Source organism: Enterococcus sp. DIV1444a, from assembly GCF_051712125.1.
Classification (GTDB): Bacteria; Bacillota; Bacilli; order Lactobacillales; family Enterococcaceae; genus Enterococcus; species Enterococcus faecalis.
The window spans coordinates 1,535,488-1,593,158 of sequence record NZ_JBIOOG010000001.1 but is presented as its reverse complement, the minus strand read 5'-3'; the positions used below and the strand labels follow the sequence as shown (position 1 = coordinate 1,593,158).

Genomic DNA, 57,671 nt, shown 5'->3' with positions numbered 1-57,671 from the left:
TGCGGATACGTATAAGATGAAGTTTGGCCATCGCGGTTTGAATCATCCTGTACGAGAAATTGCAACAGGACGCATTGATTTCACTTCACAAAATCACGGATATGCCGTGGACGAAGCAACAATTGATCCGGAAAAATTACTTGTGACCCACGTGGAAGTCAATGATGGCACGGTTGAAGGCGTGCGTCATCGAGAGTATCCAGCTTTTACTGTGCAATATCACCCAGATGCGGCTCCAGGACCGCACGATGGTCTTCATTTATTTGACGAATTTATGGAATTAATGGATGCATGGAAGGAGCAAAACTAATGCCAAAACGAACGGACATCAAGAAAATCATGGTGATTGGTTCAGGACCAATCATTATTGGACAAGCAGCAGAATTTGACTATGCAGGCACACAAGCCTGTTTAGCGCTAAAAGAAGAAGGGTATGAAGTTGTCTTAGTAAACTCAAATCCAGCGACCATCATGACCGATAAAGAAATCGCGGATCATGTTTATATTGAACCGATTACTTTAGAATTTGTTTCAAGAATTTTGCGAAAAGAACGTCCTGATGCTCTTCTACCAACGTTAGGTGGTCAAACTGGATTAAATATGGCGATGGAATTATCGGAATCAGGAATTTTAGATGAGCTAAATGTAGAATTGCTGGGAACAAAGCTCAGTGCGATTGACCAAGCGGAAGACCGTGATTTATTTAAACAATTGATGGAAGAATTAGAACAACCGATTCCAGAAAGTGAAATTGTCAATACGGTGGAACAAGCCGTGGCTTTTGCCAAACGAATTGGCTATCCAATTATCGTTCGTCCCGCATTTACCTTAGGCGGAACAGGCGGCGGCATGTGTGATACGGAAGAAGAACTCCGCCAAATTGCTGAAAACGGTCTGAAATTATCACCAGTTACACAATGTTTAATTGAAAAAAGTATTGCTGGTTTTAAAGAAATTGAATATGAAGTGATGCGTGATTCGGCTGATAATGCGATCGTGGTTTGTAACATGGAAAACTTTGATCCTGTCGGCATTCACACTGGGGATTCGATTGTTTTTGCTCCGAGTCAAACCTTATCAGATTATGAATACCAAATGTTGCGAGATGCGTCCTTGAAAATTATTCGTGCATTAAAAATTGAAGGTGGCTGTAATGTTCAATTAGCTTTGGACCCGCATAGCTTTAATTATTATGTGATCGAAGTGAATCCACGTGTTTCTCGCTCGTCTGCACTTGCTAGTAAAGCCACAGGGTATCCAATTGCGAAGTTAGCTGCAAAAATTGCTGTCGGTTTAACATTAGATGAAATGAAAAATCCGGTTACTGGAACCACTTATGCTGAATTTGAACCCGCTTTGGACTATGTTGTTTCCAAAATTCCTCGTTGGCCTTTTGACAAATTTGAAAATGGTGCTCGAGAATTAGGAACGCAAATGAAAGCAACCGGGGAAGTCATGGCAATTGGCCGCAATATTGAAGAATCCTTATTAAAAGCAGTTCGTTCTTTAGAAATTGGTGCTTATCACAACGAGTTAGAAGAATTAAGACATGTCAGTGATCTGGAATTAACGAAGAAAATGGTCCATGCGCAAGATGATCGATTGTTCTACTTATCAGAAGCCATTCGTAGAGGATATAGCATCGAAGAATTACAAAGTTTAACGAAAATTGATTTATTCTTCTTGGATAAACTTTTACACATTATCGAAATTGAAACGGCCCTTGAAAGTCACGTGGACAACGTAGCTGCCTTGAAAGAAGCCAAACAAAATGGCTTTTCTGATCGGAAAATTGCAGCACTTTGGGGACAAACAGAACAAGCCATCGCTGACTTCCGTAGAGCCAATCAAATTGTGCCCGTCTATAAAATGGTGGATACGTGTGCTGCAGAGTTTGAATCACACACGCCTTATTTTTATAGCACGTATGAAATGGAGAACGAAAGCAATGTTTCGAAAAAGCCTTCTGTACTAGTGTTAGGTTCTGGCCCCATTCGCATTGGTCAAGGGGTCGAGTTTGATTATGCAACGGTTCATTCTGTCAAAGCGATCCAAGCGGCTGGTTATGAAGCAATTATTATGAATAGTAATCCTGAAACAGTTTCAACAGATTTCTCTGTCTCTGATAAATTATATTTTGAGCCATTAACTTTAGAAGACGTCATGAATGTGATTGATTTAGAAAATCCGATTGGCGTGATCGTCCAATTTGGTGGACAAACAGCGATTAATTTAGCTGAGCCGCTCACAAAACAAGGTGTCAAAATTCTTGGAACAACGATTGAAGATTTAGATCGTGCGGAAAATCGTGATTTGTTTGAACAAGCTTTGCAAGAGCTAGCCATTCCTCAACCACCAGGGGATACAGCCACGAGTGCAGAAGAAGCAGTTGTGATTGCTGATCGTATCGGCTATCCCGTTTTAGTGCGTCCAAGTTATGTTTTAGGTGGTCGTGCAATGGAAATTGTCGAAAATCAAAAGGATTTGGAAGATTATATGCGACATGCAGTCAAAGCTTCGCCAGAACATCCTGTCTTAGTTGATAGCTATTTATTGGGACAGGAATGTGAAGTCGATGCCATTTGTGATGGTGAAACAGTACTAATTCCAGGGATTATGGAACATATTGAACGAGCTGGCGTGCATTCTGGCGATTCAATGGCGGTTTATCCGCCGCAGTATCTTTCTCAAGAAATTCAAGCAACGATTGCCGATTATACAAAAAAACTGGCACTTGGTTTAAACTGTGTAGGCATGATGAATATTCAATTTGTTATTCATGAAAATCGTGTTTATGTGATTGAAGTGAATCCTCGTGCGAGTCGAACAGTTCCTTTCTTAAGTAAAATCACAGGGATTCCGATGGCCCAAGTTGCTACAAAAGCGATTCTTGGTGAGAAACTGACTGACCTAGGATATCAAGATGGGTTATATCCTGAGAGTAAACAAGTTCATGTGAAAGCCCCTGTATTCTCCTTTACGAAACTACAAAAAGTAGATACGTACTTAGGGCCTGAAATGAAATCAACTGGGGAAGTTATGGGTAGTGATTATTATTTAGAAAAAGCCTTGTATAAAGCCTTTGAAGCATCTGGCTTGCATTTGCCAAGTTATGGCGCTGTACTTTTCACCATTGCAGACGAAACAAAAGAAGAGGCTCTAGAAATTGCTAAGCGTTTTTCAGCAATTGGCTATAGTTTAGTCGCAACGGAAGGAACTGCTGACTTTTTAGCAAAGCATCAGTTGCCTGTTAAGAAAGTGACGAAAATTTCTAATCCTGAAGGGGAAACCGTGCTGGATGTCATTCGCAATGGCAATGCGCAAGTGGTAATCAATACCATGGATAAAAATCGTTCCAGTGCCAACCAAGATGGGTTTTCAATCCGTCGGGAAGCAGTTGAACATGGGATTCCATTATTTACCTCACTTGACACAGCAAATGCGATTTTAAAAGTTTTAGAATCAAGAGCCTTTACGACAGAAGCCATTTAAGCAAAAATCTGGAACAATCGTCTGAGGAGGACTGTTCCAGATTCTTTTACGAAGAAATAGAAAATCATTTATAGGGGAATCAGAGAATAAAGGAGTGAAGGATACTGATGCAGAGAAAGCAAGAAATGATGACCATTGTAGCTCAAAAACAGTTAGCGCCACGCATTTTTCAGTTAGACTTACAAGGCGAGCTAGTGAAAGAGATGACACGACCAGGACAGTTTGTGCATATCAAGGTTCCGCGTGCAGATTTACTTTTGCGGCGACCGATTAGCATCAACCAAATTGATCATTCGAACGAAACCTGTCGTTTGATTTATCGAGTCGAAGGCTCTGGAACGGAAGTTTTTGCCACCATGAAGGCTGGTGAACAATTAGATATTTTAGGTCCTTTAGGAAACGGCTTTGATGTAACTACCGTAGCAGCTGGTCAAACTGCTTTTATTGTTGGCGGAGGAATCGGAATTCCCCCATTGTATGAATTATCAAAGCAACTCAATGAAAAAGGCGTGAAAGTGATTCATTTTCTTGGTTATGCATCAAAAGAGGTTGCTTATTACCAACAAGAATTTATGGCATTAGGAGAAACACATTTTGCTACAGATGATGGCTCGTTTGGCGCTCATGGTAACGTGGGCCGTTTATTGTCAGAAGTGTTAGCAAAAGGACGGATCCCTGATGCAGTTTATGCTTGTGGTGCGAATGGTATGTTAAAAGCAATTGATTATTTATTTCCAACACATCCCCATGTTTACCTTTCTTTAGAAGAACGGATGGCCTGTGGAATTGGGGCTTGCTATGCCTGCGTTTGCCATAAAAAAGGAGACACTACTGGAGCAAAAAGTGTCAAGGTCTGTGATGAAGGTCCGATTTTTAAAGCAAGTGAGGTTATCTTATGATGAAAAATCCTTTAGCCGTTTCAATTCCAGGTTTAACATTAAAAAATCCGATTATTCCTGCCAGTGGTTGCTTTGGGTTCGGGGAAGAATATGCTAACTATTATGACCTTGATCAATTAGGTTCAATTATGATTAAGGCAACAACCCCCCAACCACGATATGGAAATCCCACACCACGTGTAGCTGAAACACCTAGTGGTATGCTAAATGCCATTGGATTGCAGAATCCAGGTTTAGAAGTGGTGATGCAAGAAAAATTACCAAAATTAGAAAAGTACCCTAACTTACCGATTATCGCAAATGTTGCAGGTGCTTGCGAAGAGGACTATGTGGCTGTTTGCGCAAAAATTGGGCAAGCACCTAACGTCAAAGCAATTGAACTGAATATTTCCTGTCCCAATGTGAAACATGGCGGCATAGCTTTTGGTACAGATCCCGAGGTTGCTTTTCAATTAACACAAGCAGTCAAAAAAGTCGCCTCTGTTCCGATTTATGTTAAACTATCACCAAACGTAACGGACATTGTGCCGATCGCCCAAGCAATTGAAGCAGGGGGCGCAGACGGTTTTTCTATGATTAATACATTGCTAGGGATGCGCATTGATTTAAAAACGAGAAAACCTATTTTAGCCAATCAAACTGGCGGACTATCTGGCCCAGCCATTAAGCCTGTCGCTATTCGCTTAATTCGACAAGTAGCTAGTGTTTCTCAGTTGCCAATTATTGGAATGGGTGGTGTTCAAACTGTGGACGATGTCTTGGAAATGTTCATGGCAGGCGCTAGCGCTGTCGGGGTTGGTACGGCCAACTTTACAGATCCATATATTTGTCCGAAGTTGATTGAGGGATTACCTAAGCGAATGGAAGAGTTAGGCATTGAATCGTTGGAACAATTAATTAAAGAAGTGAGAGAGGGGCAGCAAAATGCATGATAGACCAATTATTGCGTTAGATTTTCCCACGCAAAAAGAAGTGGCTGTTTTTTTAGAAAAATTTCCTAAGGAGGAAGCCTTGTTTGTTAAAGTAGGGATGGAACTTTTTTACGCAGAAGGACCAGCGATTGTTCGCTGGCTTAAAGAACAAGGCCACGATGTTTTCTTGGATTTAAAATTGCATGATATTCCGAATACTGTAGAAAAAGCTATGACAAATTTAGCAAAATTAGGCGTTACAATTACCAATGTCCATGCAGCAGGGGGCGTTCGAATGATGCAAGCAGCTAAGGAAGGTCTAATCAAAGGGACTCAGCCAGGCGCTAAGGTTCCTGAGTTAATTGCTGTAACCCAGTTGACTTCTACTAGTGAAGAAGAGATGCACCATGATCAATTAATCAACGTTCCTTTAGAGACAAGTGTCATTCATTATGCTAAATGTGCGGAAAAAGCGGGTCTGGATGGCGTAGTTTGCTCGGCCTTAGAAGCACGTGGTATTCAAGAAGCAACTAAGCAGACGTTTATTTGCTTAACACCTGGTATTCGTCCAGCAGGAAGTGCAGTAGGTGACCAACAACGGGTCGTTACGCCGCAACATGCTCGCGAAATCGGGTCCACATATATCGTTGTTGGCCGACCTATTACTCAAGCAGAAAATCCTTATGAAGCCTATCAAGAAATCAAAAAAGACTGGAGCGGAAAGTAATATGACAAAAGTAGCAAAAAAAATTGCCAAAGATTTATTAGAGATTGAAGCGGTGTTTTTAAACCCTAATGAGCCGTTTACCTGGGCTAGTGGCATAAAAAGCCCAATTTATTGTGATAACCGTATCACGATGAGTTATCCTGCTGTGCGTAAAGAAATTGCAGAAGGCTTAGCGGCGAAAATTAAAGAGACTTTCCCAGAAGTCGAAGTGATTGCTGGGACAGCTACCGCAGGGATTCCACATGCGGCATGGGTAGCCGATATTTTAGGATTACCAATGGTTTATATCCGCAGTAAAGCCAAAGACCACGGCAAAGGGAATCAAATTGAAGGCCGAATTTCTGAAGGACAAAAAATGGTAGTTATCGAAGATTTAATTTCAACAGGCGGTAGCGTTTTAGAAGCGGCAGAAGCGGCGGAACGTGAAGGAGCAACGGTTTTAGGCGTTGCGGCAATCTTCACTTATGAGTTACCTAAAGGAACGGCAAATTTTGCAGATAAACAGATGACGTTACTAACGTTAACCAATTATTCAACTTTAATTGATGCTGCATTAGAAGCAAACTATATCGAAGAAAAAGATGTTACCTTATTACAAGAATGGAAAAAAGATCCTGAAAACTGGGGCAAATAACCGTTGAACTAAAGACGGTTCTTGTCGTCTGATTTTTTAGTGCTATTTTCAGTAACCAGATTTAACGGTAGGAGAACTTAGGTCATTTGCCGAGGAGCGTAATGATCTAAGTTCTTTTGTTTGACGCAGAAAAGATGTTAGGATAGAGTTTTAACATGAGTTTTACCTGATTACTATGTGGAAATGAAGGAAGAGTGTATGAAAAAAATAAAAAATATGGACGTTGAATGGAGCTATACAGGCAACGATGGACCGGAACATTGGCATACGCTATGTGACTGGTTTGCAGAAGGTGCTAAGTTTGCTTATCAATCGCCAATTGCTTTGGAAAAAGAAAGTGCTGAGATAGTAAATTCTCAGATTACGTTTCATTATAAAAAAGAAGAATTCACTGAAAAGGAATTCAAAAATACGTTTCATTTTGTACCACCAAATACGGAAAGTTACGTAATGTTTGAAAATGTTGCGTATTATTTAACCGATATCCATTTTCATATGCCTAGCGAACATTTGTTATCGGGAAAGCAGTATCCGCTAGAATTCCATTTAGTTCATATGAATGATGCTGGCGAAAATTTAGTTGTCGGTTGCTTGTTTACCATCACTGAGGAAGAAAATCGTTTTTCAGAAGCGAATCATCCGATGGACTGGGAAAACGGCACGCACCAACAATGGTTTAATCCGTCAATCTTTTTACCAGAGAAGCGACTACACTACCATTATGTAGGCTCGTTAACAACACCGCCAACTAAGGGTCCAGTGAAATGGTTTGTATTTGATACCATTCAAAAAATGGATCAAACCTTTTTAAATAAGATCAAGGAAGGCATGTTGGCCTTTAACAATCGGCCCCTTCAGCCGTTGAATGGGCGTAAGATTTATTTTTCAAATGATTAGTGTGTGGAGGGAAAAGTGTTGAATATTCAACAAATGAAGTATGTTGCTGCCATAGCTAACAATGGGAGTTTTCGGGAAGCAGCCAAAAAACTATTTATTACACAACCTAGCTTGTCAAATAGTATTCGGGAATTAGAAGAAGAACTAGGGATTTCCCTCTTTTTACGGACTAATAAGGGCGCTTTTTTAACAGAAGAAGGAATGGTTTTTTTAGAACAAGCGGAGAAAGTCTTAGTTCAAATGGAGTTATTGGAAAATCGCTATCGCGAAACAGTGACCAGCGAACGATTCTCCATCTCTTCGCAACATTACGATTTTTTAGGTGAGGTAATTGCCAAAGTTCTTAAAAAGTATGGGGATCAATATAAAGATTTTCGTGTCTTTGAAACCACGACCTTAAAAGTAATTGAAGACGTCAAAGGATTTCACAGTGAGTTGGGGATTATTTATTTAAATGAACAAAATAGTGTCAGTATTGAACGGTATTTAGAACAAGCCAATCTAGCCTATGAGGTAATTAGTACCTTTAACACACACATTTTTTTAGGAAATCATCATCCTTTAGCCAAGCAAAAAGAAATTCATTTAGAGGAATTAGTTCCCTATCCACAAGTTCGCTTTAATCAAGAAGGAAGCAATTTTTCCTATTTTTCTGAAGATTTAGTTGAAATTCCTGAACAGGAATCGGTCATTCATACTACGGATCGTGGAACCTTAATGAATTTGTTGGTAGAAACCAATGCTTATGCTTCTGGTTCAGGTGTCGTAACGGGTTTTACGAAGAAAGAAATTCGGTTAGTGCCATTGGCGCCAGCCTTGGAAAATCGTATTTGTTTACTCTTTCCCAAAAATCGGGAAATCAGTCCGATTGGTCGCTACTTTATCAAAGAACTAAAAGCATTGTTTAAAAAAGAGATTGATACCAAAACGTTTAGCACTAAGGAATAAAAAGAAGGAACTATCAGTGGTTTGACTGATAGTTCCTTCTTTTTTGGCTCATTTTGAAACAGTAGCAATGGTTTCTCTTTCAATTAATGTGACAGGCACTTGAATGTCTTCTATGATTTGAAGGTCCTGTTGCATCGTTTGTAATAACACTTCGCCAGCTAGTTTTCCCATTTCTTTAAAGTCTTGTGCCATAGTTGTTAATGGAGGTTCGACAAATGCTGCTGCTTGAATATCGTCAAAACCAATAATCGATAATTCTGCTGGTACATGAATACCTAGGTTTTTACAGTTTCGTAAACAATGTAACGCGCTGAAGTCATTATCGCAGACCACGGCTGTGAGTTGGTGCGTCTCAAAATACTGTTTAAAGTTGTGTTCATCTAAGAGATTGGTTTCCGTGATTGCTGTATGAAATGCCAGATTGGCTTCTTTTAAAGCTTGGAGATAACCTAAATAACGTTGCCGAACGGATTGTAAGGCCGGACTTCCCGAAAGGATATATCCAATTTTCGTATGTCCTAAGCCAATTAAGCGTTCGGTTGCTGTTTTACCACCAGCAAAGTTGTCTGATTGAATGGTTGCAAAAGGTAAATCATGGATCTTTTTATCCAAGACAACGACTGGAAAATTCATCAAAGCCAACTCGAACAGTAAGTCGAGGTAGTCATTACTAGTAGCAGCATAATAGACAAGCCCGGCAAACTCATTCACAATGTCCGCAGCATTTTTCTCTCTCAAAAAATTAGGCGAGGTCATAAAGACTTCTAATCCAGCTGCTTGAATAGTAGGGGTCAAACCGCTATAGAAATTTCCTACTGATAAATCGTCTGCAAAAGGCAATAAAAAAAGAACTTTATTTAAAGAGGTATGGAGAGGAGGCTTTGGTGCTTGAACAAAACTTCCTTTTCCTTGGTGACGTTGGATTACGCCTTGCGTTTCCAACTCAGTTAGCGCTCGTTTGGACGTAATTCTACTGACGTTAAACTGAGCCGATAATTCTTTTTCGGTAGGCACTTGCGCTCCAACAGGCAATCGCCCTGAATCAATTTCATTTTGTAAATAATCAATAATTTGTTGATATAATGGTTGCTTCATTCATTTCACCTCACAATAAGATATATCTTATTGATAGTTTACCATAAATTAATTGGTTTTAAAATGAAAAAAATGATCGAAATCACTAGACAAAGCGAAATGTAAACGCTATAATTCAAGTGTAAAATGATATATCAAATTTAAGGGGTGACGAGAATGGTTTATACAGAAGTTCCAAAATCCGTAGCAACATTTATGGAGACAATTACAGAAAAATGCGGTGAAGCACATCAAGATTGGGCAAAAAACTTTCAGGCGGCCTTTGCCAATACTTTACTAACAACAGTGAAACGTCAAGAAGATGGTACTACCTTTTTATTAACAGGCGATATTCCAGCAATGTGGTTAAGAGACTCAACAGCACAAGTTCGTCCATACTTAGTGATTGCGAAAGAAGACGAAGACCTTGCTCAAATGATTGCTGGTTTGGTTAAGCGCCAGTTTCGTTATATTTGCATTGATCCTTATGCCAATGCGTTTAATGAAACAGATAATCATGCAGGCCATCAAACAGATAAGACAGAAATGAATGGCTGGATTTGGGAACGGAAATATGAAATTGATTCATTATGTTACCCGGTCCAATTAGCCTATTTACTTTATAAAAATACCGGGATGACCGAACAATTTAATTCAGACTTTGTGGAAGGCGTCAAAAAAATTCTCAACGTTTTCACAACAGAACAAGATCACGCGCAGTCACCTTATTTATTTGAACGAGATACGTGGCGTCAAGAAGATACGTTGGTTGAAGCAGGGAAAGGAACGCCAGTTGGCAAAACAGGGATGACATGGTCAGGCTTCCGTCCTAGTGATGATGCCTGCCAATATGGTTACTTAGTTCCTTCTAATATGTTTGCAGTCGTAATTTTAGGCTATATTCAAGAAATTTTCTCTGATGTTTTAGAAGACGCGACGATTGTGGCGATAGCTAAAAAATTACAAGAAGAGATTGAAGAAGGCATTCAAACATTTGGACGAACAAAAAATCAAAATAACGAAACGATTTACGCGTATGAAGTGGATGGTTTAGGCAATGCAAGCGTGATGGATGACAGTAATGTTCCCAATTTAGTAGCAGCTCCATATCTGGGCTATTGTTCAACAGAGGATGAACAATATCTAACAACCCGCCAAACTTTATTAAGTAAAGAAAATCCTTACTTCTATGAAGGTAAATATGCGAAAGGGATTGGTAGCTCGCATACACCAGAAAATTACGTGTGGCCGATTGCTTTAGCAATGGAAGGAATGACAACCAAAGATAAAGCAGAAAAAGAACGAATTTTAGATTTATTAGTTGCCACAGATGCGGGGACTCATTTGATGCATGAAGGTTTTGACGTAGATAATCCTGAAAATTATACAAGAGAATGGTTTTCATGGGCTAATATGATGTTTTGTGAATTAGTCATGGATTATTTTGACATCCGAGTGGAAAAATAGGAGGAAAAGTGATGACAAAGAAAAAAGTCTATATTGTTTCCCATAGTCATTGGGATCGTGAATGGTATCTTCCTTATGAAGAACATCATATGCGCTTAATTGAATTAGTGGATAATGTATTAGATTTGATTGAAAATGATCCAGAGTTTAACAGTTTCCATTTAGATGGACAAACGATTATCTTAGACGACTATTTACAAGTTCGCCCAGAGAAAAAAGAAGCCGTGAAAAAAGCTGTCCAAGCAGGCAAACTAAAAATTGGGCCATTTTATATTTTACAAGATGACTTTTTAATTAGCTCTGAATCCAATGTTCGAAACATGCTGATTGGGCATTTAGAAAGTCAAAAATGGGGAGCACCAGTTCAATTAGGTTACTTCCCGGATACATTTGGCAATATGGGTCAAACGCCTCAAATGATGCAATTAGCAAATCTGCCTGCGGCTGCCTTTGGACGCGGAGTGAAACCGATTGGCTTTGATAATCAAGTCTTAGAAAGCGACTATAGCTCACAATATTCTGAAATGTGGTGGGAAGGTCCTGACCAAACGAAAATTTTCGGCTTGCTTTTTGCGAACTGGTATAGTAACGGGAACGAAATTCCTTCAGAAAAAGAAGCAGCAATCGCTTTTTGGAAACAAAAATTGGCTGATGTGGAACGTTACGCTTCCACAAACCATTTATTGATGATGAATGGAGTCGACCACCAACCGGTACAAAGAGATATTACTAAGGCCATCGCTTTAGCCAATGAACTATTCCCAGAATATGAATTTATTCATTCCAATTTCGATGACTATTTGAAAGCTGTTCAAGAGGAGTTGCCAGAAGATTTAGGAACAGTAACAGGTGAATTAACGAGTCAAGAAACGGATGGCTGGTACACATTAGCCAACACTTCTTCTGCTCGCGTCTATTTAAAACAGTGGAACACAAAAGTCCAACGCCAATTAGAAAATATCGCAGAACCTTTAGCAGCAATGGCTTACGAAGTAACTGGCGACTACCCACACGACCAATTTGATTATGCTTGGAAAACATTGCTTCAAAACCATCCGCACGATAGTATTTGTGGCTGTTCTGTCGACGAGGTTCACCGAGGCATGATGACTCGCTTTGAAAATGCCAATGATGTTGGGCATTTCTTAGCAGATGAAGCAACACGACAATTAACAGAAGCAATTGATACAAGTGTTTTCCCAGAAAAAGCGCACCCGTTTGTTTTATTTAATACTAGTGGCTATCAGAAAACGGAGGTTGTCACTGTGGAAGTGGAGATTGAACGATTGCCATTTTATACAGGAAAACCTGAAGATCTTTATCATGAATTAAAACAAAAAGCGACTCCAGATTATCAAGTGATTGATCCAACTGGACAAGCCGTTGCAAGCCGTATTGTCAAAGAAGATGTTCGTTTTGGTTACGATTTACCTAAAGATGCCTTCCGTCAACCGTACATGGCTAAATACTTAACGGTCGAATTATCCGTCAAAGAAATGGCGCCATTCTCTTGGGATAGCTTTGCATTGATTCAAGGAGAAACGAAAGCTTTTGAAGGAAGTCTTTTGGCTAAACCAGCAATAAATGAAATGGAAAACGAATTTATTCATGTGAAAATTGAAAACAATGGTAGCTTAACCATTGCTGACAAAAAAACAGGAGAAACATTTTCAAAATTGTTAACATTTGAAGATACTGGCGACATTGGGAATGAATATATCTTTTTCAAACCGACCGAAGACCAAGGAATTACAACCGAAAATGTAACGGCTGAAATCACGAATAAAGAAAATTCACCTGTAAAAGCAAGTTATCAAATTAAACAAACCGTCATGTTACCAGTTGCAGCAGATGAACGCTTAGCAGAAGAACAAAAGGCTGTTCGTGAGTTTAGAGAACGCCAAGCACAACGTTCAACGACGCTTCGCCCGTTCGAAATAACGACAGTGGTTACAATGATCAAAGAAAGTAACCAATTGTTCTTTGAAACAACCATTAATAATCAAATCAAAGATCATCGTTTACGCGTGCTTTTCCCAACTGGCATGGTCACAGAAACACACGAAGCGGATAGTATTTATGAAGTCGTGACACGACCAAATCAAGTAAGCGACACATGGGAAAATCCAACAAACCCGCAGCACCAACAAGCGTTTGTGAATGTTCATGACCAAAACAAAGGCGTGACTATCTTCAATGAAGGCTTAAATGAGTATGAAGTCTTAGCAGATGGAACCATTGCGGTCACATTAATTCGTTGTGTTGGCGAACTAGGTGATTGGGGCTATTTTGCGACACCAGAAGCACAATGCCAAGGAGAATATACCTTTAAATATGGTTTGTCATTGCATGGAAAACCAGAAGAACGCTTTGCTACGTATCAACAAGCTTATAGTGCACAAATTCCTTTTACTGCAGCTACTACTGCGCGTCATGAAGGTAAACTAGCACCGAACCATGTCTACTTGACAACGGCAGAAGGACCAATTGGTTGGACAGCCGTTAAACGTCAAGAGCAAACGAATCATTTAGTCGTTCGTGGCTTTAATCTAACAGCGCAAAATATTCCTTGTGAACTTCACAAAGAGACACAACCAGCGACTTGTTTAACAAATGTATTAGAAGAACCGTTGATACCGGCGATAGAAGTCGATGCACCATTACGTCCGTTTGAAATTCGGACATGGCGTTTCGAAAAATAAATAAATAGGAGAACTTTGTTGAAAAGGACAAAGTTCTCCTATTTTATTGTCGGCTGTTTTTTTGAGATATTTATAATAAAAATCTAGCGAAACAATGAGAAAATCATTCATTTTACGGTCAATTTGTGCTACTATAACGTCAACTGAAGGAGTGAAGCTAAATGGATTTAACCAATCGTTTTAATCGTCAAGTAAATAAAATTGCTGTTTCTTTAATTCGTCAATTTGACGAACAAGTCTCAGGAATTGAAGGTATTTTAAAATTAACGCTAGGAGAGCCGGATTTTAACACACCTGAGCATGTCAAAAAAGCAGCCAAAGAAGCAATTGATGCGAATTTTTCTCATTATACAGGGATGTCTGGTTTATTAGATGTCCGTGAAGCAGCCGCTTATTTTATGAAAGAAAAGTACCATTTGACTTACCAGCCTGCGACAGAAATTTTAGTAACAGTTGGAGCAACAGAAGCGATTTCAGCTTCGTTATTAGCAATTTTAGAACAAGGTGACAAAGTGCTATTACCAGCACCTATTTACCCAGGGTATGAACCAATTATTACATTGGCGGGGGCGGAACCGGTATATTTGGATACACGAGACAATGATTTTGTCTTGACCCCTGAAATGATTGAAGCGGCGATGGCCGAGCATGGGAACCAAGTCAAAGCAATTATTTTAAATTATCCTAGCAACCCAACTGGTGTCACCTATAACCGCCAAGAGTTGCAAGCCATTGCTGATGTTCTAAAAAAATACGACATTTTTGTGATTAGTGATGAAATTTATAGTGAGTTAACTTATGATGAGAGTCATGTTTCGATTGCTGAAATGTTACGTGACCAAACGATTTTAATTAACGGTTTGTCGAAATCACATGCTATGACAGGCTGGCGGATTGGCTTTATTTTTGCACCAGCGATTTTAACAGCGGAGATTATTAAAGTTCATCAGTATTTAGTTACTGCGGCTGCCACTGTGTCTCAAAAAGCGGCTGTTCGTGCCCTAATCGAAGGAATGCATGATGCTGAAATTATGAAAGAAGAGTATCGGAAACGGCGCGATTTTGTTTATGAACAGATGACTCAATTGGGGTTTGAGGTTGCGCGTCCAAATGGCGCCTTTTATATTTTTGCTAAGATTCCTACTGGTTATGAACAAGATTCTATGAAATTTTGTATTGATTTAGCGCAAAAAGAAGCAGTAGCGTTGATTCCAGGTATTTCTTTTGGCCCAGAAGCAGAAGGATACGTCCGAATTAGTTATGCGTCCGAGATGGATAAATTAACAACGGCCATGGAACGAATCGCACATTACATGGCGACACAACGCGTAACGCACTAACCTTTATAGATTCTTTACACACCTTTACCTTTTATTTACATTTAATTGAAACAGAATTAACAGAGTCTTGGTAGACTAAATTTGTAACTAATTGAAAAGGAAGTGCAAAGATGAAAAAACGTGTAATTGCAGCAACTATGCTGAGTCTAGGGTTATTATTAACTGGGTGCGGCGCTCAAGGAGGCACAACTGAAAAATCCAGCGAAGCGGATAATAACAAACCAGTTAAAATTGTCGCTGTTGGTTCCACCGCTTTACAACCGTTAGTAGATGCTGCGAAAGATCAATTTACACAAGAACATCCCAATTATACAGTTTCTGTCCAAGGTGGCGGCAGCGGAACAGGACTTTCGCAAGTTGCAGATGGCGCAGTGACCATTGGAAATTCCGATGTGTTTGCGGAAGAGAAAGATGGCGTTGATGCCTCTAAATTAGTCGATCATCGGGTGGCTGTGGTTGGTATGGGACCAGTGGTCAACAAAGAAGTCGGCGTGAAGAATTTAACGAAGCAACAATTGATTGATGTCTTTACTGGCAAAGTCAAAAACTGGAAAGAAGTGGGCGGCAAAGATCAAGAAATCGTCGTAATCAATCGCGCCAACGGAAGTGGCACCCGAGCAACATTTGAAAAATGGGGCTTAGATGGAGCTAAACCAGTTCAATCACAAGAACAAGATTCTTCGGGAACAGTTCGTAAAATTGTTGAACAAACACCAGGAGCAATCAGCTATTTAGCTTTTTCTTATATGGATGATTCCACTGTTGCCTTAAGCATTGATGGTGTTGAACCAAAAGAAGAACACGTGAAAGACAATTCATGGAAAATCTGGTCTTATGAACATATGTATACAAAAGGGGAGCCTAATAAAGAAGTAAAAGCCTTCTTAGACTATATGGTCACCGATGATGTTCAAAAAACAATTGTCAAAGACTTAGGTTATTTAGCCATCACAGATATGCAAGTAGAACGTGATGTAAATGGAAAAGTAACTGAAAAATAAACAAAAAAAACTCAGCCAATAAACAGGATTGGCTGAGTTTTTTTAGGCTTCTTTTTTTGTTAAAGGCAAGGTGATTGTAAAAGTGGTCCCTAAGCCTAAGTGACTATCAATGGCGATTTTACCGCCTAATAATTCTGTGTAATTTTGGACAATAGCTAGACCTAGACCGGTGCCACCAGAATGACGGCTACGTGCTTTATCGACGCGATAGAACCGTTCAAAGATCCGTTCTTGGTCTTTTTGACTAATGCCAATGCCAGTATCTTGAACAGATAAACGTAATTGCTTATTTTCTATAGCATAAGAAATAGTAATCTGACCATTTTCTTGGGAATACTGAATGGCATTTTCAATTAGATTCTTCACGATTGGATAAAACAATTCGTATTTGGTGAAAAACTGGCTTTCTGGCAGACCATGGACGACTGTTTTCAACTGTTTTGCTGCCAATTGTTGCTGATAAGAACCGAGAATTTCTGTAATAAATTTTTCTAAAGTAATTTCTTGTTCCGCATAAGGAATTGTTGCGCTGCCCCGAGAAAGTTCTAGAATTTCTTGAATTAATTGTTGCAGACGCTGGGCATCTTTTTGCATGATATGCAAAAATTGATCAAGGACTTCCGGATCTTCTTTGGCGCCGTCTATGAGTGTCTCGGTAAAGCCCAAAAGAGAAGTGACAGGCGTTTTTAATTCATGAGACACGTTTGATACAAAATCTTTTTGCATTTTTTCTAGTTGGCGAACGCGCGTTAAATCATAGGCAATTCCTAACACTTGATAATCATTGGCGCTTTGATCATCCAAGTAACGAAGAGAAAGATCTAATCGTAAAGGTGTTGGTCCTTGTGTCACAGTGATTTCTTGATGTAAACTGTTTTTTTCAGCGACGACTTGATGGATTAAATGAATCAAATCGGCGTCTTGAATCACTTCAAGATAATTGCTTTGCATATTTTTAGCAGAGAGTCCTAACATTTCCTGCATTTTAGGGTTCAACAGACGAAGCCGTCCTTGCGTATCAATGATAAAGACACCAATCATCAACTCATCTAAAAGTTCGTGAAATTGCTCATCCGCAGACGTATACGCTTTATACGTTTGACTTACTTGTTGACTCAGTAGGTTAATAGTTTCGTAAAGTTCATTCCATTCAGAAGATTGCTGGATAATGGATCGATTTTCATCTGGATGTTTAAGCATTCGTTTCAGAATCGGTAAGACAGTCACTAGCGGTTGATTTTTTTGCCGTAACAGTAAAAAGATAAACAAGGTAATTAGTAGGAACAAGATGCCAAATGTAAAGATAATATAGCGACGAAAAGATTGGATATTTTTAGAAAATAGCGCGGTTTGTTCCGAAATCCGAATAATGCCAACGATTTCTCCTGATTTTAAAACAGGCGTGGCAACGTACAGAAGTTCTTTATTTAACGTTTTACTCTTTCGTAAAGCTGAACCATAGGTAGCTCCTGATAGAACCGCAGCGATTTCAGGTCGTTTTTTGTGCGACTCTAGCGGTTCATTTTGGCTGCTGTCAAAAAAGACGGTACCATTTTTTTGCAACAAAGTTACCCGTTCTTCTGCATCATCTAACGCATGGGTGACAAGGAGTTGTTGTTGGTTTGTCAGTTGTCCTTTTTCGAAAACGGCAGGGGGCAACTGGTCTGTTAAAAGGGTATTTTTTCTTCTTAAATAGGTTTCTTGCTGAGCAACCATTTCCTTTTGAAAGAAAAAATTGGTCGCCGCAATACTCCCGACAAATAATAAAAGCATGACTGCCGCAACTAAAAAATATTCAATCCGCAGTCTCTTTTTCATCGCTTTGGCTCCTGAAAACGGTAGCCAAAGCCACGGACAGTTACTAAGTAAACGGGCCGTTTGGGATCGGGCTCGATTTTATCACGTAAATGACTAATGTGGACATCGACGATGCGACTTTGTCCAGCGAAGTCATATTGCCAAATTCGTTCCAACAAGGTTTCCCGATTAATGACCCGATCTTTGCGTTTCATGAAGTAAACGAGTAATTCAAATTCTTTCGGTGTTAGCTCAATGGGCTGATTGCGCACAAAGACTTCATAATTTTGTTCATCCACACGAATCTCGCCAATCACAAGCGGAGCTTTAGGTGTGTCCTCTTGAAGCGGTTCGGTCGTGGTAGGTTTTAAACGACGAAAAATAGCTTTCATGCGTGCTAGGACTTCTCTGGGACTAAAAGGTTTTGTTAAATAATCATCTGCCCCAATTTCTAAGCCGATGATTTTATCTACTTGTTCATCTTTGGCAGTTAAAATCAAAATAGGCGTGTCAATTTTTTCTCGACGAAGTGCTTTGGTAATTTCTAAGCCATCCATACCAGGAAGCATTACATCTAAAATTATAAAATCATATTGATTAGACAAAGCTAATTCGAAGCCGTTTTTACCATCTTCGGAAGTAGTCACCTGATAGCCTTCTTTTTCCAAATTAAAGGTTAACAAAGTTAAAATCGATGGTTCATCATCGACGACAAGAACTTTTTTCATTTACATAACTCCTTCAAGAAATTTCTGAAAATAAGTGTATATTTCACTATTGTTAGTTTAACATATTTTTAGAGGAAGAACGTACTTTAAAGTAAGTAAGAATGGTACTTTTGAGAAAAGTCAACTCATGGTATAATAGAGAAATGAAATGAGGAGAAGCGAATGATTGGTATTAGTAGTTGCTTAGGTGGGATTTGTTGCCGTTACGATGGAAAATCTCAAGAACAAGAAGTGTTAAAACAACTTGTAACTAATGGAAAAGCACTAATGATTTGTCCCGAAGTTTTAGGAGAGTTGCCCATTCCACGTCCGCCAGCAGAAATCATTGGCGGGGATGGCTTTGATGTTTGGGCGAATACTGCTTATGTATATACGGATAACGGGGAAGATGTGACCGAGGCATTTAAAGCAGGGGCACAACGCGCGTATCAAAAATTAAAAGCCCAACAAATTACAACCTTGATTTTGAAAGAAAAAAGTCCTAGCTGTGGCAGCCAGCTGATTTATGATGGACAATTTTCTGGCATTAAAAAAGCTGGAGTTGGAGTCGCAACTGCTTATTTTATTCAACAAGGAATGACCGTTTATTCTGAAGAAACATGGCAACTTGCGGACATTTCTTTTAAAAGGTAAAAACTTAGTAAAAAAAGATTGACTATTCCCTATGAAATCGGTAACCTATAAGGGATTGAAGATGGGAGCACGGCTCATGGAAATGGAAAAAACAAACCGCATGAATGCGTTATTTGAATTTTATTCGACATTATTAACGGAAAAGCAGATGAATTATATGGAGCTTTACTATGCTGATGACTTTTCTTTAGGAGAAATTGCGGAAGAATATGAGGTTAGTCGCCAAGCGGTTTATGATAACATTAAACGAACCGAAAAAATTTTAGAAGAATATGAAAAAAAGTTACATCTTTATTCAAACTATGTTGTACGGAAAGAATATCTTGAACAATTACAGCAGTATGTTCAAGAAACCTATCCAAAAGATAGTGAAATCAAAAAATATATTGAACAAATTCAAGAAATAGAGGAATGAAACTATGGCTTTTGAGAGTTTAACAAACCGCCTACAACAGGCAATGAGTAAAATCCGTCGTAAGGGAAAAGTTTCCGAAGCCGACGTAAAAGAAATGATGCGAGAAATCCGTTTGGCTTTATTAGAAGCCGACGTTAATTTACAAGTGGTCAAAGATTTCACGAAACGTGTCAGAGAACGGGCAGTAGGAGTCGAAGTATTAGAAAGCTTATCACCAGCCCAACAAATTGTAAAAATTGTTGATGAAGAATTAACGAAAACGTTAGGTTCAGAAACGGTTGAACTGAATAAATCTCCAAAAATCCCGACAGTGATCATGATGACAGGGTTACAAGGGGCTGGTAAAACAACTTTTACTGGTAAATTAGCCAAACACTTAATGAAAACTGAAAACGCTCGTCCGCTTTTAATCGCTGGTGACGTTTATCGTCCAGCAGCGATTGATCAGTTGAAGGTTTTAGGTCAACAATTAGAAGTTCCTGTTTTTGATATGGGAACAGATGCTAATCCAGTAGAAATTGTTCGTCAAGGGTTAGCGTTAGCAAAAGAAAAGAAAAATGACTATGTTTTAATTGATACGGCCGGCCGTTTACACATTGACGAAGCTTTAATGGATGAATTGAAACAAATTAAAGAGTTGGCTAATCCTAATGAAATTCTGTTAGTTGTTGATGCGATGACGGGGCAAGATGCTGTCAACGTTGCAGATAGTTTTAATGAACAGCTTGGAATTACTGGGGTTGTTATTACCAAAATGGACGGCGATACTCGTGGGGGGGCTGCGCTGTCAATTCGGGCAGTAACGGGCGCTCCGATTAAATTTATCGGTTCTGGTGAAAAATTAACCGATTTAGAAATTTTCCATCCCGATCGTATGTCGAGTCGTATCCTAGGTATGGGGGACATGTTGACGCTAATTGAAAAAGCGCAACAAGATTACGATGAGAAAAAAGCAGAAGAACTTGCTCAAAAAATGAAAGAAAACAGTTTTGACTTTAACGATTTCATTGAGCAATTGGATCAAGTGATGGGCATGGGACCGATTGAAGACTTATTAAAAATGATCCCTGGAATGAGTAACATGCCTGGTATTGAAAATGTCAAAGTCGATCCTAAAGATGTGGCACGGAAACGGGCGATGGTCCTATCAATGACCCCTGCAGAACGTGAAAATCCTGATCTATTAAATCCTAGTCGCCGCCGCAGAATTGCAGCTGGTTCAGGAAATAGTGTGGTTGAAGTCAATCGTATGATTAAACAATTTAAAGAATCCAAAAAAATGATGCAACAAATGTCCAAAGGGGATATGAACATTCCTGGTATGGATCAAATGCTAGGTGGCGGCGTTAAAGGCAAGCTAGGCAAAATGGCCATGAATCGCATGATGAAGAAAAACAAAAAGAAGAAAAAGAAAAAAAGATAAACAAGCTTTAGTTAATTATCGTAAGAAATAGAAAGTGCGCCATCAGTTGAAGAGACTGATGGCGCACTTTCTATTTAAGCGTAGTTTTGGATAATTGCGTTTAACGCTTCGGCAAAACCAGCGCCGTGTTGTTCATAATATGACGTAAATCGTTCATCGCCAACATACATAAGGCCTAACCCTTTGTGTGCTTCTGGCGAATAGCTTGACCAAGAGTACATTAACCAATCTTTGTGTAATTGGAAAATTTCTTGCCCAAGTTGACTAGTCAACTTGGGTGATTTTTGATACATGGCTAACTTAGAAAATAAATCTTTTTCCACGTTCTGCATTGCTTGCATGTCTTTTTCCGTCAAGTTTAAATATTTTTTGTTGGCTTGTTCAATCGTTTCGTTGCCATATTTTTCCCGAATCTCTTTACCATATTTTTCTTCGTTTTTTTGAACTCGTTGTTGTTTGAATGCTTCGAATTTTTGCTGATCTGACATGTTTATCTCTCCTTTGTAGTGGTGTAAGGTTTGTTGAACAGAGGCTAAAAGACGATCAATTTCATTGCGCTTTTCCAATAGTTTTTGTTGATGCTCATATAAAGCCTGTTCGACATTAAAGTCAGGTTGCTCCAAAATTTCTTTAATTTCGTCTAGTTTCAGATCTAATTCACGGTAAAAAAGGATTTGTTGCAAACGATTCACCTCGGCTTGCCCGTAAATTCGATAACCAGAAGAATTAATTTTGGCTGGTTGAAGAAGACCAATTTCATCATAATATCGTAACGTCCGTGCACTGACGCCAGACAGTAAAGCCATTTTTTTAATTGTATATTCCATCATTCATTCCCCCTGACAAAACCTATCATAAACCTTTACGTAACGAGAAGGTCAAGCAAAAAAATAAAAAAGGGGGACAACCTATAAAAAAGTTGCCTCACTTTTTCTCGATTGATTCAATTAGGCAGTTAGGCGATTAAAGAAATCCACGTAAGCATCTACAATTGATTGTAAGAAACCAACAGTGCCATCAATAATTTTACCATCTTCACCAATTAAATTCGTAATACCGCCAATATAGGCTTCAGGTTGTTGTAAAGTTGGAACATTTAAGAAGACTAATGATTGTCTTAAATGATGGTTCGCACCAAATCCGCTAATTGCACCTGGTGAAACACTCACCACAAGTCCTGGTTTTTTATCCCAAACGCTTTCGCCATACGGACGTGAACCGACATCCAATGCATTTTTTAAAACAGCTGGTACTGAACGGTTATATTCTGGTGTTACAAACATCACACCATCTACTTGTTTGACTTCTTCACGGAATGTAGTCCAAGCTTCGGTGGGGGTTCCTTCATCATCCAAATCTTGATTGTATAATTCTAAATCACCAATGTTAATAAAAACAGGTTCGAAATCAGCTGGAAATAAGTCCGCCATTGTTTTTGCTACCAATTTGTTAAATGAATCTTTTCTTAAACTCCCTACAAAAATACCAATTTTTTTTGTCATGTAAATCCCTCCATTTTTCTTTTACTTACTTTATGATAGTACTTTTTCAAAAAAAGCGCAAACGTTTTATCCTTGTACATTGTTGAACTTCGTAACTTCACGTATAATAGCTAGTAAAAGGATGAGTAAAGGAGCAACTGCTTGAATAAAAAAATAAATTGGCGCCGACAGTTAACACCGTTGGAGAAACAAACATTGACTGAATTAAGAAACAAGGAAATGATTAAACAAGGAACTTTTTATAAATTGGAACAAACATTTCCTGAGGAATCAGCTTATACTTATTATGGTTTATACAGGAAGGAACAAACCATTCAAGCATATATCGTAGGGTATTGTTTTGATGGGGAAACCTTGGAAGCGACGATTGTTGCGCCAAATGTAGGACCATTTTTTGAAGAACTTGTTCAAGAACTCGAAAAGCAAGCAGCTTTGTTGGGAATGAAAGAAGTCTTTCTCGTGATGGACGACACACAATCTGTTGGCCTGAATTATTTTAATAGACAAGGAATTGTGCCAGCTTTTTCAGAACAGTATCTGGTTTTTCAAGGAGAAACTTACTCACAGGCGTTGGCGAAGCTGACACTTCTCCGACCACAAGTGGCTGATTTGGATTCCTTGGCTAGGTTACTCGAAGGTACGCCTTTACCGGAGGACCTTCAACGAACACTTATTTATAAAGAAAACAATCAACTTTTAGCCACGCTACGTTTGGATCATTTTGAAAACGAATGGGGGATTTATGGCTTTGTTGTGACAAAAACGCAACGAGGTCGCGGTCTTGGCCGTCAAGTGTTACAGTCTGCGCTCCGAATGATTTTAGAAAATTCAGCCTCAGCGACTATTTTTTTAGAAGTTGAAACAGAAAATCAAGCAGCGCTTCATCTCTATCAAACAGAAGGCTTTCAAGTGAGAAACCAGTACAACTATTATCAAATTTTGTAAAAATTCTTCATTATTTCGTTTGATTTCCTGCAAATTGGCTAAAAAAATTGAAAAAAAGTAAAGGTGTCAAGAAAAAACTCTTTACAGGTTGTTGTTAATCTGTTAAACTAACTCTTGTGATTAAGTTAATGGAGGTGTATTTAATAATGGCAGTTAAAATTCGTTTAAAACGTATGGGTTCTAAAAAGAGTCCTTTTTACCGTATTGTAGTAGCTGATTCTCGTTCTCCTCGTGATGGACGTTTCATCGAAACTGTAGGTACTTACAACCCTTTGAAAGACCCTGCAGAAGTAGTTTTAAAAGAAGATTTAGTTTTAGATTGGTTATCTAAAGGTGCGCAACCTTCTGATACAGTTCGTAACATCCTTTCAAAAGAAGGCGTTATGAAAAAACATCATGAAGCTAAAAACGTTAAGAAATAAGGTGATTGAATATGGCAGATGTGAAAGAGTTAATTTTAACTATTGTCCGTCCGTTAGTCAGTCAACCTGAAGCAGTCTCATTAGAAATTGAGGAATCACCTGATTTCCTCGAGTATAATTTGACTGTGGCCAAAGAAGATATTGGACGTATCATTGGTAAACAAGGGCGTGTTGCAAAAGCAATTCGGACAATTGTTTATAGTGTACGTATCGATGGTCCGAAAAAGGTCCGTTTAAATATTCTTGATGGTAAATAAGCATTAACAAGGAGGTAGCCTAGCTATCTTCTTTTTTTATACATAACCAAAAAGTTTTCATTGCTAGAGGCAGGCCTTTCTTGCTAAAATAGATGTATCCAGAATAAAGGAGCGATTTGTATGGCAAAACGAATTATCATTATGAATTTTGATATTGAAAGTAAATCGTACCAAGCATTTTCCGAAATAAAAAAGATGCAGGCAGAAAGACAGCTTAAAGGTGAGCAGATGGCGGTTGTTACGCATGTTAATGATGGCCAGCATCAATTTAAAATCAATGATTTTATCGATTTTACAGGCAACAATCATACATCAAAAGATAGCATGATCGGGATGCTAGTAGGCATATTAGGTGGTCCTCTGGGCATTCTTTTTGGCTGGTTTGCTGGAAGTATGTATGGTGCAAGCAAAGACGCCAAAGAAATTCAAGAAGCACAAACGGTTTTTGAACATGTGATTCAAAAGATTGATGAAGGACAAACGGGATTGTTATTAATTGCAGAAGAAGAAGACAACCGTCCGCTCAACCAATTGGTTATGTTTGACTTAGGTGGCGAAATCACGCGGCTTGATTTAGAGGAAGTCCAACAAGAAATTAATGATGCGAACGAAGTTGCAAATGAAGCGAAACAATCGTGGCAAGCAAAAAAAGAACAACATAAAGAAGCGACATCGAAAGAAGAATAAGGATCAAGAGGTCGGGACAGAACCGTTTAGCTCCGAGAAATAAGAAGAAATCTCCGAAAATTGCTCTTTAATTTTTGGAGAATTTCGGCTTATTTCCGAAGGAGTTGGTTCTGTTCCCGCCGTTTATCAGTTTTTGAGCGTGGAGCAAAAATCCAAAGTGATTTTTATCCCACGCTCTTTAAAATACTAAGAAATCATGGTTTTTTATGGTAGTTTGCTAATTTTTTGTTATTTTATCGTAAAATGCGGTAAACTAAGAAGAAAACTTTGAGAAAATGGATAAATTATTATTTGCTAAAGGAGCAAACTTCTTCTAAAATAAAAAGGAAGTTTAAAAGAAAGTATGGTAGCAGATGGAAATACAATTTTTAGGAACAGGCGCTGGTGTACCAGCAAAACATCGCAATGTCACAGGAATTGCGTTGAAATTATTAGATGAACGAAATGCAGTTTGGCTCTTCGATTGTGGAGAAGGGACTCAATTGCAAATTTTAAAAAGTAGTATTCGCCCAAGAAAAATTGAAAAGATTTTTATTACACATTTACATGGGGATCATATTTTTGGTTTACCTGGTTTGTTAAGTAGTCGTTCTTTTCAGGGCGGGACAGAACCTTTAGAAATCTATGGACCAGTTGGGATTGCTGATTTTGTTAAAACTTCTTTACGGGTCTCACAATCGCGGTTGTCCTATCCACTGAAATTTATTGAATTAACGAAAGAAAATGACGTTATTTTTAAAGATAAACAATTCACTGTTCGCTGTAATATTTTGGACCATGGCATCACGAGCTTTGGCTATCGAATTGAGGAAGCAGCGCATGAAGGAGAATTACAAGTAGAGAAACTTCAAGCTTTAGGGATTCCTTCTGGGCCATTGTATGGCAAACTCAAACGTGGTGAAACGATTGTTTTTGATGGACAGGAAATTAATGGACAAGCGTTTGTGGGAGAGCGTAAACCTGGACGAATCGTGACGATTTTAGGAGACACTCGCAAAACTAAAAATAGTGTAACCTTAGCACGACGAGCGGATGTTTTAGTCCATGAAAGTACGTTTAATAAACACGAAGCAAAAATGGCAAAAGCCTACTTCCACTCAACCAGTCAACAAGCAGCTGAAGTTGCAAAAGAAGCGCAAGTAAAACAACTTATCTTAACGCATATTAGTGCCCGTTATTTAACCAAAGAGGCCTATCAGCTTCAAGAAGAAGCCCAAGAAATTTTCCCCAATACAAAAATCGTGAAAGATATGGATATCATTGAGATTCCATTTGCCAATGAAGGAGGAGCTTAGATGGATTTAACAAATAAAGTCGTTGTCGTAACTGGAGGTTCAGCTGGTTTAGGTGAACAAATTTGTTATGAAGCAGCTAAACAAGGGGCGGTCGTCGTTGTCTGCGCCCGCAGAATTAATTTGATTAGTAAAGTTCGCCAGCATTGCGCTGCTTTAAGTGGAAGAGAAGCGTTTTCTTATCAATTAGATATTGCCGATCCAGAAAGTGTTGAACGTGTGGTTGAAGCTATTTCTGCAGAAGTTGGTCCGATAGATGTTTTAGTCAACAATGCTGGTTTTGGTTTGTTTGAAAATTTTGTTGCAATTGACTTGGCTGTTGCGCGCCAAATGTTTGATGTCAACGTTCTAGGAATGATGACGTTTACTCAAAAAGTAGCCATTAAAATGATTGAAGCTGGGCAAGGACATATTATCAACGTTGCTTCAATGGCTGGGAAGATGGCTACAGCTAAATCAACCGTTTATTCTGCAACAAAATTTGCTGTATTAGGTTTTTCAAATGCTTTACGTTTAGAATTGAAACCGTTGGGTGTAGCAGTAACGACTGTCAATCCAGGACCAATCCAAACAGAATTCTTTGATAAAGCGGACCCGACAGGCACTTATCTAGCTGCGGTGGATAAAATTGTTTTGGACCCTACGAAATTAGCGAAAGAAGTGGTTGGGAGTATGGGAACTTCTCGACGTGAGATTAATCGTCCATTTGTCATGGAAGCAGCTGCCCGCTTTTATACAATGTTTCCACATTTAGGAGATTTCATAGCGGGGAATATTTTAAATAAAAAATAAAGGAGTCGATCAAGTCATGAAAAATCAATGGCGTGTTATTTTGGGCCTTGTGTTGGTCTTAATTGTTGTTATTTTTGCTGTTTTAAATAATCAAGCTGTTCCAGTAAACTTTGGTTTTACTAAAATTAGTGGACCGTTAATTTTAATTATTTTAGGTTCTGCAATTATTGGTGCACTAGTTGGATTACTAACCTCGACGACCACTATTTGGAACCAACGTAAGGAATTAAAATCTTTACAAAAAGAGTTGGATATTTACAAAAATGATATGGATAAATTAGTCAAAGAAGAAACGGAAAAAGTTCAACGTTCTTTTGATAATCAATTGGCTGATTTGCAAGCCAAACAAGCGGTAGCCACACAAGTCTCAGAACCAGTGGTAAACGAACAAACATCAAACACAGAAGTAGACGCAACGCCTGTGTCAGGTAGTCGTATTGATCGTTATGTGAAACCTCGTGTGAATGAAGAGGAACAAAAATAAGTAAGAGACTTTATCGCTAAGTTTCTTTTAAAATTAAACTGTGATATCTGCTATTTATCTAACAGATATCACAGTTTTTTTCTCAGATTTAAAAAAATGCTTTCTTTAGTTTTTGGGAAAATTTTGCTATAATTACTTGGTTAGGAGTGACGTCGTGAAAAAATCAAACTATCAATGGCAGTTACAGACAAAGACAGAATTACCTGTAGAATTTATAGAACAATTAAAAAAAGAAGAAATTAATCCAGTAATTGGCCAACTTTTATGGCACCGCAATATCCGGACAGAAGAAGCATTACGTAAGTTTCTACATCCAACTATCGAAGATATTTATGATCCGTTCTTAATGCATGATATGGAGAAAGCGGTAGCCCGCATCCAGCAAGCTGTCGAAGCGGGTGAACAAATCCTTATCTATGGGGATTACGATGCAGATGGCATCACTAGTACCACGGTTATGAAAGAAGCAATCGAATTAGTCGGTGGCATGGTTCAGTACTTTCTACCGAATCGTTTTGTTCATGGATATGGACCTAATAAAGACGTATTTGCTGAACAAATTGAACAAGGAGTTCAATTAATTGTAACCGTTGATAATGGTGTAGCCGGACATGAAGCAATTAGCTACGCTATGGCTCAAGGGGTAGATGTAATCGTTACAGACCATCATGAATTGCCTGAACAATTACCAGAAGCCTATGCGATTGTCCACCCTAGGCATCCACAAGGAGACTATCCTTTTGGAGATTTAGCTGGTGTTGGCGTGGCTTTCAAAGTCGCTACTGCGTTACTTGGTGAATTGCCAATTGAGTTATTAGATTTGGTAGCAATTGGGACAATTGCTGACTTGGTTTCATTAACCGATGAAAATAGAACGTTTGTTAAAATGGGCCTGCAAATGATTCAAACTGGTGATCGAATTGGTTTAGACGTTTTACTACAAGAAGCGGGTGTGAAAAAGGAAGCTGTTTCAGAAGAATCAATTGGCTTTACCATCGGACCTCGTTTAAATGCGTTAGGTCGATTAGGGGAAGCCGCACCAGGTGTTGAATTGCTGACTACATTTGATGAAGAGCAAGCGCTGGAAATCGCTAAATATATCGATCAACAAAACAATGAACGAAAAGACATTGTAGCGACGATTGCCAAAGAAGCGCTAGAATTAGTCGACCCGCATGCGCCGGTCCACATTTTAGCGAAACAAGGCTGGCATGAAGGCGTCTTGGGGATTGTCGCGGGTCGCATTATGCAAGAAACGGGAAAACCAACCATTATTTTAGCAATAGATGAATCTGGTAAAACCGCAAAAGGCTCTGGACGTAGCATTAGCGCATTGAATCTCTATGAGGCGTTGAACGAAGTGCGTGAGCAATTCACTCATTTTGGTGGGCATCATATGGCAGCGGGAATGACTTTACCTGTTGAAAATATTCCTTTTGTTCAAGAACATTTGGCACACTTTATTGAAAAAAATCAAATTGATATGGCTAATGGACAAGAGTTACTCATTAGTGAGAGCTTAGCGGTTTCGCAGGCAACGACTGCTTTTATTGATCAATTGCGTATTTTAGCGCCTTTTGGGACTGATAATACTGTTCCAACTTTTGTATTTAAGGAAATCACGCCTACGCAAATTCGTCAAATTGGTGCAGATAATGCACATCTGAAATTTCAAATGAATCAAGAAGGGGCACAATTGGATGCAATTGCTTTTCAAATGGGGCCTCAAGCGGATGAACTAGCACAAGGAACTGCCGATGTGGTAGGACAACTTTCCATCAATGAATGGAATGGTCGTAAGAAGCCACAATTAATGGTGACCGATTTTGCTGTATCGGGAAGACAATTATTTGATTTTCGTGGGAAAAATAATCAAACGAAACCAATTCCTTCAGAAGCAACAGCTTATCTTTTGTTTGATGAAAAAAATCAAAAATTCATTTCAGATCCAACCGCTAAAATGATCGTTTGGTCAAGCCAAGAAGAATTGGTGGAAGCTGTTTCTCAAAATAAAATCGAACAACTGGTTTTTGTCGACTGTCCTGTGGAAGCAATCACAGTCAAAGAAATTGTTGAAGCGACTGAGATACAACGTATATACATGATGTTTATTTCACCAGAAGAAGCTTATTTAAACGGTATGGCTTCACGTGAACAATTTGCAACATTGTATAAATTTATTTTGCAGCAAAAAGAAGTAAATCTACGTTCTCAGCTATCAAAGGTGGCAAATTACTTAAATATCCAAGAAAAATTATTAATTTTCATGATACAGGTGTTTTTTGACTTAGGATTTGTTACAATAGAAAGCGGTGTTTTAAACAGTATTGAAAAACCCAACAATCGACCATTGACTGAAAGTCAAGTATACCAACAACGATTGAAAAAAATAAAAACAGAAGAATTTCTACTTTACAGTGATTGTCAAACAATACAACAGTGGCTGTGGAATGAGGAGGACAAATAAAAATGGATTTAAGAGATTACATTGCAAGCATTCCAGATTATCCTGAGAAAGGGATCGTGTTCCGTGACATTTCTCCATTAATGGCTAATGGGGATGCCTACCGTGAAGCAACGAAACAAATCGTGGATTACGCGAAAGAGAAAAGAATTGATATGGTTGTAGGACCGGAAGCTCGTGGCTTTATTGTCGGCTGTCCAGTGGCTTATGAACTAGGGGTCGGCTTTGCTCCGGTTCGTAAAAAAGGAAAACTTCCTCGTGAAACCATCGAAGTGACTTATGATTTAGAATATGGTTCAGATACATTAACGTTGCACAAAGATGCCATTACACCAGGTCAGCGTGTTTTAATTTGTGATGACTTGTTAGCAACTGGCGGTACAATTAAAGCAACCATCGAATTAGTCGAACAATTAGGTGGTATTGTGGTTGGTTGTGCGTTCCTAATTGAATTAATGGATTTACACGGCCGTGATAAAATTGATGGCTACGATATTGTTACCTTAATGGAATATTAATCTAATTTAATTAGAAAGAGCGAAGGAATTTAATCCTTCGCTCTTTCTTTGACATATTTATAAAAACGGAGCGTAGCTTGGGGGGAACACACCGTTTTATTATTTATTAAGGGAACTTACGATAAACGTATCTTGCTTGCTGTTGTTTACGTGTACGTGTATAACGCTTCTCATCCCATGACATAAACCAAAGAATAAATAACGGCGTCACGATCATAAAAGCAAGACGTAATCCTAATGTTCCCAAAAAAATACCGATAACCAATACAAAAAATAAAAATCCAACACGACGAATTGCTTCCATGTGTATCACCTCTTCATTTGATTCGAACTAGTGTTCGTATTGTTATTATACGAATGTATGTTCGTTTTGTAAAGTCTTTTCTACTAATTTATGTTAAAATAATTCGAAAAGAAGAATATTCCTTTATAATAAAGAGATTTAGGGCAATAAAAGAACACGATGCTCAAAGCATCGTGTTCTTATTGTGCTGTGATTACGTATAAAAGAGAACAGAAAAATACATGAGGATTGCGGCAAGCATGACGAACAAGTGCCAAACTACATGCATAAACCGCACATTTTTCAATGAATAGAAGGCTGCGCCTAATGTGTAAGCCACGCCCCCTGCGACCAATAACGCTGTTCCTGTAAACCCAAGAGATTCATATAACGGACGAGCAGCGATGATACAGAGCCAACCTAAAACAATATAAATAATCGTTGAAATGTTTTTCACTGTTTCTTGTTTATGCAACGTGAGGGATTTATAGACAATACCGACGATGGCGATTAACCAGACTAAACTAAACAAGGTCCAACCTAACCAACCGCCAATACTAATTAAGCAAAACGGCGTATAGCTGCCAGCAATCAATAAGAAAATAGAACTATGATCGAAGACCTGAAAGACCTTTTTGGCTCTTGTAAAAATTAAACTATGAAATAACGTTGAAGATAAAAAAAGTAGAATCAACATGGAGCCATAAATAGCATAAGATACCACGTGAATTGGTGAGCCTAAACGAGCCCCTTTAACGAGTAAAATGACTAAGCCAGCAATACTTAAACCTGCGCCTATGCCATGCGTAACTGCATTTAAGACTTCGTTCACGATTAGGTATTTTTTGGAGAAATGCGTTTTTTCCAATAAATTCACTTCCTTTATTTTAATTTGATGAAAAATTCGGCAGTGTCTGTTATACTATAACTAGATAATTAACCGTTTAATGGTATTCTACCATGAAAACAGGTTCCTTTTAAAGAAAGAGTGATAAATTTATGACAAACGTTAAAATCGTAACGGATTCTTCATGTACGATGGAAAAAAGTCTTAGAGATGAATTAAATATCCATATGATGCCTTTATCAATTATGGTTGATGGCGTTGTTTATCCAGATGATGATCATTTGCCAGGCGAAAAATTTATGGACATGATGGCTAATGCGAAGGCCTTACCCAAAACCAGTCAACCACCAATTGGTGAATTTGTAGAATTATATGATCGCTTAGGTGAAGATGGCAGTGAAGTAATTTCGATTCACATGACAAAAGGCTTAAGTGGAACGGTTGAAGCGGCCCGTCAAGCTAGCAACTTATCATCAAGTAAAGTAACGGTGATTGATAGCGATTTTACAGACCAAGGTTTGTCTTTCCAAGTTATTCAAGCAGCAAAATTGGCACAAGCGGGAGCGGGTGTTCCAGAAATTTTAGCTGAAATTGAACGCGTCAAACAAAATACTAAATTATACATTGGCATTTCAACATTGGATAATTTGGTTAAAGGTGGACGAATCAGTCGCACAACAGGATTATTATCAAACATTTTTAATATGAAAGTTGTCATGGACTTTGAAAATACGGAATTGATTCCTGTAGCGAAAGGCCGAGGCGTTAAAACGTTTAATAAATGGTTTGACGAATTGAAATCAGAATTAAGTAAGATTCCAAATGTTCGACAAATTGGTATTTCTCATGCGGATGGGCTAGAACTAGCAAATGGATTCAAAGAAGGATTACAAGCAATCTTTAAAGACATGGATATTCCCGTATTACATACGAATCCAGTCATTGCAACACATACAGGAAAAAATGCCTTTGCTATTATGTACTATACAGACTAAGAAATAACGAGGTTGGGTCTCACTCTTAAATGAGTAGACGCAACCTCTTTCTAACAAGAAAAGGAAAATTTCTTGTTGGTTTATTTAAAAGGAAGTGACGAAGATGAAAAAACAAACACAGCATATTTTGCTGACCGTCTTAACACCTATCCTCATTGCGCTAGGTGTTTTTACATTGTTAAGTGTGGCCATCCCCAAAGCGAAACCACTATTAAAGCAAGAGAAAGTGGCCACAACTGCTCAAAAAAATCAAAAAGAAGTCATTCATTATACAGCAATAGGTGATTCTTTAACTGAAGGAATTGGCGATTTGACGAATAGTGGAGGTTTTGTTCCCATTGTGGCGGATGATTTAAAAGAACACTACAACTTGAATGGTGTTCAAACAGACAATTTTGGGAAAAATGGGGATCGTAGTGACCAAATTTTAAAGCGAATCAAAGAGAAACCTGAAATTCAAAAGGGGCTTGCCTCTGCGGACGTGATTACGCTAACGGTTGGTGGCAATGACTTAATGAAAGTAATTAGTAGTAATATTTTCGATTTAAAAGTCAGCTCGTTCAATCGTCCACAAAAAGCTTATCAGCGCCGAGTAAGACGATTACTTGAAGAAATCCGCGAATACAACGAGAAAGCCCCTATTTATGTCTTAGGAATTTACAATCCCTTCTACTTAAACTTTTCCGAAATTACAGAAATGCAAGAAATCGTTGATAACTGGAATCAAGCAACCAAAGAAATGGTTCAAGAGCAAAAACGAGCCTATTTCATTCCTATCAATGATTTACTCTATAAAGGTCGTGGCGATGAAGTTGGCGTAACTGGTGGCGACTCAGAAACTACAGGAAGTAGTGCTAGCAAAGAGGATTTAAACAATTTGTTATATGAAGAAGACCGCTTCCATCCGAATAATCTTGGCTACCAAATCATGGCTGGAGCTGTCCGGGATGAAATGGTCAAGACAGAGAAAGAATGGATAACCAAATCAGAAGGTAGTGAATAAAATGAATGAAGAAAAGCCAAAAACAAGTAAATCAATTAAAAAGACACAACCAACCAATCCTAAACGAAATCCCTGGAAAATCGCTTTTCTTGTTCTAGTGGGTTTAGTCATTGGTAGTGTAGCTTTCGTGACATTTCGAGCAACACAAGTTCGCGAACCAGATTTAAAGAAAATACCAGCAATTGTTGAAAAAGAAGGCGAGCCAGTGGTCACCATTCAGTCAAAAAAACAACAAGTGAACAAACTGATTGACTTTTATTTAGCCGACTTTCAAAAAGGTTCGGAGATCAAATATAAATTTTATTTAGAAAATGATGCTTTATTAAATGGAACATTTCAGGTGTTAGGGCATGACATTCCTTTTTACTTATATTTTGATCCTTACGTGATGGCGAATGGTAATGTACAATTAAAAGCAAAAAGTTTATCTATAGGAACGTTAGGCTTGCCAATTAAAGAAGTATTGAAATTTGCTAAACGTTCTTACAAACTACCTAAATGGGTTGAAATCAATCCGGATGATCAAACTGTTTTATTACGTTTAGATCAGTTTAGAATGCAAAATGGTCTATTTGTTCGAGCAGAAAAGATTAATTTAGTTGACGATGACATTCGGATGAATATATACTTGCCAAAAGAGAAATAAAAAAGGAGTGTTAGAGATGGAAGAAAAAGCAATTTTTGCAGGCGGCTGTTTCTGGTGTATGGTGCAGCCTTTTGATACACAACCAGGGATTATCTCAGTTGTTTCGGGTTATACAGGTGGGCACGTGCCTAATCCAACATATGAACAGGTTCTAACACACACAACAGGCCATACGGAAGCAGTAGAAATCACTTTTGATCCAGCGATTATTTCTTACGAACAATTAGTGGATATTTATTGGCAACAAACGGATCCTACTGATGCTTTCGGTCAGTTTCAAGACCGCGGCGATAATTATCGGCCAGTTATTTTTTATCGTTCTCAAGAACAAAAAGAAATTGCTGAGAAAAGTAAAGAACGTCTAGCTAATAGCGGCCGTTTTACAGAACCAATTGTTACCACCATCGAACCAGCAGCACCATTTTATCCTGCTGAAGAATACCATCAAGACTTTTATAAAAAAGACGCTTTGCGTTATGGATTGTCCCATCAACGTAGAAGTGAATTTATCGAAGAAAAATGGAGTGACTAATTTACATGAGACGAAGCTTTTACCATTACTTAATGACATTAAAAGGTCCGGCTAAAGATCCTGAAACTGATTTTGCCAATGAAGCGGCCAAAGATATTCAGTTTCCAAAACAAACCGAGGATTATCATGAACTTTCTTCTTATTTAGAAATGAATGCTGACTATTTAAGCAACATGGACATCTTTGATGAGTTATGGGAAAAGTACCTTGAAAACAATAAATAAATCCAGAGCGTGGGACAAAAATCACTTTGGATTTTTGCTCCACGCTCAAAAACTGATAAACGGCGGGAACAGAAGCAACTCCTTCGGAAATAAGCCGGAATTCTCCAAAAATTAAAGAACAATTTTCGGAAATTCCTTCTTATTTCTCGGAGTTAAACGCTTCTGGTCCGACCTCTTTTTTCATTCATGTTATAGTAAACAAAAGTAGTGACGAATTTGTTAGAAATGAGATGAAATCTATGAAGAACAAACGAACTGTTCCTTTTTATCAATATATTATTTCGCTCCTCTGTGTCGCATTTTTAGCTGGAGGAAGTAGTTATATTTATTTTGATCATCGTGTTAAAAAGATGAGTCAAGAAGGGGCAATTACCAATGCTGATTTAAGCAAAGTGCAGGATTTATATAATGAAATTAGTACCAATTATGTAGGTGAAGTAGATAAAAATGAATTAGTTGAAGGCGCCTTAAAAGGCATGTCTGAAGCTATTGGAGACCCATACTCAACTTATCTAAATGAATCTGCTGCCAGTGATTTAAATGAAAGCTTATCTGGCGATTTTGAAGGAATTGGTGCCACTATGACAATGAAAGATGGCGAACCAGTTGTAGCAGAGGCCCCTGTAGCAGATTCCCCAGCTGAAAAAGCGGGAATCAAAGAAGGCGATATTATTGAAAAAGTTGATGGTACAGCTACAAAAGGGATGAAACTAGCAGAAGTCGTATCAAAAGTTCGAGGTAAAAAAGGGACTTCCGTTGAATTGACTATCCAAAGAGAGGGAGAAACTAAAAATATCTCAATCAAACGTGGGAAAATTCCCGTTAAAACAGTGACTGGTGAGTTAGACAAAAAAGATGCACAAATTGGCTCGATTAAAATTACGTCCTTTGGTAAAAAAACATATCATGAATTGAAAGAAACAATCACGAATTTACGTGCCAAAGGAGCTAAATCTTTTGTAATTGATGTACGCCAAAATCCTGGTGGACTGCTAGATCAAGCAGAGCGAATGGCCAGTATGTTTTTAAAAAATGGCGAAACAATTGTTCAATTTGAAGACAAAAAAGGACGTACGATGAAAGAAGTTGCTTCCAAAGAATTAGACGACGGCTTTAAAGTAAAAGAACCTGTTGCAGTGATCATTGATGGCAATAGTGCCAGTGCATCCGAAATTTTTGCTGCAGCACTGCATGAATCTGCGAATGTGCCATTAATTGGAACGAAAACATTTGGCAAAGGAACGGTCCAAACGGTGAAAGATTTAAATGACCAAACAGAAATAAAATTGACTGTTTTAAAATGGTTAACACCAAAAGGCGAATGGATCAACGAAAAAGGAATTGAACCAACCATCAAAGCTGATTACCCCGAGTATGCCTATTTAAAATTGATTCCTCGCGATAAAACGCTAAAAGAAGGAGATCAATCTGAAGATATTCAGAACTTAAATGCTATTTTAGCTGTATTAGCGTATCCTGTTGATGAAAACAATGCAAACTACACCGCAGAAACAAAAGCAGCGGTTAGCGATCTTCAACAGAAAAATGGCTTGCCTGTAACTGGAGAAATCGACAATGAAACAGCCACAAAAATTGAAGCCACTTTAGGTAAATTAATTCTTGAAAATGACGCTGCCTACGATACAGCAGTCAAAGAAATTCAAAAAAACTAGAAAAAAGGTGGCACGAAGTTGAAGAAGAAACGTGATTATGTTGGGTATATAATGTATTTTCTGAAAATCTTAGTACCAGCAATCGTAGCCGTTTTTATTTTAAGAGGATTTTTCCTGATTCCTGTTCGGGTGGATGGCCATTCCATGCAAAAAACCTTGAATCAAGGAGATATGATTGTGATGGAAAAATTCTCCGCAATTAAACGGTTTGATGTGGTGGTCTTTAAAACAGACACAGGATCGATTCTGATTAAACGTGTGATTGGCTTACCAGGAGAAGCTGTGCGTTACGAAAACGATCAATTATATGTTAATAATCAGCCGATCGCTGAACCGTATTTAACTAAAAACAGAAAAAAAGATCATGAAACGGTGCCTTACACTACGAATTTTGATTCAAAAGAATTGTTAATGCAAGAAAAGTTACCTAAAGATAGCTATTTTGTGCTGGGTGATAATCGCCGCATGTCCAAAGACAGCCGTTCTTTTGGTGCAATCCAGGCAGATCAAATCTTAGGGAAAGCACAATTTGTTTATTACCCACTCACTCATATGAAGATCATTCCTAAATAAGTAAGACCGCTAGCTCGTTTATTTAAATAACGGCTAGTGGTCTTTTCTAATCTGAAAAATTGTTCTCTTAGCTGAAAAATGTTAAGGTTAAAGTAATGATAGATGTAGGAGGTCATGCAAATGATTAGAAAAACAATTTTAGCAAGTTCTATCTTAGGTATTGGGTTACTGATTAGTGCATGTGGGAATCAAACCCAAACTCAAATGAATTCAACTAATACCAGTGAATCATCACAGGTTAAAGTAACTGAATCAAGTCGCAAGTCATCTGAAAGTGCGTCTAATAACGAAGCAATATCAAGCGATTCTAGCAAATCCACAAGTTCCACTACAGAATCAGAAATTTTAAAAGGTCTGGCGGAAGAAAAAACGCTAAAAGAAAAAATTCCTTCCTTGACTCAAACAACGATTAAAAAAGTCACTGATAATGAGTATAAACGCATTCTTGTGATGGAAGAAAAGGCTACAGGAACGACCTATAAAAGTATTTTGATAAAAAAACAAAATCGCTTAAAAATTGTCAACGAAACAACCGATGAATTGTTATATAATGGAACCTTATAAAAATGAACGCATTCAATAAACCTAAAAGTAAAACCATTGTTTTCAAAGAAAAATTTCTTTGGAAACAATGGTTTTTTTGTTGACAAAAAAATCCCTAAGATATATAGTTAGTTACATAAGTAGTTAACCGTTTAAGCGAGGTGTTAAAATGGAATTTAATTTTTCGGGGGAAAAGCCTTTATTTCAGCAAGTAGCTGATCAGATTGCTGAAGGAATTTTTAATGGCGCTTACTTAGAAGGCGAACAAATTCCCTCAACCACAGAAATATCAAAAAGTTACCAAATCAATCCAGCCACCGTTTTAAAAGGAATGAATTTATTAGTAGAACGACAGTTGATTGAAAAGAAACGGGGGATTGGCATGTTTGTCTTACCAGGCGCTCAAGAGAGAGTAAGAAGTGCACGGAAAGAAGAATTTTTAAATAAAGAAGTCTTAGAAGTTGTCGCAGAAGCTAAAAAATTAGGGATTACAGCTGAACAATTAAAACAACTAATTGAAAGAGGGTATGACGCATGAGTTTGCGGGTGGAATCAGTAAGTAAAAAATATCATCAAAAAAAAGCACTAGATAATATTTCAATTACTTTTGAAAAAGAAACGATTTATGGGCTCTTAGGCAGAAACGGGGCTGGTAAAAGTACGTTATTAAATATCATAAATAATCGAAGTTTTGCCACTTCAGGTTCCGTTCAATTGGCGGGAGAAACAGTGACCGATAATGAGGCTGCTTTGAATCATATTTACTTAATGAGTGAAGATAATTTGTTTCCCCCTCAGTTAAAAATTAAAGATATTTTCAAAACGACTGAAGGTTTTTATGGATCCTTTGACTGGTCTTTAGCCGAACAAATGTTAAGTGATTTTGGTTTAGATGGTAAAAAGACATTCAAAAAATTATCAACTGGTTATCGAAGTATTGCTAAACTAATTGTGGCGCTATCCGTTCCCTGTGAGTATATTTTTTTAGATGAGCCAGTCTTAGGTTTAGACGCCAATCATCGGGAATTATTTTATACTTATTTAATTGAGACATACCAAGAACGTCCCCGTACGTTTGTGATTTCAACCCACTTGATTGAAGAAATTGCAAATTTATTAGAAGATATTATCATCATTGATCAAGGAAAATTGATTCGCGCAGAATCCATTGAAACAATTTTGAAAAATGGTCGCATTATTTCGGGACCGAAAGAACAAGTAGAGCGCTATACTCAGTCATTGGAAATCTTAGGCATGGACACTTTAGGTGGGGCAGTTACGGCTTACGTGTACGGCGACTTGCCGACTGAAAAAGCAGAGGTTCAAATTGCGCCGCTAAATTTACAAACGTTTTTTGTGCAATTAACCAATAGAAAGAAGGAAAAGTAAAATGAAATTTAAAACAGCTTTGCAGTATCGTGTGATTTATCAAGCCCGTTCCTTAGCGATTTATTTTGGCTTTTATGCTTTGTTCGGCATTCTTTTTCCTCTTATTGGGTTGCTCTTTTCTAACGACGTGAATACTGTCAGCTCTGATGCGGTAATTCCTTGTCTAGTTTTTATGGGGATACTATCATTTTTGGGGATGAACACAGATTTTAAACTGTTTATTCAAAACGGGCTTTCCCGCTGGACGATTTTTTTGGTGAATTTTGTAAGTAATGCTATTTTATCTTTGGTTGGATCCTTCGTTGTACTTGTGCTGATTAAAGTATTTAGCGGCAATTTCATTTCTCATTTTCAATTATCAATGAAATTAATTGATGTCTATGCGCAAGGAAACTTTTTCATGTCGTGGTTGCTCTTTTTTATCTTATTAATGCTTACCGGCTCACTTGGCTTGTTAGCAGGTGTCTTTAATGATCGCGTAGATGGCGTAAAAAAAATCATTGTTTTGCTGCTGTTATTAATGATTCCTATTTTACTGGGCACGATTGCACAATTAGGGGGGGCACCAATGCGCCTGAGAATGCTTCACGTCTTGCAAGCAATGGTTGGTTATCAATCCACTGGTTTTACTGTCCTGCCACTTTTTCTGACAATTAGTTGCTTTGTTGGCATTAATCTTGGTTTGGCCTATTTATTGAATAAACATCGTGAAATTAAACGCGTAAATGCATAACTAATTAAATTAAAACAGATCGAGATTAATAATGAATACACTTTCTCTCAAAACAACAACATTTAATTAAAGCATATTCTTATATAAAAAGAAGGTAATAGGCGTATACTAAAAGTGTGAAAAATGAAACAAATGAGAGGAAGTTGGTTTATGAAAGCTGTTGTGATTAATCAGTACGGAAGTAAAGAGGTACTTGAAGAAGCCGAAGTAACACTGCCAGAATTATCGGAACATCAAGTGTTGATAAAAGAATACGCGACATCAATTAATCCGATTGATTGGAAATTGCGTGAAGGATATTTAAAACAGATGTTTGATTGGTCCTTTCCGATTATTCTTGGTTGGGATGTCGCTGGTGTGATTACAGAGGTGGGGAGTCAAGTAACGGATTGGCAAGTTGGCGATAAAGTTTTTGCTCGTCCTGAAACTACTCGTTTTGGCACCTATGCAGAAGTAACGATTGTGGATGATCATTTATTAGCAAAAATCCCTGAAACAGTTAGCTTTGAAGAAGCTGCTGCCGTTCCGTTGGCTGGTTTAACCGCTTGGCAAGCATTGTTTGATCATGGTCACCTTAAAGAAGGAGAAACTGTTTTAATTCATGCTGGTGCAGGTGGGGTCGGTACTTATGCGATTCAATTAGCAAAAGAAGCGGGCGCACATGTCATCACGACCGCTAGCGCAAAAAATCATGCCTTACTGAAAAAAATTGGTGCAGATGAAGTGATTGATTATCATACAACGAATTTTGCAGAAGTGTTAGCTGATATTGATTTGGTCTTTGATACAATGGGTGGCGAGGTTCAAAAAAATAGTTTTGATGTCTTGAAACCAAACACAGGTCGTCTTGTTTCAATTGTGGGCATTGAAGATGAACAATTGGCAGCCGAAAAAAATATTTCTGCTGAAAGTATTTGGCTGCAACCAAATGGAGAACAATTACAAAAAATTGCTGATTTGATGGCAGCTGGAAAAGTGAAATCAATTATTGGTGAAGTTTTCCCTTTTTCTAGACAAGGGATTTATGATGCCCATGCACTTAGTGAAACGCACCATGCAGTTGGTAAAATAGTTGTTCAAATGACAGAATAAAAAGAACCTCAGACAGTGGATTATCTTAAAATATGAAAAATGGGCCTAAGTCATTTCGACTTAGGCCCCACTTTTTTGTTAAGAGGACAGATGTCCCAACCAAGTTTGTGTTTCCTTAATTTCTTGATAAGTTAATTGATGACTTTGTGTCCAAACCTCTTGTACGGTTGCTCCATGATTCTGAAATAATTGAATCACACGCATACTCTCAGGCAGTGGGACAATCGGGTCATGCTCTCCTAGAGATAATAAAACAGAAGTGTTGGTCAAGTCTGGTTGATTGGTTAATTCAACAGGAAACATGGGATGATAGAGCACAGCTTGATGGTAGCTATCGGAATGAGTAAGCAGTAATTGAATAGCGATATTAGCTCCATTTGAATAGCCAATAAAAATAATTTTATCCAATGAAAATTGATGCTCGTTAGCGGCTTGTTGAATAAATTTATGAAGCGCCTCGCCACGTTTTTCTAGATCTTCTAAGTCATAATGACCTTCCGCTAGGCGCTTAAAATAACGATTCATCCCATTTTCTGAAACATCACCCCGAATACTTAGTACAGTGGCTTGTTTATTTAGCTCTTGGGAAATTGGTAGGAGGGATGTTTCATCACCCCCAGTACCGTGAAGTAGCACAAAGACAGGTGCTTCGGAATGTCCTTTTTTAAAAATTGAATGCATGTTTTTTCCTCCTTAGGCTCGTTTTGTATTGAAAGGCTTGATAACACTCTCAATATACTCACGACGGTTTTCTAAAAATGGCGCAAGAGATAACTTTTCTCCTAATGTTTCGTAAGGTTCATCTCCCATAAATCCTGGTTCATCGGTAGCTAATTCGACTAAAATATGCCCAATGCGAACATACAATGACTCAAAATAATAACGATCGACATAACCAGAGTTTTGTAAGCCTAAATGATCAAAGAGCGCTTGCCAAGTCCCAAGTGATTTACGGTCCGCTAGGCGGAATGCAACGTGATGTACTTCACCATATCCTTGTTGCGCTTGTGAGCTAGTATCATCGTCTACCAAAATGACTTGGGCACCATTGCCACCTTGGCCAACTTCAAGTAAATAGCGATTGCCTTCTTGTGCCACTACGTGAAAGCCTAGAATTTCTTCAAAGACTTCTTTGAATTCATGAAAATAGGAAATAGCTATTTCGACAGGTCCTAAGCCATAAATCGCAAATTCTGTAGGGACGGGTCCTTTTTTCCAAGGGGTGCCCGCTGCAACGCCCTGATTTAATTCATCAGAAATTAATTGATACGCTTGCTCATCAAAATCCCAGAAGCGAAGGATCTTTTTGCCAAATTCTTCAGAAATACCTGTGTGTTTGACAGCAAATTCATTAAAGCGATTTTCATAATAAGTCAAAGCTGCATCTGAAGGAACTCGGAACCCTGTCCTTGAAATTGTATTGGTTCCTTTTAAGCCTTTAGGGTTATTGGGAAAATCGAAAAAGGTCATGGTTGTACCTGGTGTACCCAAATCATCGGCAAAATAGGTGTGGTAAGTATAGATATCATCTTGATTCACGGTTTTTTTGACTAAACGCATCCCTAAAACGTCTGTAAAGAAGTGATAGTTTTTTTCTGCATCACTTGTCATAGCTGTAACGTGGTGGATTCCTAATAATTGATCTTCTTTTTTCATCATTATTTCCTCATTTCGTTTCATTTGTTATTTTTCGTAAAGTTTTTTGAAGAAGAGTTAATTCTTCAGAAGAGAGTTGTTCAAATGCTTCTGCAATTCGCTTTGCATGCGTCGGGAAAATTTCTTTAATTAATGTTTTTCCAGCTTCTGTTAATTCAACGTAAGTAATGCGTCGGTCTTTTTCACTGGGGGTGCGCGTTACATAGCCTTTTTTATGTAATTGATCAATAACATAAGTGGTGCTACTGCTAGCGATTAAAATTTTCTCCTTAATCTTTTGGATGGTCTGAGGACCTTTATGGAGTAATAGCTCTAACACTGAAAATTCTGTAATATTTAAGTCATAACAAGTGACATCTTGCTTGGCAAGTTGCTCTAATTGATGGCTAGTTCTTAATAAACCGATATAGGCTTTTAAGGCTTCTTGCTGTTGGCTCATTGTTTCACCTCTTTTTATTTCGAATTCGAGATAAATATAACTTACTTTTGGTAAGTAATCAATTAATATGCTTAAAAAGACAGCCAGCAAAAAATGTGAATTTTTGCTGGCTGTCTTTTTTATTTATTTTAGAAGATTGTTGGAACTAAGCCGCCATCGATTCTTAAGGCTTCTCCTGAGAAGGAAGAAGAATCTGGGCTGGCCACAAAGGTAACAAAACGACCAATTTCTTCTGGTCGAATGAGTCGTTGGATTTGTGAACGAGAACGATGATTTTTCATGAAATCTTTTTCCCAATCCTCTTTGGGAATGTCTGAATCAGCGTACATATCTTCCAACATTTTTTCTACACCTTCGGTAAGGGTTGAGCCAGGCATAACCGTGTTAACGGTGACATGTGTGCCGACAGTTAAGTTGGATAAACTTTTAGCTAAGGAAAGATTCATCGTTTTTGTCATGCTATATTGGGGCATTTCGCCAGAAGGCATCACCGCTTCTTCGCTAGCAATGAAAATAATGCGACCAAAATCTTGTGCAAGCATTTTAGGTAGATAAGCTTTTGCTAATGCATTGCCTGACAACACGTTCACAGTAAAAAATTTTTCCCAAGTGGCGTCATCGATGTCCCAGTATTCCATTGGTTCAAAAATTCCCATATTGTTCACTAAAATGTCGACTTTAGGGAATTTTTCAAGTAAAGTAGTTCGTTGACTTTCAATGGAAATATCGGCAGTTCCTGCTTGAGGATGAGTGTCTGGAAACATTATTTGTATTTCTTCAACAACTTTGGTTACTTCGGCTTCATTACGCCCATTGATAATGACATCGGTCCCTTCACGAGCCATTTCAATCGCAATTGCTTTGCCAATTCCTTTAGTTGAACCAGTAATTAATGCTAATTTATTCGTTAAGTGTAAATCCATTTAAATCCCTCCAACGTTTGTCTATATCTAGTGTAGGTCTTTTTCTGGACTTTTAAAAGGAAAAAGTTTTTTCGGCCCGCGAGAAACAAGCCCCAATAATTACTTAACAGCTGAGTTTTCACTTTTTGGGCGTAAAACGAGTAATTATTGTCAGTAAAAAAGCGTCACTTTTTTGATAGAATAACTAGAGACGAAATTGGCTAAGACCAATTTTTGTAAAATTGTACATAAAAAAGAAGAGTGGGAATGCTATGAAGAAACAATATTACTGGAATATACCTGATAACTTATTAACCTCGTTAAAGCAGCGGAAAAAGTTATACAGTTTTTATAAAAATGAACAAAATAAGGCAAGAGAATTAGTAGAGAATTGTCAGTCGGTTCTTTTTCCTGAATTAGTCGCTTCGCTGAATAAAATAGATGAGCGGATTAAATTATTAATATTCTATCAAAATTTAGAAGATTGTGAGCTTTCAGAAGAAGAAATTATTACTGTGATTGAGCGAGAATATTTTGTGACTTTTTATGAAACAATTGAAGAACCGACCACTGAAATTATTAGTAGTCATTCTATGTATTATTTATTGCAACAGCCGACTAAAGAAATGCTTTGGGATTTAGACTTTAGTAACATGTTAAAACAAGGTCAGTTAGTTGATTTAATGGATTATCAAAAATTGACCAAATGTTATCAAAAGCTGCAGAATCAAGCTAAAAATTTGATTGAAAAATTAAATAAAGAAACATTTTACACATTCTATAGTCAACTTTTATTGATTGATTGCCAATGTAAATTATTAATAGAAGAGGCGCTTCTAAAAGAAGAATCATTGATGACGGTCGATGAATGCTTAATAGCCATTAAGCAAGAAATTCGAAAAATTCATTTTGAACAATTTAAATACCAACATTATTTATTTGAAGATTTATCTTTGCGGTACCAAGTTTAACGAAAGTGACAAAAAGAATGGTTGAATCTAACAAGAATGTTCGTTGTTTTCTGTTATATAAAAAGATATGATAGTTTCTGTAGAAAAAATAAAGGAGACGATTCATGAACGCAAATCGCTTAAAGTTATTGATGATGGGGTTAATGGTTCTTGACCATATTAGTTATTTTGTTCCGCCAGAATGGGCACTGATTTTTCATGTAATTACTCGTTGTGTCGGTGTTTTTTTTGGTTACATGGCTGTAGAAGGTTTCAACTATACACGGAATGTTTATCGTTACAATGGTCGTTTGTATGTTTGGGCAGCAATCATGTTTGTTGGAAATACGCTTCTAAATCATTTAGTGAATAATCCAGCTGTCGCTGTTCACAACAATATTTTCTTCACCTTAGCCCTTGGTGTCAGTATGTTAATTGTGACAAAAGCGATGCTAGAAATGCCAAAAATCAGTTTAAAAATTGTTTTATTGATTAGTATATTAGCAATTTTAGGAATAGGAGCAATGTTTGCTGAAGGTGGCATTGTGATGTTACCTTTTATGTTGATTACGTATTTAGCCAGAAAGAGACTTGTCTTACGGAACTGTTTATATGGTGCAATAGCGCTCTTTTTCTTAGTTACAAGTTTTCAATGGTTGGGAGATTGGCCAACGACAATTGAAATGTTAGCTTATAATTCTGATTTTATGTTTATCACTGTGTTACCATTTATATCGCTTTACAATGGTGAGAGAGGGAGCAAAGCACCGTTTTTCAAATATTTATTTTACGGATTCTATCCGCTTCATTTATGGCTGATTGCATTGATAGCCAATTACGTTCATTAAACCTTTTTATATTAAAAAAATAAAAATAGCGACTCACAAAAATGTGAGTCGCTATTTTTTTAGATGGGTAAGATACTGATTCCTAAAAGAAGAGTGACAAGCAGAAAAACAAAAAGCACAATTCGTTTATCATGAACCAGTAAGGCAATGTATTCTCGGATTAGAGCAGTTGGTAAAAAATATAAGGCAGTTGGCGCCCCGACACCTTCAGCTTTTAAGCCGACACGATGGGCATACATAGCTCCTCGTAAGACATGATAGTTATTTGTTGAAAAAATAACAGAGGGTTGTTTAGAATCAGACGGCATCTTTTGCCAATCCGCCTGAATGATTGCTTTAGAAAACAACATATTTTCATAAGTGGTTGTGGATTGGTCCTCCATCAAAATTGCTTCTGCAGGAATATTTTGTGAAAGCAAATATTTTTTCATTGCAAAAGCTTCGGCTACAGGTTCGTCAGGACCTTGACCACCGCTGACTACAAATTTAGCGGTGGGGTTTTTCTCATAATATTCAATTCCTTTATCTAACCGACTCTTCAAAAGTGGAGGTACTTCCTCGCTACGAATTCCCGAACCTAAAACAATGATATAATCAACCGCTTTTTTTAAAGGAATCATTTGGTACATCCATGAATACAAGACGTAAGCAGCAAATAGAAAGGTCAGCAAAAGATCCATTAACAATAGAAAAAGTAAGAACAGAAAAAGCACATAAGGTATTTGCGCTGTGCCAACTGATAATAAATATAGAAAGGCTGGTAAAGTAATTAATAAGTTCAGCCCTAGGCCAGCAGACAATTTAGCCGTGACACTTTTGCCTTCTTTCGTCTGCATCGTACGTGAGTTAAAAATAAAGTAAAGGCAAATGCTGATAAACACAGCGGGAATTAATAGATAAGCAATGGCCAAGGTAATTAGGTCGCCATTCTTAAAATGTAAATAAATTTTGTCTAGTCCGATAAATAGTAAGGTGACTAATGACAATAAGGTGCCAGAAGCCAGAGTGATACCGCCGAGGATACTGCGGTTATTAATTTTTAATATACCAAATCCTAGTAGGGCGATAAACAAAAAGAATAGTAGTAGTGCCATTTAATTCCTCCTAAAAATAAGTATCTAAAGTATAACATGGTTTAGAATCTGACATGAATAAACAGCTGTGCCAAAGCATAAGTTTTCCTTTCATTCTTAGAAAAGAAGTTTTTTCATGAAAAGTAAATTAGATAACGATTGTTTAGAGAAGGAAAAGCTTGATTTACTAAGCTTTTCCTTCTCTATAAAAAATATTAATAAGGGCATAAAAATTAACAATTTGTATGCGCTTACATACTGAGGTAGATTTAAAGTGTAAAGAAGAAAAAATGAGGTGAGAAAATGATCACTATTTCAATTGCAGGAGGTTCACAACCAGAGTTTTTACAGTTAGTTAAAAAAGCACTAAAAGAAGCCGAGCAACCGTTGCAGTTTATTGTATTTGATACAAACGAAAATCTTGATACTGAAAATCTCTGGAAATATGTTCATTGCTCAGATGAGGCCGCGGTAGCACAGGAAGCTATCAATTTAGTTGCAACTGGGCAAGCACAAATTTTATTGAAAGGAATTATTCAGACCCACACATTACTAAAAGAAATGTTGAAAAGTGAGCATCAATTAAAAAATAAACCGATTCTTTCCCATGTAGCAATGGTGGAGCTGCCTGCGGGGAAAAACTTCTTGTTAACCGATTGTGCGATGAATATCGCTCCCACTCAAGCGACACTCATTGAAATTGTTGAAAATTCTAAAGAAGTCGCCCAAAAATTGGGACTGCACCACCCGAAAATTGCTTTGTTAAGCGCAGCGGAAAATTTTAATCCTAAAATGCCTTCGTCTGTTTTAGCAAAAGAAGTCACGGCACATTTTAATGGTCAACAAGAGGCCACGGTTTTTGGACCACTTTCGCTTGATTTAGCGACCTCTGAAGAAGCGGTTGCGCATAAACGTTACAGTGGTCCTATCATGGGGGATGCAGATATTTTAGTGGTCCCAACTATTGACGTTGGAAATTGTTTATACAAATCATTGACCTTATTTGGGCACGCCAAGGTGGGAGGAACGATTGTTGGCACAAAAGTCCCAGTCGTTTTAACGTCTAGAAGTGATTCGACAGAAAGCAAATTCCATTCATTAAGATTTGCCATGAGACAAGTTTAAAAAAGGAGCAGAAAACAATGGAAACAGTATTGGTTATTAATCCTGGCTCGACCTCCACTAAGTTAGCGCTTTTTGCTAATCATGATTGCTTGGCGGAAGAAACGCTTAGACATAGCGTCCAAGAATTGGCACCTTTTGAAAATGTTGTCAGTCAAACACCATTTCGAAAACAAATGATCGCGGAATTTTTAGAAACACATAACATCACACAATTAGCCGCTGTCGTGGGGCGTGGTGGTTTGCTTAAGCCTATTCCTGGCGGTACGTATCTTGTCGATCAACAAATGCTAGAAGACTTGCGGACAGAACGCTTTAATACCCATGCTTCAAATTTAGGGGCGATTTTAGCTAATGAGTTTGCAGAAAAATATCACGTGCCAGCCTTTATTGTCGATCCTGTTGTTGTAGATGAGCTACAGCCATTAGCCAGGATTTCCGGATTAAAAGGCATTCAGCGGCGTAGCGTTGGTCACGCCTTAAATCAAAAAGCGGTCGCTCGAAAAATCGCTGAGGATTTAGGGAAAACATATGAGCAAAGCAATTTTATCGTTGTTCATTTAGGTGGGGGCATTAGCTTGGGGGCGCATCAAAAAGGCCGCATGGTGGATGTGGTAAATGGGCTTGATGGTGAAGGTCCTTATACGCCAGAACGCAGTGGTGCCTTACCGCTCGTTGAATTTGCGCAATGGATACTTGAACAGGAGTTAACGATTAGCCAAGTGAAAAAGCTAATTGCGGGGAATAGCGGTCTTAAATCATACCTAGGTGAAACAGATTTACGGCATATCCAAGCACAAATAGCTGCAGGTGATCAAACAGCAAATTACTATTTAAAAGGAATGTGTTACCAAATCGCAAAAAGTATTGGCGAGATGGCCGTGGTTCTTGAAGGCGCAATTGATGCAATTATTTTAACAGGGGGCGCAGCCTATTCGCAAACCGTTGTTCAAGAAATTAGTCAAAAAGTCACTTGGATTGCACCAATTAAGGTTTACCCAGGTGAAATGGAGATGGCTGCTTTATATGAAGGCGTCAATCGAGTATTAACAGGGGAAGAACAAGCTTTAAATTATAGTGAAGCAAAAATTGAGCAGGAGTGATCAAAATGGCGGAACAAACAGATTTACTGATTTTAGGTGGCGGAACAGGAGGCTATGTAGCAGCAATTCGAGCCGCACAAAAAGGGCTAAACGTCACAATTGTTGAAAAATACAAATTAGGTGGCACTTGTTTGCACAAAGGCTGTATCCCTACAAAAGCTTTATTAAGAAGCGCAGAGGTTTTTGATACCTTAAAACAAGCGGCTTCTTTTGGGATTGAAACAGAGGCAGCGTCCATTGATTTTTCTAAAATACAACAACGGAAAGAAGGAATTATTGAGCAGTTACACAAAGGTGTTGAAGGCTTATGCAAGAAAAATAAAATCAAAATTTTAGCAGGCGAAGGTGCAATTTTAGGTCCCTCTATTTTTTCACCAGTCTCTGGCGCAGTGGCAGTTACGTTTAATGATCCAACACGGGAAGAAGAAATTATCGTTCCTAAAAATGTCATTATTGCGACAGGCTCTAGTCCTAAAACGTTACCTAATTTGCCATTGGATGAAGAATTTATCTTATCTTCTGATGGGATGCTTGAATTAGAAGAATTACCAGAATCAATTGCAATTATTGGTGGTGGCGTTATTGGTGTCGAGTGGGCTTCTTTATTAAATAGTTTAGGTGTCAACGTAACTATCATTGAATTTTTGGATCGGTTACTTATAAATGAGAGTGCAACAATTTCTAAAGAATTAAAGAAACGTTTAGAGCAACGAGGAATTAACATTTTATTAGGTAGCAAAGTCCAAGAAGCGAAAGTTACTGGACAAAAGGTTCAAGTAGAAGTTGCAGGACAAGAAACCCTCACCGTTGACAAAGTCATGGTAGCAATTGGACGTCAGCCCAATATCAATAAGTTAGGGTTACAGAATACCTCAGTGAAATATACTGACAAAGGCATTGAAGTAAATGAATTTTATCAAACCACAGAAGGACATATTTATGCGATTGGTGATTGTATCGATACACTTCAACTAGCCCATGTAGCTATGAAAGAAGGTGAGTTAGCTGTTCAGCATCTTTTAGGCGAGACAGTTGAACCTTTAAATTATACAAACGTGCCTCGAGGTGTTTATACAAATCCTGAAATAGCAAGTGTCGGCTATACTAGAGAAACTTTACCAGCAGATAAAGAAGTAGTGATTGGCACCTTTAATTTTAATGGTAATGGTAAATCACTTGTTTATGGAGAAACAGATGGCTTTATAGAAGTAATTCGTGACAAGAATACCGATGATTTATTAGGGGTTTCTATGATTGGCCCACATGTCACGGATTTAATTGCCGAAGCAAGTACTGCTATGTATTTAGATGCCGCGCCCATTGAAATTGGCGAAGCAATCCATGCGCATCCAACAATGACAGAAGTATTGCAAGAAGCAGCCTTAGATACTTATGGCTTAGCGATTCACAAATAGAGAAAGGTTGATGAAAATGAAAGCGCTTAAAAAATCGGGTTTATCCAGAGAAGAATTGATTCAGGCATATCGTGAAGTACTAAGAGGACGTCGTTTAGACGAACGGTTGTGGCAATTAACAAGAATTGGTAAGACCTCTTTCAATATTTCTGGTCAAGGGGCAGAAGTTGCACAAGTAGCGATGGCGATGGCTTTTGATCCTCAAAAAGATTATTTTTTACCGTATTATCGTGATATGACCGCGTGCTTGGTTTGGGGCATGACCTCCAAAGATATTTTAATGGGTTCTTTTGGAAAAGAAGCGGATCCTTCTTCCCATGGTCGTCAAATGCCGAATCATTATGGTTCAAAAGAGCATAATATTGTTTCCTTCTCTTCAACAGTAAGTACACAAATGCCATTAGCGACAGGTGTTGGTTATGCAGCGCAACTTCAAAAAGCTGATTTTGTTGCATTGACCACCACTGGGGAAGGCTCTGCCAATCAAGGAGAAGTCCAAGAAGCTATGAACTTTGCAGGCGTAAAAAAATTACCAGTCATTTTTGTTGTTGAAAATAATGAATATGCGATTTCTGTCCCAATTGAAGAACAGTATGCCAATAAACGAATGGCCGATCGCGCGAAAGCTTATGGCTTTGAAGGTGTAACCGTTGATGGTAGTGATTTTACTGAAGTCTATCTAGCATTTAAAGAAGCAGTAAAAGCGGCTCGCGGGAAAAAAGGACCAAAATTGATTGAATTAATGGTTTCTCGCTTGACTTCTCATTCCGCTGACGATGATCAATCTGTTTATCGTTCAAAAGAAGAAATTGAAGAAATGAAAAAGAACGATGCAGTGAAGCTTTTTGAAAAACAATTATTAGAAGAGGGCTATTTAACAGACGAAGACATTGCCAAAATTGATGAAGAAATTCGTGCAGAAATCAATCAAGCAACCGATGAAGCAGAAGCAATGCCAGATCCTGTACCGACATCAATTTTAGAAGAAGTGTATGCACAATAAGAGAAGAGGAGAAGAAATAAAATGGCTGAGATGACTTATTTAGAAGCAATTAACTTAGGAATTTCTGAAGAAATGGCTCGTGATGAAAAAGTAGTTATTTTTGGAGAAGATGTCGGCGGCGACAAAGGCGGCGTGTTCGGTGTAACAAAGGGCTTGGCTGCTAAATACGGTGACGAGCGTTGTTTTAATACACCGTTAACAGAAGGCTTAATTGGTGGTTTAGCTGTTGGCTTAGGTTTAATGGGCTATCGCGCAATTGGTGAATTTCAATTTGCGGATTATATTTTGCCTGCAACCAATCAATTGTTATCAGAGGCTCGGACAATGCGCTATAGAACAAAAGGCGATTGGACTGCGCCAATCGTTTATCGGACACCTTATGGCGGCGGTGTTCGTGGTGGGCTATATCATTCTCAGTCTACAGAAAAAGTTTTTTGCGGACAACCAGGATTAAGAGTGGTGACTCCATCTAATCCTTATGATGCAAAAGGGATGATTAAAGCAGCGATTCGTTCAGATGATCCAGTCATATTTTACGAACATAAGCGTTTATATCGTTTACTAAAAGATGAAGTGCCTACAGATGATTATATCGTACCAATTGACAAAGCCAATGTCGTTAGAACGGGTAGTGATTTAACCGTGATTAGTTACGGCATGACCTTGCAATTGGCTTTAGCTGCGGCGGAAAAACTAGCCGCTGAAGGAATTGATGCCGAAATCGTCGATGTTCGCTCATTATATCCTTTAGATCGCGAAACATTAGTGGCTGCAGCTAAGAAAACAGGGAAGGTCTTACTCGTAACAGAAGACAATAAAGAAGGCAGCGTGATGAGTGAAATTGCGGCAATGATTGCAGAAGATGCTCTCTTTGATTTAGATGCACCAATTCAACGACTTGCAGGACCTGATTGTCCAAGCATGCCTTATGCATTACCTTTAGAAAGAGAATTTTTAATCAATGAAGAGCAAGTATTAGCAGCAATGAAAGAATTAGCAGAATTTTAATTGAAGTAAGGAGGAAAAATAAATGGCCACAAAAGAAATCAAAATGCCTCATCTAGGCGAAAGTGTCACAGAGGCAGCCATTGTCCAATGGTTAGTTAAACCAGGAGATTCAGTGAAACGCTATGATCCCTTAATGGAAGTCGTTTCTGATAAAGTCACCACGGAAGTACCATCAGATTTTGATGGCGTAGTAAAAGAATTTCTGATTTCTCTAGATACAGATGTGCCCATAGGAACAGCGGTGATGACGTTAGAGACAGAAGAAACAACCGAAAAAACAGAAGAAGCTACTTTAGCACCAGTGAAAGAAGCAAGTGCGGAACAAACACAAGAACATGAAACGGCTGAAACAACAAGCACTGCGACGCCCCATCAAAAAAATAATGGTCGTTATTCCCCAGCAGTCCTTAAAATTGCCCAAGAAAAAAAGATTGATTTAACACAAGTTACAGGGACAGGTCGTGATGGTCGGATTACTAGAAAAGATGTTACAAACTTTACACCAACACAGGCAAGAACACCTGAGAAAACAGTGAGTCCAGGAACTAGCTCTTCAATTTCAAAGGAATCAGTTGTTTCGCAAAATGAAAGCGCAACAACAGCTAGTCCAACTGAAACAACCACAGATAAAATTGTCTCTGCAGATCCTGTACGTAAAGCAATTGCTAAAAAAATGGTCCAAAGTGTCAACGAAATCCCTCATGCTTGGTTAATGGTGGAAGCGGATGTGACCAACTTAGTCCAACTTAGAAATTCATTAAAAGATGAATTTAAACAACAAGAGGGCCTATCTCTAAGCTTCTTCCCATTTTTTGCCAAAGCAGTCATTCAAGCGTTAAAGAAAAATCCCAAAATCAATACATCTTGGGATGATGGCTCAATTATTTATCATAAAGATGTTAATTTATCCATAGCTGTAACGACAGACGAGCATCTTTACGTGCCAGTGATTCAACAAGCGGATAACTATTCGATTGCAGGGCTAGCTAAAGAAATCAATCGCTTGGCACAAGAAGTCCGACAAGGAACGCTAGCAAGCAAAGAAATGCAAGGGGGGACCTTTACCCTTAATAATACTGGGACACTAGGTTCCGTCCAATCGATGGGAATTATTAACCATCCACAAGCTGCGATATTACAAGTAGAGTCAATTAATAAACGCCTTGTGCCAACCGCAGATGGAGGCTTTAAAGTAGCAGATATGGTTAACTTATGTCTTTCTATTGATCATCGAATTTTAGATGGACAACAAGCAGGTAAGTTCTTGCGAGATGTTAAAGATAATTTAGCGAAATATAATGCGGATACGGATGTATATTAAAAATCGTTCCTTGCTTTAGTTAAATAAAAAGCGCCTCAAAGAAATAAGCGCTCTTCTTTGAGGCCGCTCTTTATCTAACAGAAAGTTCAATCATTCTCAAACTTATTCTAAAAAAACAAAAACAATCAATAGGAGTGTTGAAAATGCCCACTGATAAACTGGATGCTCAATTAACCCCAAGAATATTTTTTAACAAAGTGTTAGCTGGAACAGCTTCCGGCACCATTATCGCCTTAATTCCCAATGCTGTATTAGGAGCCATTTTAAAATATTTTGCAGAATACAAGATTATCGAAATGATTATTCATGCGGCGCAAATTTTCCAACTAGCCACCCCTTTAATTATTGGGGGACTGATTGCTTTTCAATTTGGCTTAACGCCACAGAAAATGATGATTGCTGGCGGTGCAGCATTTGCTGGCTCTGGCGTGATTAAATTTAATTCAGAAGTGAAAGGCTTTATTGGTGCAGGCACTGGTGACATCATTAATATTATGATTACCGCTTCTGTTGCAGTCTTACTTTTATTACTCATCGATAAAAAATTCGGTTCAGTGGAAATCATTGCTTTACCGATCGTTGTTGGAGTAGGTGCAGGCTTGTTTGGCATGTTGATTTATCCATATGTGACACAAATCACGGTCGCTATTGGGAAAGTGATTAACAATTTTACTGATTTCCAGCCAATTATCATGAGTATTTTAATTGCTTGTTCATTTGCTGCACTGATTATTTCGCCAATCACTACTGTGGCAATCGGTTTGGCGGTTCAGTTGAATGGCTTGTCTGCTGGTGCTGCTGCAATGGGAATTGCAGCCACAACTGTTGTTCTTGTAATTAATTCTTGGAATGTCAACCAATCGGGGGTGACACTGGCTGTCTCTTTGGGCGGCATGAAAATGATGATGCCTAACTTATTTAAATACCCAATTATTTTAATTCCTTGTTTATTTACAGCGACTATTTCAGCAATTCCTGTAGTTCTATTCAACATTTCAGGAACCCCACAATCGGCTGGCTTTGGCTTGGTTGGACTCGTCGGGCCGCTTGCTTCATTGGATGCGGGCTTAGGGATCTTACCCTTACTCTTTTCTTGGTTTGTTGTTCCAATTGTCGCGGGTTTATTCTCAAAATTCTTATTTGAAAAAGTGTTGAAACTTTATGATAGTAAAGTCGTCTTTGCTTATCAAGGCTAGCCATTAATTTTCTTTAATGATTTGGATAAAATCTCTAACATCTTCTGTCAGACTAAAATCGCGGCGCAAAGCAATGCCGATGGGGAAATAGTCAAACTTATCTTTTAAAGGAATCCATTTCAGTCCCTGACTTTTTCCCACTTCATAATATTCAATCGGCAACAAACAAATCGAATTGTTTTTTTGTAAACTATAAAGAAGTACTTGTAAATCATCGTTATGCAAAATGATATTCGGCTCATAACCGAAGCTTCGAGTCCGATCTAGTAGTAGGCGACCAATCATAAAATTATCACTTAACGATGAAAATCGTTGATCTTTCAAATCTTTAAAAGTTAATTTTTCATATTGGGAGAGAGGATTTGATTCTGGTACCACGACATAAACATGGTAGCCTTTGGTAGTCGTTTCTAAGGGTTCAATATGAATAATTTCCGGTAAGGTATTTGGAAAAGAAATTAGTCCCATATCAATTTCTTTATTTGCTAACATTGTTTGTAATTTTGGCGAGCCATCTTGCTGTAATATTAAATTCACATGTGGGTGGGTTGTTAAAAATCGTGAAATTTCTTTCATAAATTGGACAGCAAATAAAGTAGTTAAGCCTAAACGTAATTGTTTTTTTACTGGTTTCTGGTTCATTTCACGAATATCTGTTACCAATTGATCGAATTGAAAAACAACTTCTTGGCCATGTTCATATAAATAAACCCCCGTATCGGTCAATTGAAACGGTTGATCAGAATGATCAAACAACGCTGTGCCTAACTCCGATTCCATTTTTTTCAATGCTAAAGAAAGTGTTGGTTGGGTGACAAATAAATTGCGAGCGGCCGCCGATAAACTGCGGGTATTAACAATTTCAATGAAGTACTTTAAAAGCTGAATATTCATCAGAAACTCCCTTTCTTTTTAAAAACGCTTACACAAATGTGCTTGGATAAAAAAATAACAAATAGATCACTTATAATATAACATATGTTTTGCCTTTTTATAGTTATAAAAGCAAGAGATAGAGATTTTCTTAGCAGATTTTTACCTAAAAATAAAAAATTGAACGGAGGAAAAGAAATGGAGATTATTATCGCAGGTGCTGGCGCTATGGGCAGTCGCTTTGGACTAATGTTACATCAAGCAGGAAATGATGTTATTTTTGTCGATGGTTGGCCAGAACATATTGAAGCAATAAGAAAAAACGGGTTAGTTGCTGATTTTAATGGCGAAGTGGTGACCGCTAAAATTCCTATTTATCCTCAGACAGAAGTAGCAAGCATCGATTTTACAGCAGACTTAGTTATCCTATTTACAAAAGCAATGCAACTGGCAGGAATGCTTGAGGCATTAGAACCTTTCCTTAATAAAAATACGAAAGTTTTATGCTTGTTAAATGGAATTGGGCACGAAGACATTATCAAAAAATACGTGCCTTACGAAAATATTTTATTAGGAAACACAATGTGGACCGCTGGGTTAGAAGGACCTGGCAAAGTAAAATTATTTGGCAATGGTTCGATTGATTTACAAAATTTAGGGGCGCAAAGTGAACAAGCGACAGAAGTAGTCATTAAGGTATTAAATAACGCTGGCTTAAATGCTCGTTATTCTGAGAATATTTTATCATCCATTTATAAGAAGGCCTGTGTGAATGGAACAATGAATGGTTTATGTACTTTGTTGGATTGTAATATGGCAGACTTTGGCGAAACAGAGCAAGCAGATCAAATTGTTCAACAAATAGTTAATGAATTTTTAGCAGTCGCTGAAGCGGAACAAGTTACGTTAGACAAACAAGCAGTTCTTCAACAAATCCGCTCGTGTTATAATCGAGAAACAATTGGTCTGCACCATCCATCGATGTATCAGGACTTAATAACCAATCATCGTTTAACCGAAATTGATTATATCAATGGAGCAATTGTTCGCAAAGGGAAAGCCTATGGGATTGCTACACCGTACTGTCAGTTTTTAACAGAGTTAATTCATTGTAAAGAAAATTTACTTCATGCCAAATAACGAGTAAAAACAGAAATACTCTTGAGTCGGGCTTGAGAAGAGCTTGACCTACTTCTTTCTATACTTTGCCAGTGTACAAGGCTGAGACAAAATCCAAAGTGAGTTTGTCTCAGCTTTTTTGTTTTTTAAAGAACACTACAGAAAATAAATCAAATCCGTGAAAAATATGTTAAACTAGAGAAGGTGTTTTTTCGCAAGAATCTACGCGGAACACAGGACTCGTTGACGAATTGAATCAAAGAAACAATGTGTTAAAGAAGGGATTTGAACAGATTATGACCATTCAATGGTTTCCCGGCCATATGGCCAAAGCAAGAAGAGAAGTTTCGGAAAAAATCAAATATGTCGATATTGTATTTGAACTAGTTGATGCGCGGTTACCGCTTTCTTCCCGTAACCCAATGATGGACCAAATTGTCCAACAAAAACCACGATTAGTCCTTTTAAATAAAGGGGACTTAGCAGATAACGACCAAAATAAAAAATGGCAACATTACTTTCAAAAGAAAGGGTACCAAACCCTAGTCATCAATGCCCAACAAAATAAAGGAATCAATAAAATTGTACCAGCAGCCAAGGAAGCGTTAAAAGAAAAATTGGCTCGTGAACAGGCGAAAGGCTTGAAACCGCGTGCGATT

Annotated in this window: 59 protein-coding genes and 2 pseudogenes (2 of these 61 only partly in view); 48 read left to right on the top strand and 13 right to left on the bottom strand. The window is 38.1% G+C overall.

Features of this window, described 5'->3' with window-relative positions; translation table 11 throughout:
- From IGI87_RS07840 to IGI87_RS07805, 8 genes are all read left to right on the top strand, one after another.
- Positions 1–310 carry the end of a carbamoyl phosphate synthase small subunit gene (locus tag IGI87_RS07840; protein WP_438736586.1) on the top strand. 770 nt of this gene lie to the left of the window's left edge, so only the last 310 of its 1,080 coding nucleotides appear in the window; its start codon lies off the left edge, out of view; the stop codon is at positions 308–310.
- On the top strand, positions 310–3,492 hold the full coding sequence (gene carB / locus IGI87_RS07835; protein WP_113794111.1) for a carbamoyl-phosphate synthase large subunit: 3,183 nt from the start codon (positions 310–312) through the stop codon (positions 3,490–3,492). The genes IGI87_RS07840 and carB overlap by 1 nt, the downstream gene beginning before the upstream one ends.
- A 107-nt stretch (positions 3,493–3,599) precedes the next feature.
- Entirely contained in the window at positions 3,600–4,391 is a 792-nt protein-coding gene (locus tag IGI87_RS07830; protein ID WP_438736585.1) for a dihydroorotate dehydrogenase electron transfer subunit, read from the top strand.
- Positions 4,388–5,323 (top strand): dihydroorotate dehydrogenase, encoded by a 936-nt coding sequence (locus IGI87_RS07825; RefSeq protein WP_438736584.1) that lies wholly within the window; start codon positions 4,388–4,390, stop codon positions 5,321–5,323. The genes IGI87_RS07830 and IGI87_RS07825 overlap by 4 nt, the downstream gene beginning before the upstream one ends.
- Positions 5,316–6,029 (top strand): orotidine-5'-phosphate decarboxylase, encoded by a 714-nt coding sequence (gene pyrF, locus IGI87_RS07820; protein ID WP_104853984.1) that lies wholly within the window; start codon positions 5,316–5,318, stop codon positions 6,027–6,029. The genes IGI87_RS07825 and pyrF overlap by 8 nt, the downstream gene beginning before the upstream one ends.
- Position 6,030: 1 nt before the next feature.
- The gene (gene pyrE / locus IGI87_RS07815; protein ID WP_002360179.1) at positions 6,031–6,663 is read left to right on the top strand and encodes an orotate phosphoribosyltransferase; all 633 of its coding nucleotides are present in this window, start codon (positions 6,031–6,033) and stop codon (positions 6,661–6,663) included.
- A 183-nt stretch (positions 6,664–6,846) separates the two neighbouring features.
- Positions 6,847–7,560, top strand: a complete 714-nt coding sequence (locus IGI87_RS07810) for a carbonic anhydrase (protein WP_373413000.1) — start codon at positions 6,847–6,849, stop codon at positions 7,558–7,560.
- A gap of 18 nt (positions 7,561–7,578) precedes the next feature.
- Positions 7,579–8,508 carry a LysR family transcriptional regulator gene (locus IGI87_RS07805; protein WP_104853982.1) on the top strand — a complete coding sequence of 310 codons (930 nt, stop codon included), beginning with the start codon at positions 7,579–7,581 and terminating at the stop codon, positions 8,506–8,508.
- A gap of 48 nt (positions 8,509–8,556) precedes the next feature.
- Here the strand turns inward: IGI87_RS07805 and IGI87_RS07800 are convergent, their stop codons facing one another.
- Positions 8,557–9,603 (bottom strand): GntR family transcriptional regulator, encoded by a 1,047-nt coding sequence (locus tag IGI87_RS07800; protein WP_104853981.1) that lies wholly within the window; start codon positions 9,601–9,603, stop codon positions 8,557–8,559.
- Positions 9,604–9,759: 156 nt separating this feature from the next.
- Between IGI87_RS07800 and IGI87_RS07795 the strand changes: the two genes are divergently transcribed.
- The 4 genes from IGI87_RS07795 to IGI87_RS07780 all read left to right on the top strand — a co-directional run bounded on the left by IGI87_RS07795 (position 9,760) and on the right by IGI87_RS07780 (position 16,092).
- Positions 9,760–11,049 carry a glycoside hydrolase family 125 protein gene (locus tag IGI87_RS07795; RefSeq protein ID WP_002357422.1) on the top strand — a complete coding sequence of 430 codons (1,290 nt, stop codon included), beginning with the start codon at positions 9,760–9,762 and terminating at the stop codon, positions 11,047–11,049.
- An 11-nt stretch (positions 11,050–11,060) separates the two neighbouring features.
- Positions 11,061–13,751 (top strand): alpha-mannosidase, encoded by a 2,691-nt coding sequence (locus tag IGI87_RS07790; RefSeq protein ID WP_438736583.1) that lies wholly within the window; start codon positions 11,061–11,063, stop codon positions 13,749–13,751.
- 161 nt (positions 13,752–13,912) lie between these two features.
- On the top strand, positions 13,913–15,091 hold the full coding sequence (locus tag IGI87_RS07785; RefSeq protein ID WP_438736582.1) for a pyridoxal phosphate-dependent aminotransferase: 1,179 nt from the start codon (positions 13,913–13,915) through the stop codon (positions 15,089–15,091).
- 110 nt (positions 15,092–15,201) lie between these two features.
- Positions 15,202–16,092: a phosphate ABC transporter substrate-binding protein PstS family protein gene (locus tag IGI87_RS07780; RefSeq protein WP_438736581.1), complete on the top strand. Its 891-nt coding sequence runs from the start codon at positions 15,202–15,204 to the stop codon at positions 16,090–16,092.
- A 42-nt stretch (positions 16,093–16,134) separates the two neighbouring features.
- On the opposite strand, the gene pnpS is transcribed toward IGI87_RS07780, so the two are convergent.
- Positions 16,135–17,910, bottom strand: a complete 1,776-nt coding sequence (pnpS, locus tag IGI87_RS07775; protein ID WP_438736580.1) for a two-component system histidine kinase PnpS — start codon at positions 17,908–17,910, stop codon at positions 16,135–16,137.
- Positions 17,907–18,617 (bottom strand): response regulator transcription factor, encoded by a 711-nt coding sequence (locus IGI87_RS07770; RefSeq protein WP_002360193.1) that lies wholly within the window; start codon positions 18,615–18,617, stop codon positions 17,907–17,909. The genes pnpS and IGI87_RS07770 overlap by 4 nt, the downstream gene beginning before the upstream one ends.
- A gap of 162 nt (positions 18,618–18,779) precedes the next feature.
- On the opposite strand from IGI87_RS07770, the gene IGI87_RS07765 reads away from it, so the two are divergent.
- The 3 genes from IGI87_RS07765 to ffh all read left to right on the top strand — a co-directional run bounded on the left by IGI87_RS07765 (position 18,780) and on the right by ffh (position 21,088).
- Entirely contained in the window at positions 18,780–19,250 is a 471-nt protein-coding gene (locus IGI87_RS07765) for a DUF523 domain-containing protein (RefSeq protein WP_438736579.1), read from the top strand.
- A 76-nt stretch (positions 19,251–19,326) separates the two neighbouring features.
- Positions 19,327–19,665, top strand: a complete 339-nt coding sequence (locus IGI87_RS07760) for a putative DNA-binding protein (RefSeq protein WP_002357429.1) — start codon at positions 19,327–19,329, stop codon at positions 19,663–19,665.
- A 4-nt stretch (positions 19,666–19,669) separates the two neighbouring features.
- Entirely contained in the window at positions 19,670–21,088 is a 1,419-nt protein-coding gene (gene ffh, locus IGI87_RS07755) for a signal recognition particle protein (protein ID WP_438736578.1), read from the top strand.
- Positions 21,089–21,162: 74 nt separating this feature from the next.
- Here the strand turns inward: ffh and IGI87_RS07750 are convergent, their stop codons facing one another.
- Both IGI87_RS07750 and IGI87_RS07745 read right to left on the bottom strand, forming a co-directional pair.
- The gene (locus IGI87_RS07750; RefSeq protein WP_438736577.1) at positions 21,163–21,918 is read right to left on the bottom strand and encodes a MerR family transcriptional regulator; all 756 of its coding nucleotides are present in this window, start codon (positions 21,916–21,918) and stop codon (positions 21,163–21,165) included.
- 117 nt (positions 21,919–22,035) lie between these two features.
- The gene (locus IGI87_RS07745; RefSeq protein ID WP_002357432.1) at positions 22,036–22,590 is read right to left on the bottom strand and encodes an NADPH-dependent FMN reductase; all 555 of its coding nucleotides are present in this window, start codon (positions 22,588–22,590) and stop codon (positions 22,036–22,038) included.
- Positions 22,591–22,731: 141 nt separating this feature from the next.
- Between IGI87_RS07745 and IGI87_RS07740 the strand changes: the two genes are divergently transcribed.
- The 9 genes from IGI87_RS07740 (at position 22,732) to IGI87_RS07700 (ending at position 30,451) form a co-directional block, all read left to right on the top strand.
- Complete coding sequence (locus IGI87_RS07740; protein ID WP_438736576.1) at positions 22,732–23,535, top strand: GNAT family N-acetyltransferase; 804 nt, start codon at positions 22,732–22,734, stop codon at positions 23,533–23,535.
- Positions 23,536–23,681: 146 nt separating this feature from the next.
- On the top strand, positions 23,682–23,957 hold the full coding sequence (rpsP, locus tag IGI87_RS07735; protein WP_002357434.1) for a 30S ribosomal protein S16: 276 nt from the start codon (positions 23,682–23,684) through the stop codon (positions 23,955–23,957).
- Between the two features lie 11 nt (positions 23,958–23,968).
- Positions 23,969–24,214 (top strand): KH domain-containing protein, encoded by a 246-nt coding sequence (locus IGI87_RS07730; protein WP_368552396.1) that lies wholly within the window; start codon positions 23,969–23,971, stop codon positions 24,212–24,214.
- 120 nt (positions 24,215–24,334) lie between these two features.
- Positions 24,335–24,901, top strand: coding sequence for a hypothetical protein (locus IGI87_RS07725; RefSeq protein WP_002357436.1), 567 nt, complete (start codon positions 24,335–24,337; stop codon positions 24,899–24,901).
- Between the two features lie 353 nt (positions 24,902–25,254).
- The gene (gene rnz / locus IGI87_RS07720) at positions 25,255–26,196 is read left to right on the top strand and encodes a ribonuclease Z (RefSeq protein ID WP_002360200.1); all 942 of its coding nucleotides are present in this window, start codon (positions 25,255–25,257) and stop codon (positions 26,194–26,196) included.
- Positions 26,197–26,985, top strand: a complete 789-nt coding sequence (locus tag IGI87_RS07715) for an SDR family NAD(P)-dependent oxidoreductase (protein ID WP_438736575.1) — start codon at positions 26,197–26,199, stop codon at positions 26,983–26,985.
- A gap of 16 nt (positions 26,986–27,001) precedes the next feature.
- Entirely contained in the window at positions 27,002–27,469 is a 468-nt protein-coding gene (locus IGI87_RS07710; protein ID WP_104853690.1) for a LapA family protein, read from the top strand.
- Positions 27,470–27,623: 154 nt separating this feature from the next.
- On the top strand, positions 27,624–29,936 hold the full coding sequence (recJ, locus tag IGI87_RS07705; RefSeq protein ID WP_438736574.1) for a single-stranded-DNA-specific exonuclease RecJ: 2,313 nt from the start codon (positions 27,624–27,626) through the stop codon (positions 29,934–29,936).
- Positions 29,937–29,938: 2 nt separating this feature from the next.
- A complete protein-coding gene (locus tag IGI87_RS07700) occupies positions 29,939–30,451 on the top strand; it encodes an adenine phosphoribosyltransferase (protein WP_002357441.1) in 513 nt (170 codons plus the stop codon).
- 106 nt (positions 30,452–30,557) lie between these two features.
- On the opposite strand, the gene IGI87_RS07695 is transcribed toward IGI87_RS07700, so the two are convergent.
- The gene (locus IGI87_RS07695) at positions 30,558–30,755 is read right to left on the bottom strand and encodes a hypothetical protein (RefSeq protein WP_002360203.1); all 198 of its coding nucleotides are present in this window, start codon (positions 30,753–30,755) and stop codon (positions 30,558–30,560) included.
- Between the two features lie 193 nt (positions 30,756–30,948).
- Entirely contained in the window at positions 30,949–31,602 is a 654-nt protein-coding gene (trhA, locus tag IGI87_RS07690; protein WP_162782485.1) for a PAQR family membrane homeostasis protein TrhA, read from the bottom strand.
- A 131-nt stretch (positions 31,603–31,733) separates the two neighbouring features.
- On the opposite strand from trhA, the gene IGI87_RS07685 reads away from it, so the two are divergent.
- The 12 genes from IGI87_RS07685 to IGI87_RS07630 all read left to right on the top strand — a co-directional run bounded on the left by IGI87_RS07685 (position 31,734) and on the right by IGI87_RS07630 (position 40,984).
- Positions 31,734–32,576, top strand: a complete 843-nt coding sequence (locus tag IGI87_RS07685) for a DegV family protein (protein WP_002357444.1) — start codon at positions 31,734–31,736, stop codon at positions 32,574–32,576.
- A gap of 103 nt (positions 32,577–32,679) precedes the next feature.
- On the top strand, positions 32,680–33,579 hold the full coding sequence (locus IGI87_RS07680) for an SGNH/GDSL hydrolase family protein (RefSeq protein WP_162782484.1): 900 nt from the start codon (positions 32,680–32,682) through the stop codon (positions 33,577–33,579).
- A complete protein-coding gene (locus IGI87_RS07675; RefSeq protein ID WP_002377303.1) occupies positions 33,572–34,225 on the top strand; it encodes a YpmS family protein in 654 nt (217 codons plus the stop codon). Before IGI87_RS07680 ends, IGI87_RS07675 begins: the two co-directional genes overlap by 8 nt.
- Positions 34,226–34,241: 16 nt before the next feature.
- Positions 34,242–34,757: a peptide-methionine (S)-S-oxide reductase MsrA gene (gene msrA, locus IGI87_RS07670; RefSeq protein WP_002357448.1), complete on the top strand. Its 516-nt coding sequence runs from the start codon at positions 34,242–34,244 to the stop codon at positions 34,755–34,757.
- Between the two features lie 5 nt (positions 34,758–34,762).
- Entirely contained in the window at positions 34,763–34,981 is a 219-nt protein-coding gene (locus IGI87_RS07665) for a YozE family protein (RefSeq protein ID WP_002357449.1), read from the top strand.
- 230 nt (positions 34,982–35,211) lie between these two features.
- A complete protein-coding gene (locus IGI87_RS07660; RefSeq protein ID WP_162782482.1) occupies positions 35,212–36,654 on the top strand; it encodes a S41 family peptidase in 1,443 nt (480 codons plus the stop codon).
- Positions 36,655–36,672: 18 nt separating this feature from the next.
- The gene (gene lepB / locus IGI87_RS07655) at positions 36,673–37,227 is read left to right on the top strand and encodes a signal peptidase I (protein ID WP_438736573.1); all 555 of its coding nucleotides are present in this window, start codon (positions 36,673–36,675) and stop codon (positions 37,225–37,227) included.
- 114 nt (positions 37,228–37,341) lie between these two features.
- Positions 37,342–37,791 carry a hypothetical protein gene (locus IGI87_RS07650; protein ID WP_162782481.1) on the top strand — a complete coding sequence of 150 codons (450 nt, stop codon included), beginning with the start codon at positions 37,342–37,344 and terminating at the stop codon, positions 37,789–37,791.
- 148 nt (positions 37,792–37,939) lie between these two features.
- Complete coding sequence (locus IGI87_RS07645; protein ID WP_002357453.1) at positions 37,940–38,308, top strand: GntR family transcriptional regulator; 369 nt, start codon at positions 37,940–37,942, stop codon at positions 38,306–38,308.
- Positions 38,305–39,159, top strand: a complete 855-nt coding sequence (locus tag IGI87_RS07640; RefSeq protein ID WP_242365827.1) for an ATP-binding cassette domain-containing protein — start codon at positions 38,305–38,307, stop codon at positions 39,157–39,159. Before IGI87_RS07645 ends, IGI87_RS07640 begins: the two co-directional genes overlap by 4 nt.
- Before the next feature lies 1 nt (position 39,160).
- On the top strand, positions 39,161–39,892 hold the full coding sequence (locus IGI87_RS07635; protein ID WP_104853681.1) for a hypothetical protein: 732 nt from the start codon (positions 39,161–39,163) through the stop codon (positions 39,890–39,892).
- Positions 39,893–40,015: 123 nt separating this feature from the next.
- Positions 40,016–40,984 carry an NADP-dependent oxidoreductase gene (locus IGI87_RS07630; protein ID WP_242365829.1) on the top strand — a complete coding sequence of 323 codons (969 nt, stop codon included), beginning with the start codon at positions 40,016–40,018 and terminating at the stop codon, positions 40,982–40,984.
- 78 nt (positions 40,985–41,062) lie between these two features.
- Here IGI87_RS07630 and IGI87_RS07625 read toward each other — a convergent pair whose 3' ends face one another.
- The 4 genes from IGI87_RS07625 to IGI87_RS07610 all read right to left on the bottom strand — a co-directional run bounded on the left by IGI87_RS07625 (position 41,063) and on the right by IGI87_RS07610 (position 44,002).
- Entirely contained in the window at positions 41,063–41,665 is a 603-nt protein-coding gene (locus IGI87_RS07625) for an alpha/beta hydrolase (RefSeq protein ID WP_104853679.1), read from the bottom strand.
- A 12-nt stretch (positions 41,666–41,677) separates the two neighbouring features.
- Positions 41,678–42,640, bottom strand: coding sequence for a ring-cleaving dioxygenase (locus IGI87_RS07620; RefSeq protein ID WP_317095373.1), 963 nt, complete (start codon positions 42,638–42,640; stop codon positions 41,678–41,680).
- Positions 42,641–42,650: 10 nt separating this feature from the next.
- Entirely contained in the window at positions 42,651–43,079 is a 429-nt protein-coding gene (locus tag IGI87_RS07615) for a MarR family winged helix-turn-helix transcriptional regulator (protein ID WP_010824678.1), read from the bottom strand.
- A 128-nt stretch (positions 43,080–43,207) separates the two neighbouring features.
- On the bottom strand, positions 43,208–44,002 hold the full coding sequence (locus IGI87_RS07610; protein ID WP_368552375.1) for an SDR family NAD(P)-dependent oxidoreductase: 795 nt from the start codon (positions 44,000–44,002) through the stop codon (positions 43,208–43,210).
- A gap of 251 nt (positions 44,003–44,253) precedes the next feature.
- Between IGI87_RS07610 and IGI87_RS07605 the strand changes: the two genes are divergently transcribed.
- Positions 44,254–44,952, top strand: a complete 699-nt coding sequence (locus IGI87_RS07605; RefSeq protein WP_368552374.1) for a DUF7006 family protein — start codon at positions 44,254–44,256, stop codon at positions 44,950–44,952.
- Between the two features lie 104 nt (positions 44,953–45,056).
- Positions 45,057–45,779, top strand: coding sequence for a TraX family protein (locus tag IGI87_RS07600; RefSeq protein ID WP_431447921.1), 723 nt, complete (start codon positions 45,057–45,059; stop codon positions 45,777–45,779).
- Positions 45,780–45,838: 59 nt separating this feature from the next.
- Here the strand turns inward: IGI87_RS07600 and IGI87_RS07595 are convergent, their stop codons facing one another.
- Complete coding sequence (locus IGI87_RS07595; RefSeq protein WP_280210557.1) at positions 45,839–46,873, bottom strand: YdcF family protein; 1,035 nt, start codon at positions 46,871–46,873, stop codon at positions 45,839–45,841.
- 282 nt (positions 46,874–47,155) lie between these two features.
- Between IGI87_RS07595 and ptb the strand changes: the two genes are divergently transcribed.
- From ptb to IGI87_RS07555, 8 genes and pseudogenes are all read left to right on the top strand, one after another.
- Positions 47,156–47,977 carry a branched-chain phosphotransacylase gene (ptb, locus tag IGI87_RS07590; protein WP_438736572.1) on the top strand — a complete coding sequence of 274 codons (822 nt, stop codon included), beginning with the start codon at positions 47,156–47,158 and terminating at the stop codon, positions 47,975–47,977.
- A 17-nt stretch (positions 47,978–47,994) separates the two neighbouring features.
- Positions 47,995–49,077: a butyrate kinase gene (gene buk / locus IGI87_RS07585; protein ID WP_202496499.1), complete on the top strand. Its 1,083-nt coding sequence runs from the start codon at positions 47,995–47,997 to the stop codon at positions 49,075–49,077.
- Positions 49,078–49,082: 5 nt separating this feature from the next.
- The gene (gene lpdA, locus IGI87_RS07580) at positions 49,083–50,492 is read left to right on the top strand and encodes a dihydrolipoyl dehydrogenase (RefSeq protein ID WP_033624577.1); all 1,410 of its coding nucleotides are present in this window, start codon (positions 49,083–49,085) and stop codon (positions 50,490–50,492) included.
- 10 nt (positions 50,493–50,502) lie between these two features.
- Positions 50,503–51,495, top strand: a complete 993-nt coding sequence (locus IGI87_RS07575) for a thiamine pyrophosphate-dependent dehydrogenase E1 component subunit alpha (RefSeq protein WP_438736571.1) — start codon at positions 50,503–50,505, stop codon at positions 51,493–51,495.
- A gap of 21 nt (positions 51,496–51,516) precedes the next feature.
- On the top strand, positions 51,517–52,503 hold the full coding sequence (locus IGI87_RS07570) for an alpha-ketoacid dehydrogenase subunit beta (RefSeq protein ID WP_113794091.1): 987 nt from the start codon (positions 51,517–51,519) through the stop codon (positions 52,501–52,503).
- 22 nt (positions 52,504–52,525) lie between these two features.
- Positions 52,526–52,696: pseudogene (locus IGI87_RS07565) on the top strand (biotin/lipoyl-containing protein); the annotation flags it as partial.
- A 195-nt stretch (positions 52,697–52,891) separates the two neighbouring features.
- Positions 52,892–53,824, top strand: a pseudogene (locus IGI87_RS07560) (dihydrolipoamide acetyltransferase family protein); the annotation flags it as partial.
- Positions 53,825–53,967: 143 nt separating this feature from the next.
- A complete protein-coding gene (locus tag IGI87_RS07555; protein ID WP_113794087.1) occupies positions 53,968–55,020 on the top strand; it encodes a PTS sugar transporter subunit IIC in 1,053 nt (350 codons plus the stop codon).
- A gap of 3 nt (positions 55,021–55,023) precedes the next feature.
- Here IGI87_RS07555 and IGI87_RS07550 read toward each other — a convergent pair whose 3' ends face one another.
- Positions 55,024–55,914 (bottom strand): LysR family transcriptional regulator, encoded by an 891-nt coding sequence (locus tag IGI87_RS07550; protein WP_002369350.1) that lies wholly within the window; start codon positions 55,912–55,914, stop codon positions 55,024–55,026.
- A 177-nt stretch (positions 55,915–56,091) separates the two neighbouring features.
- On the opposite strand from IGI87_RS07550, the gene IGI87_RS07545 reads away from it, so the two are divergent.
- Together IGI87_RS07545 and ylqF are read left to right on the top strand one after the other, a co-directional pair.
- A complete protein-coding gene (locus IGI87_RS07545; protein ID WP_438736570.1) occupies positions 56,092–57,033 on the top strand; it encodes a 2-dehydropantoate 2-reductase in 942 nt (313 codons plus the stop codon).
- A 275-nt stretch (positions 57,034–57,308) separates the two neighbouring features.
- On the top strand, positions 57,309–57,671 hold the beginning of the coding sequence (gene ylqF / locus IGI87_RS07540) for a ribosome biogenesis GTPase YlqF (protein WP_104853666.1). 489 nt of this gene lie beyond the right edge of the window; only the first 363 of its 852 coding nucleotides appear in the window; it begins with the start codon at positions 57,309–57,311; its stop codon lies off the right edge, out of view.

Excerpts from the sequence above, each read along its gene's own strand:
- carB (WP_113794111.1), top strand. The coding sequence starts at position 310 with ATGCCAAAACGAACGGACATCAAGAAAATCATGGTGATTGGTTCAGGA.
- IGI87_RS07830 (WP_438736585.1), top strand. The coding sequence starts at position 3,600 with ATGCAGAGAAAGCAAGAAATGATGACCATTGTAGCTCAAAAACAGTTA.
- IGI87_RS07825 (WP_438736584.1), top strand. The coding sequence starts at position 4,388 with ATGATGAAAAATCCTTTAGCCGTTTCAATTCCAGGTTTAACATTAAAA.
- pyrF (WP_104853984.1), top strand. The coding sequence starts at position 5,316 with ATGCATGATAGACCAATTATTGCGTTAGATTTTCCCACGCAAAAAGAA.
- pyrE (WP_002360179.1), top strand. The coding sequence starts at position 6,031 with ATGACAAAAGTAGCAAAAAAAATTGCCAAAGATTTATTAGAGATTGAA.
- IGI87_RS07810 (WP_373413000.1), top strand. The coding sequence starts at position 6,847 with ATGAAGGAAGAGTGTATGAAAAAAATAAAAAATATGGACGTTGAATGG.
- IGI87_RS07800 (WP_104853981.1), bottom strand. The coding sequence starts at position 9,603 with ATGAAGCAACCATTATATCAACAAATTATTGATTATTTACAAAATGAA.
- IGI87_RS07795 (WP_002357422.1), top strand. The coding sequence starts at position 9,760 with ATGGTTTATACAGAAGTTCCAAAATCCGTAGCAACATTTATGGAGACA.
- IGI87_RS07790 (WP_438736583.1), top strand. The coding sequence starts at position 11,061 with ATGACAAAGAAAAAAGTCTATATTGTTTCCCATAGTCATTGGGATCGT.
- IGI87_RS07785 (WP_438736582.1), top strand. The coding sequence starts at position 13,913 with ATGGATTTAACCAATCGTTTTAATCGTCAAGTAAATAAAATTGCTGTT.
- IGI87_RS07780 (WP_438736581.1), top strand. The coding sequence starts at position 15,202 with ATGAAAAAACGTGTAATTGCAGCAACTATGCTGAGTCTAGGGTTATTA.
- pnpS (WP_438736580.1), bottom strand. The coding sequence starts at position 17,910 with ATGAAAAAGAGACTGCGGATTGAATATTTTTTAGTTGCGGCAGTCATG.
- IGI87_RS07770 (WP_002360193.1), bottom strand. The coding sequence starts at position 18,617 with ATGAAAAAAGTTCTTGTCGTCGATGATGAACCATCGATTTTAACTTTG.
- IGI87_RS07765 (WP_438736579.1), top strand. The coding sequence starts at position 18,780 with ATGATTGGTATTAGTAGTTGCTTAGGTGGGATTTGTTGCCGTTACGAT.
- IGI87_RS07760 (WP_002357429.1), top strand. The coding sequence starts at position 19,327 with ATGGAAATGGAAAAAACAAACCGCATGAATGCGTTATTTGAATTTTAT.
- ffh (WP_438736578.1), top strand. The coding sequence starts at position 19,670 with ATGGCTTTTGAGAGTTTAACAAACCGCCTACAACAGGCAATGAGTAAA.
- IGI87_RS07750 (WP_438736577.1), bottom strand. The coding sequence starts at position 21,918 with ATGATGGAATATACAATTAAAAAAATGGCTTTACTGTCTGGCGTCAGT.
- IGI87_RS07745 (WP_002357432.1), bottom strand. The coding sequence starts at position 22,590 with ATGACAAAAAAAATTGGTATTTTTGTAGGGAGTTTAAGAAAAGATTCA.
- rpsP (WP_002357434.1), top strand. The coding sequence starts at position 23,682 with ATGGCAGTTAAAATTCGTTTAAAACGTATGGGTTCTAAAAAGAGTCCT.
- IGI87_RS07730 (WP_368552396.1), top strand. The coding sequence starts at position 23,969 with ATGGCAGATGTGAAAGAGTTAATTTTAACTATTGTCCGTCCGTTAGTC.
- IGI87_RS07725 (WP_002357436.1), top strand. The coding sequence starts at position 24,335 with ATGGCAAAACGAATTATCATTATGAATTTTGATATTGAAAGTAAATCG.
- rnz (WP_002360200.1), top strand. The coding sequence starts at position 25,255 with ATGGAAATACAATTTTTAGGAACAGGCGCTGGTGTACCAGCAAAACAT.
- IGI87_RS07715 (WP_438736575.1), top strand. The coding sequence starts at position 26,197 with ATGGATTTAACAAATAAAGTCGTTGTCGTAACTGGAGGTTCAGCTGGT.
- IGI87_RS07710 (WP_104853690.1), top strand. The coding sequence starts at position 27,002 with ATGAAAAATCAATGGCGTGTTATTTTGGGCCTTGTGTTGGTCTTAATT.
- IGI87_RS07700 (WP_002357441.1), top strand. The coding sequence starts at position 29,939 with ATGGATTTAAGAGATTACATTGCAAGCATTCCAGATTATCCTGAGAAA.
- IGI87_RS07695 (WP_002360203.1), bottom strand. The coding sequence starts at position 30,755 with ATGGAAGCAATTCGTCGTGTTGGATTTTTATTTTTTGTATTGGTTATC.
- IGI87_RS07685 (WP_002357444.1), top strand. The coding sequence starts at position 31,734 with ATGACAAACGTTAAAATCGTAACGGATTCTTCATGTACGATGGAAAAA.
- IGI87_RS07680 (WP_162782484.1), top strand. The coding sequence starts at position 32,680 with ATGAAAAAACAAACACAGCATATTTTGCTGACCGTCTTAACACCTATC.
- msrA (WP_002357448.1), top strand. The coding sequence starts at position 34,242 with ATGGAAGAAAAAGCAATTTTTGCAGGCGGCTGTTTCTGGTGTATGGTG.
- IGI87_RS07665 (WP_002357449.1), top strand. The coding sequence starts at position 34,763 with ATGAGACGAAGCTTTTACCATTACTTAATGACATTAAAAGGTCCGGCT.
- IGI87_RS07660 (WP_162782482.1), top strand. The coding sequence starts at position 35,212 with ATGAAATCTATGAAGAACAAACGAACTGTTCCTTTTTATCAATATATT.
- IGI87_RS07650 (WP_162782481.1), top strand. The coding sequence starts at position 37,342 with ATGCAAATGATTAGAAAAACAATTTTAGCAAGTTCTATCTTAGGTATT.
- IGI87_RS07645 (WP_002357453.1), top strand. The coding sequence starts at position 37,940 with ATGGAATTTAATTTTTCGGGGGAAAAGCCTTTATTTCAGCAAGTAGCT.
- IGI87_RS07640 (WP_242365827.1), top strand. The coding sequence starts at position 38,305 with ATGAGTTTGCGGGTGGAATCAGTAAGTAAAAAATATCATCAAAAAAAA.
- IGI87_RS07635 (WP_104853681.1), top strand. The coding sequence starts at position 39,161 with ATGAAATTTAAAACAGCTTTGCAGTATCGTGTGATTTATCAAGCCCGT.
- IGI87_RS07630 (WP_242365829.1), top strand. The coding sequence starts at position 40,016 with ATGAAACAAATGAGAGGAAGTTGGTTTATGAAAGCTGTTGTGATTAAT.
- IGI87_RS07625 (WP_104853679.1), bottom strand. The coding sequence starts at position 41,665 with ATGCATTCAATTTTTAAAAAAGGACATTCCGAAGCACCTGTCTTTGTG.
- IGI87_RS07620 (WP_317095373.1), bottom strand. The coding sequence starts at position 42,640 with ATGAAAAAAGAAGATCAATTATTAGGAATCCACCACGTTACAGCTATG.
- IGI87_RS07615 (WP_010824678.1), bottom strand. The coding sequence starts at position 43,079 with ATGAGCCAACAGCAAGAAGCCTTAAAAGCCTATATCGGTTTATTAAGA.
- IGI87_RS07610 (WP_368552375.1), bottom strand. The coding sequence starts at position 44,002 with ATGGATTTACACTTAACGAATAAATTAGCATTAATTACTGGTTCAACT.
- IGI87_RS07605 (WP_368552374.1), top strand. The coding sequence starts at position 44,254 with ATGAAGAAACAATATTACTGGAATATACCTGATAACTTATTAACCTCG.
- IGI87_RS07600 (WP_431447921.1), top strand. The coding sequence starts at position 45,057 with ATGAACGCAAATCGCTTAAAGTTATTGATGATGGGGTTAATGGTTCTT.
- IGI87_RS07595 (WP_280210557.1), bottom strand. The coding sequence starts at position 46,873 with ATGGCACTACTACTATTCTTTTTGTTTATCGCCCTACTAGGATTTGGT.
- ptb (WP_438736572.1), top strand. The coding sequence starts at position 47,156 with ATGATCACTATTTCAATTGCAGGAGGTTCACAACCAGAGTTTTTACAG.
- buk (WP_202496499.1), top strand. The coding sequence starts at position 47,995 with ATGGAAACAGTATTGGTTATTAATCCTGGCTCGACCTCCACTAAGTTA.
- lpdA (WP_033624577.1), top strand. The coding sequence starts at position 49,083 with ATGGCGGAACAAACAGATTTACTGATTTTAGGTGGCGGAACAGGAGGC.
- IGI87_RS07575 (WP_438736571.1), top strand. The coding sequence starts at position 50,503 with ATGAAAATGAAAGCGCTTAAAAAATCGGGTTTATCCAGAGAAGAATTG.
- IGI87_RS07570 (WP_113794091.1), top strand. The coding sequence starts at position 51,517 with ATGGCTGAGATGACTTATTTAGAAGCAATTAACTTAGGAATTTCTGAA.
- IGI87_RS07555 (WP_113794087.1), top strand. The coding sequence starts at position 53,968 with ATGCCCACTGATAAACTGGATGCTCAATTAACCCCAAGAATATTTTTT.
- IGI87_RS07550 (WP_002369350.1), bottom strand. The coding sequence starts at position 55,914 with ATGAATATTCAGCTTTTAAAGTACTTCATTGAAATTGTTAATACCCGC.
- IGI87_RS07545 (WP_438736570.1), top strand. The coding sequence starts at position 56,092 with ATGGAGATTATTATCGCAGGTGCTGGCGCTATGGGCAGTCGCTTTGGA.